General features: G+C 73.4%; 48 protein-coding genes and 2 tRNA genes (2 of these 50 running past the window's edge). 15 read left to right on the forward strand and 35 right to left on the reverse strand.

Features of this window, described 5'->3' with window-relative positions:
• Positions 1–636, reverse strand: the 5' portion of a protein-coding gene (locus OOK31_RS11390; protein ID WP_267012319.1) for an SOS response-associated peptidase. Its footprint begins 180 nt before the window's first position; only the first 636 of its 816 coding nucleotides appear in the window; the start codon lies at positions 634–636; its stop codon lies beyond the left edge, outside the window.
• Between the two features lie 53 nt (positions 637–689).
• On the opposite strand from OOK31_RS11390, the gene OOK31_RS11395 reads away from it, so the two are divergent.
• The 4 genes from OOK31_RS11395 to OOK31_RS11410 all read left to right on the forward strand — a co-directional run bounded on the left by OOK31_RS11395 (position 690) and on the right by OOK31_RS11410 (position 4244).
• Positions 690–1403, forward strand: a complete 714-nt coding sequence (locus tag OOK31_RS11395; RefSeq protein WP_267012320.1) for a M50 family metallopeptidase — start codon at positions 690–692, stop codon at positions 1401–1403.
• 54 nt (positions 1404–1457) lie between these two features.
• On the forward strand, positions 1458–2810 hold the full coding sequence (gene aroA, locus OOK31_RS11400) for a 3-phosphoshikimate 1-carboxyvinyltransferase (protein WP_267012321.1): 1353 nt from the start codon (positions 1458–1460) through the stop codon (positions 2808–2810).
• A gap of 8 nt (positions 2811–2818) precedes the next feature.
• Positions 2819–3829, forward strand: a complete 1011-nt coding sequence (gene rsgA / locus OOK31_RS11405) for a ribosome small subunit-dependent GTPase A (protein WP_267012322.1) — start codon at positions 2819–2821, stop codon at positions 3827–3829.
• Positions 3830–3920: 91 nt separating this feature from the next.
• A complete protein-coding gene (locus OOK31_RS11410) occupies positions 3921–4244 on the forward strand; it encodes a multidrug efflux SMR transporter (RefSeq protein WP_030225858.1) in 324 nt (107 codons plus the stop codon).
• On the opposite strand, the gene OOK31_RS11415 is transcribed toward OOK31_RS11410, so the two are convergent.
• Positions 4210–4812, reverse strand: coding sequence for a TetR/AcrR family transcriptional regulator (locus OOK31_RS11415; protein ID WP_267012323.1), 603 nt, complete (start codon positions 4810–4812; stop codon positions 4210–4212). The genes OOK31_RS11410 and OOK31_RS11415 overlap by 35 nt on opposite strands.
• Before the next feature lie 140 nt (positions 4813–4952).
• On the opposite strand from OOK31_RS11415, the gene hisN reads away from it, so the two are divergent.
• Both hisN and OOK31_RS11425 read left to right on the forward strand, forming a co-directional pair.
• Complete coding sequence (gene hisN, locus OOK31_RS11420) at positions 4953–5759, forward strand: histidinol-phosphatase (RefSeq protein ID WP_267012324.1); 807 nt, start codon at positions 4953–4955, stop codon at positions 5757–5759.
• 168 nt (positions 5760–5927) lie between these two features.
• Positions 5928–6323, forward strand: coding sequence for a cyclic nucleotide-binding/CBS domain-containing protein (locus tag OOK31_RS11425; protein ID WP_267012325.1), 396 nt, complete (start codon positions 5928–5930; stop codon positions 6321–6323).
• Positions 6324–6413: 90 nt separating this feature from the next.
• Here OOK31_RS11425 and OOK31_RS11430 read toward each other — a convergent pair whose 3' ends face one another.
• Positions 6414–7883 carry a catalase gene (locus tag OOK31_RS11430; protein ID WP_267012326.1) on the reverse strand — a complete coding sequence of 490 codons (1470 nt, stop codon included), beginning with the start codon at positions 7881–7883 and terminating at the stop codon, positions 6414–6416.
• Positions 7884–8011: 128 nt separating this feature from the next.
• On the opposite strand from OOK31_RS11430, the gene OOK31_RS11435 reads away from it, so the two are divergent.
• On the forward strand, positions 8012–8428 hold the full coding sequence (locus OOK31_RS11435; RefSeq protein WP_267012327.1) for a Fur family transcriptional regulator: 417 nt from the start codon (positions 8012–8014) through the stop codon (positions 8426–8428).
• 133 nt (positions 8429–8561) lie between these two features.
• Here the strand turns inward: OOK31_RS11435 and OOK31_RS11440 are convergent.
• From OOK31_RS11440 to OOK31_RS11455, 4 genes are all read right to left on the reverse strand, one after another.
• Positions 8562–8635, reverse strand: a tRNA-Met gene (locus tag OOK31_RS11440).
• A gap of 68 nt (positions 8636–8703) precedes the next feature.
• Positions 8704–10560, reverse strand: coding sequence for a tetratricopeptide repeat protein (locus tag OOK31_RS11445; protein WP_267012328.1), 1857 nt, complete (start codon positions 10558–10560; stop codon positions 8704–8706).
• Positions 10561–10764: 204 nt separating this feature from the next.
• Positions 10765–10838 (reverse strand) — tRNA-Met (locus OOK31_RS11450).
• A gap of 52 nt (positions 10839–10890) precedes the next feature.
• On the reverse strand, positions 10891–13785 hold the full coding sequence (locus tag OOK31_RS11455) for a UPF0182 family protein (RefSeq protein WP_267012851.1): 2895 nt from the start codon (positions 13783–13785) through the stop codon (positions 10891–10893).
• A gap of 181 nt (positions 13786–13966) precedes the next feature.
• On the opposite strand from OOK31_RS11455, the gene OOK31_RS11460 reads away from it, so the two are divergent.
• Complete coding sequence (locus OOK31_RS11460) at positions 13967–14530, forward strand: PPA1309 family protein (RefSeq protein WP_267012329.1); 564 nt, start codon at positions 13967–13969, stop codon at positions 14528–14530.
• 45 nt (positions 14531–14575) lie between these two features.
• Here OOK31_RS11460 and OOK31_RS11465 read toward each other — a convergent pair whose 3' ends face one another.
• The 4 genes from OOK31_RS11465 to OOK31_RS11480 all read right to left on the reverse strand — a co-directional run bounded on the left by OOK31_RS11465 (position 14576) and on the right by OOK31_RS11480 (position 18062).
• The gene (locus OOK31_RS11465; protein ID WP_267012330.1) at positions 14576–15664 is read right to left on the reverse strand and encodes a PDZ domain-containing protein; all 1089 of its coding nucleotides are present in this window, start codon (positions 15662–15664) and stop codon (positions 14576–14578) included.
• A 110-nt stretch (positions 15665–15774) separates the two neighbouring features.
• On the reverse strand, positions 15775–15972 hold the full coding sequence (locus tag OOK31_RS11470) for a hypothetical protein (RefSeq protein ID WP_267012331.1): 198 nt from the start codon (positions 15970–15972) through the stop codon (positions 15775–15777).
• Positions 15973–16320: 348 nt separating this feature from the next.
• Complete coding sequence (locus OOK31_RS11475) at positions 16321–16782, reverse strand: molybdenum cofactor biosynthesis protein MoaE (RefSeq protein ID WP_267012332.1); 462 nt, start codon at positions 16780–16782, stop codon at positions 16321–16323.
• Positions 16783–16898: 116 nt separating this feature from the next.
• Positions 16899–18062, reverse strand: coding sequence for an SDR family oxidoreductase (locus tag OOK31_RS11480; RefSeq protein ID WP_267012333.1), 1164 nt, complete (start codon positions 18060–18062; stop codon positions 16899–16901).
• Between the two features lie 192 nt (positions 18063–18254).
• Here OOK31_RS11480 and OOK31_RS11485 point away from each other — a divergent pair, with 192 nt between their 5' ends.
• Together OOK31_RS11485 and OOK31_RS11490 are read left to right on the forward strand one after the other, a co-directional pair.
• A complete protein-coding gene (locus tag OOK31_RS11485) occupies positions 18255–19655 on the forward strand; it encodes a zinc-dependent metalloprotease (RefSeq protein WP_267012334.1) in 1401 nt (466 codons plus the stop codon).
• Complete coding sequence (locus OOK31_RS11490) at positions 19652–20182, forward strand: NUDIX hydrolase (RefSeq protein ID WP_267012335.1); 531 nt, start codon at positions 19652–19654, stop codon at positions 20180–20182. Before OOK31_RS11485 ends, OOK31_RS11490 begins: the two co-directional genes overlap by 4 nt.
• A 65-nt stretch (positions 20183–20247) precedes the next feature.
• Here the strand turns inward: OOK31_RS11490 and OOK31_RS11495 are convergent, their stop codons facing one another.
• The 4 genes from OOK31_RS11495 to OOK31_RS11510 form a co-directional block, all read right to left on the reverse strand.
• Entirely contained in the window at positions 20248–21003 is a 756-nt protein-coding gene (locus OOK31_RS11495) for an AIM24 family protein (protein WP_267012336.1), read from the reverse strand.
• Between the two features lie 17 nt (positions 21004–21020).
• Positions 21021–21707 (reverse strand): AIM24 family protein, encoded by a 687-nt coding sequence (locus OOK31_RS11500; RefSeq protein ID WP_267012852.1) that lies wholly within the window; start codon positions 21705–21707, stop codon positions 21021–21023.
• A gap of 20 nt (positions 21708–21727) precedes the next feature.
• Entirely contained in the window at positions 21728–23401 is a 1674-nt protein-coding gene (locus tag OOK31_RS11505; RefSeq protein WP_267012337.1) for a TerD family protein, read from the reverse strand.
• Positions 23402–23559: 158 nt separating this feature from the next.
• The gene (locus OOK31_RS11510) at positions 23560–24156 is read right to left on the reverse strand and encodes a M48 family metallopeptidase (protein WP_267012338.1); all 597 of its coding nucleotides are present in this window, start codon (positions 24154–24156) and stop codon (positions 23560–23562) included.
• 171 nt (positions 24157–24327) lie between these two features.
• On the opposite strand from OOK31_RS11510, the gene OOK31_RS11515 reads away from it, so the two are divergent.
• Positions 24328–25446, forward strand: coding sequence for a ThiF family adenylyltransferase (locus tag OOK31_RS11515; protein ID WP_267012339.1), 1119 nt, complete (start codon positions 24328–24330; stop codon positions 25444–25446).
• A 130-nt stretch (positions 25447–25576) separates the two neighbouring features.
• Positions 25577–26905: an AarF/ABC1/UbiB kinase family protein gene (locus OOK31_RS11520; protein ID WP_267012340.1), complete on the forward strand. Its 1329-nt coding sequence runs from the start codon at positions 25577–25579 to the stop codon at positions 26903–26905.
• Positions 26906–26938: 33 nt separating this feature from the next.
• Here the strand turns inward: OOK31_RS11520 and OOK31_RS11525 are convergent, their stop codons facing one another.
• The 5 genes from OOK31_RS11525 to OOK31_RS11545 all read right to left on the reverse strand — a co-directional run bounded on the left by OOK31_RS11525 (position 26939) and on the right by OOK31_RS11545 (position 30799).
• Complete coding sequence (locus OOK31_RS11525) at positions 26939–27145, reverse strand: hypothetical protein (RefSeq protein WP_267012341.1); 207 nt, start codon at positions 27143–27145, stop codon at positions 26939–26941.
• Between the two features lie 98 nt (positions 27146–27243).
• Positions 27244–27576 (reverse strand): hypothetical protein, encoded by a 333-nt coding sequence (locus OOK31_RS11530; protein ID WP_267012342.1) that lies wholly within the window; start codon positions 27574–27576, stop codon positions 27244–27246.
• Complete coding sequence (locus OOK31_RS11535; protein WP_267012343.1) at positions 27573–27944, reverse strand: WhiB family transcriptional regulator; 372 nt, start codon at positions 27942–27944, stop codon at positions 27573–27575. The genes OOK31_RS11530 and OOK31_RS11535 overlap by 4 nt, the downstream gene beginning before the upstream one ends.
• A 186-nt stretch (positions 27945–28130) precedes the next feature.
• On the reverse strand, positions 28131–28442 hold the full coding sequence (locus OOK31_RS11540) for a hypothetical protein (protein WP_267012853.1): 312 nt from the start codon (positions 28440–28442) through the stop codon (positions 28131–28133).
• A 179-nt stretch (positions 28443–28621) separates the two neighbouring features.
• On the reverse strand, positions 28622–30799 hold the full coding sequence (locus OOK31_RS11545) for an ATP-dependent DNA helicase UvrD2 (protein WP_267012344.1): 2178 nt from the start codon (positions 30797–30799) through the stop codon (positions 28622–28624).
• 170 nt (positions 30800–30969) lie between these two features.
• On the opposite strand from OOK31_RS11545, the gene OOK31_RS11550 reads away from it, so the two are divergent.
• Positions 30970–31230: a mycoredoxin gene (locus tag OOK31_RS11550; RefSeq protein ID WP_267012345.1), complete on the forward strand. Its 261-nt coding sequence runs from the start codon at positions 30970–30972 to the stop codon at positions 31228–31230.
• Between the two features lie 65 nt (positions 31231–31295).
• Here the strand turns inward: OOK31_RS11550 and nudC are convergent, their stop codons facing one another.
• The 5 genes from nudC to OOK31_RS11575 all read right to left on the reverse strand — a co-directional run bounded on the left by nudC (position 31296) and on the right by OOK31_RS11575 (position 41765).
• Positions 31296–32246: an NAD(+) diphosphatase gene (nudC, locus tag OOK31_RS11555; protein WP_267012346.1), complete on the reverse strand. Its 951-nt coding sequence runs from the start codon at positions 32244–32246 to the stop codon at positions 31296–31298.
• Positions 32247–32330: 84 nt separating this feature from the next.
• Positions 32331–33734 (reverse strand): dipeptidase, encoded by a 1404-nt coding sequence (locus tag OOK31_RS11560; protein ID WP_267012347.1) that lies wholly within the window; start codon positions 33732–33734, stop codon positions 32331–32333.
• A 10-nt stretch (positions 33735–33744) separates the two neighbouring features.
• Positions 33745–37701, reverse strand: coding sequence for a UvrD-helicase domain-containing protein (locus OOK31_RS11565; RefSeq protein ID WP_267012348.1), 3957 nt, complete (start codon positions 37699–37701; stop codon positions 33745–33747).
• 53 nt (positions 37702–37754) lie between these two features.
• Positions 37755–41192 (reverse strand): ATP-dependent DNA helicase, encoded by a 3438-nt coding sequence (locus tag OOK31_RS11570; RefSeq protein WP_267012349.1) that lies wholly within the window; start codon positions 41190–41192, stop codon positions 37755–37757.
• 216 nt (positions 41193–41408) lie between these two features.
• Positions 41409–41765: an MGMT family protein gene (locus OOK31_RS11575; RefSeq protein ID WP_323188204.1), complete on the reverse strand. Its 357-nt coding sequence runs from the start codon at positions 41763–41765 to the stop codon at positions 41409–41411.
• A 158-nt stretch (positions 41766–41923) separates the two neighbouring features.
• Between OOK31_RS11575 and OOK31_RS11580 the strand changes: the two genes are divergently transcribed.
• Positions 41924–44815 (forward strand): lysylphosphatidylglycerol synthase domain-containing protein, encoded by a 2892-nt coding sequence (locus OOK31_RS11580; RefSeq protein WP_267012351.1) that lies wholly within the window; start codon positions 41924–41926, stop codon positions 44813–44815.
• Here the strand turns inward: OOK31_RS11580 and OOK31_RS11585 are convergent.
• On the reverse strand, positions 44784–45557 hold the full coding sequence (locus OOK31_RS11585) for a YwiC-like family protein (protein ID WP_267012352.1): 774 nt from the start codon (positions 45555–45557) through the stop codon (positions 44784–44786). The genes OOK31_RS11580 and OOK31_RS11585 overlap by 32 nt on opposite strands.
• Before the next feature lie 191 nt (positions 45558–45748).
• On the opposite strand from OOK31_RS11585, the gene OOK31_RS11590 reads away from it, so the two are divergent.
• The gene (locus OOK31_RS11590) at positions 45749–47329 is read left to right on the forward strand and encodes an alpha/beta hydrolase (protein WP_267012353.1); all 1581 of its coding nucleotides are present in this window, start codon (positions 45749–45751) and stop codon (positions 47327–47329) included.
• A 51-nt stretch (positions 47330–47380) separates the two neighbouring features.
• On the opposite strand, the gene moeZ is transcribed toward OOK31_RS11590, so the two are convergent.
• The 9 genes from moeZ to OOK31_RS11635 form a co-directional block, all read right to left on the reverse strand.
• The gene (moeZ, locus tag OOK31_RS11595; RefSeq protein ID WP_267012354.1) at positions 47381–48559 is read right to left on the reverse strand and encodes an adenylyltransferase/sulfurtransferase MoeZ; all 1179 of its coding nucleotides are present in this window, start codon (positions 48557–48559) and stop codon (positions 47381–47383) included.
• 63 nt (positions 48560–48622) lie between these two features.
• Entirely contained in the window at positions 48623–49378 is a 756-nt protein-coding gene (locus OOK31_RS11600) for a spherulation-specific family 4 protein (RefSeq protein ID WP_267012355.1), read from the reverse strand.
• Positions 49366–50382, reverse strand: a complete 1017-nt coding sequence (locus OOK31_RS11605; protein ID WP_267012356.1) for an NAD-dependent epimerase/dehydratase — start codon at positions 50380–50382, stop codon at positions 49366–49368. The genes OOK31_RS11600 and OOK31_RS11605 overlap by 13 nt, the downstream gene beginning before the upstream one ends.
• Positions 50383–50462: 80 nt before the next feature.
• Positions 50463–51275, reverse strand: a complete 813-nt coding sequence (locus tag OOK31_RS11610; RefSeq protein WP_267012357.1) for a hypothetical protein — start codon at positions 51273–51275, stop codon at positions 50463–50465.
• A gap of 230 nt (positions 51276–51505) precedes the next feature.
• Positions 51506–53098 carry a DUF3492 domain-containing protein gene (locus tag OOK31_RS11615; protein WP_267012358.1) on the reverse strand — a complete coding sequence of 531 codons (1593 nt, stop codon included), beginning with the start codon at positions 53096–53098 and terminating at the stop codon, positions 51506–51508.
• Between the two features lie 204 nt (positions 53099–53302).
• Positions 53303–54928, reverse strand: a complete 1626-nt coding sequence (locus OOK31_RS11620; RefSeq protein WP_267012359.1) for an ABC transporter ATP-binding protein — start codon at positions 54926–54928, stop codon at positions 53303–53305.
• A complete protein-coding gene (locus OOK31_RS11625) occupies positions 54925–55941 on the reverse strand; it encodes an ABC transporter permease (RefSeq protein ID WP_267012360.1) in 1017 nt (338 codons plus the stop codon). Before OOK31_RS11625 ends, OOK31_RS11620 begins: the two co-directional genes overlap by 4 nt.
• Positions 55938–56921, reverse strand: coding sequence for an ABC transporter permease (locus OOK31_RS11630; RefSeq protein WP_267012361.1), 984 nt, complete (start codon positions 56919–56921; stop codon positions 55938–55940). Before OOK31_RS11630 ends, OOK31_RS11625 begins: the two co-directional genes overlap by 4 nt.
• Positions 56918–57011: the 3' end of an ABC transporter substrate-binding protein gene (locus tag OOK31_RS11635; protein WP_267012362.1), read on the reverse strand. 1646 nt of this gene lie beyond the right edge of the window; the window shows 94 of its 1740 coding nt (coding positions 1647–1740); its start codon lies beyond the right edge, outside the window; its stop codon occupies positions 56918–56920. Before OOK31_RS11635 ends, OOK31_RS11630 begins: the two co-directional genes overlap by 4 nt.

The raw sequence follows: 57011 nt of genomic DNA on the forward strand, positions 1-57011 counted from the left end.
GCGGTCCGGGGTCAGCATCAGCGGCATCCGGGGGTGGATCTCGGAGAGCGAGCGGGGGCCCTCGGCGGGGGCGGCGCCCAGCGGGCCGGTCTCGGCCTCGGCGGTGATCACCGAGCAGGTCGCCCACCAGGCCTGCGGGTGCTCGGCGGGCAGGGTCGCGTCGCGCCAGAACTCGTACAGGCCGGCCATCGCGAAGACGGAGCCGTCGGTGGGCAGGACGAAGTAGGGCTGCTTGCGGGCCCGCTTCTTCTTTCCCTCGACCTCCAGCTGCCGCTCGTCGTGGGCGGTGACCCACTCGTAGTAGCCGTCGGCCGGGACGATGCAGCGGCGCTGTGCGAAGGGGCGCCGGAAGGACGGCTTCTCGTGCAGGGTCTCGGAGCGCGCGTTGATCATCCGGGCGGCGCCCTCGGGGCTCTTGGCCCAGGACGGGACCAGGCCCCACCTCAGGACGCGCAGCTGGCGAACCGGACGCGGGTCCGGCGCGTCCTTCAGGGGACGGTCGAGGACGACGTGGACCTCCTTCGTCGGTGCCACGTTCCAGTCGGGGGCCAGGGTCTCCTGCGGCTCCCACCGCTCGACGCCGAATATCCCCGCCAGCTCCTCGGGCGCACGACTCGCCGCAAACCTTCCGCACATGGCTGACACACTGCCATGACCTCCGCCCCCGACCGCAAGGAGTCCGCCACTCCATGGACAGCACCCCCACAGCCGGCCTCTGGGACCGGCTCACCGGCATACAGCCGGCCGTGCCCTGGTGGATCGTGGTTCTGACGGGACTGGTCGCGCTGGCCGCCGTAGGGCCCCGGCCGCTGTGGCTGCTCTCCCGCAACGCGATCACCATCGCGCACGAGGGCGGGCACGGGCTGCTCGCCCTGCTGACCGGACGCGAGCTGGACGGGATCCGGCTCCACTCGGACACCAGCGGGGTCACCCTCAGCCGGGGCAAGCCGCGCGGGATCGGGATGATCCTGACCGCCGCGGCCGGGTACACGGCGCCCTCGCTGCTGGGCCTGGGCGGCGCGGCCCTGCTGTCGGCGCACCGGATCACCCTGCTGCTGTGGCTGGCGACCGCGCTGCTGGCCGGGGTGCTGGTGAAGATCCGGAACCTGTACGGGGTGCTGACGGTGGTGCTGTCCGGCGCGGCCTTCGTCCTCGTCTCCTGGCTGGCCCCGTCCGGGGTACAGGCCCTCTTCGCGTACGCGGTGGTGTGGTTCCTGCTGCTCGGTGGAGTGCGGCCGGTCTTCGAGCTCCAGGTGAAGCGGAGGCGCGGTGGAGCGCCCGACTCGGACGCCGACCAGCTCGGGCGGCTCACCCATGTACATCCCCTCGCCTGGCTGCTGCTCTTCCACGCCGTGACGCTGTGCTCGCTGATCGGCGGCGGGCGCTGGCTGCTCGGCCTCTGAGACGGGGCCCTCGCTCACAATCCGTGGCCATGGGAAGCCACTAAAGTGGGGGCCATGACCGAAACCCCCGCGCACCACGCCCTCTGGCCCGCTCCCGTCGCCGACGGGGCCGTCCACGCCACCGTCACCGTGCCCGGGTCCAAATCGGTCACCAACCGCGCGCTCGTGCTGGCCGCCCTCGCGGCCGAGCCCGGCTGGGTGCGCCGCCCGCTGCGCTCGCGCGACTCCCAGCTGATGTCGGACGCCCTGCGGGCGCTGGGCGTGGGCATCGAGGAGACGGTCTCCTCCAGCTCCGCCGAAGGTGCCGGCGGCGAGGCCTGGCGGATCATCCCGGCCGGCCTGCACGGGCCGGCCACCGTCGACGTCGGCAACGCGGGCACGGTCATGCGCTTCCTGCCGCCCGTCGCCACCCTCGCCGCCGGCGACATCCGCTTCGACGGCGACCCCCGGTCCTACGAGCGCCCCCTCGGCCAGGTCATCAGCGCGCTGCGCACGCTGGGCGCCCGGATCGACGACGACGGCCGGGGCGCCCTGCCCATGACCGTCCAGGGCGGCGGTGCCCTGGAGGGCGGCACGGTCGAGATCGACGCCTCCAACTCCTCGCAGTTCGTCTCGGCGCTGCTGCTGTCGGCCCCGCGCTTCAACCAGGGCGTCGAGGTCCGGCACACGGGCGCGACCCTGCCGTCGATGCCGCACATCCGGATGACGGTCGAGATGCTGCGCGCGGCGGGCGCCGCCGTCGACACCCCCGAGGCCGGCGGCGAGAAGAACGTGTGGCGGGTGGCGCCCGGCGCGCTGCTGGGCCGCGACATGGTCGTGGAGCCCGACCTGTCCAACGCCCAGCCCTTCATGGCCGCGGCCCTGATCACCGGCGGCACGGTCACCGTCCCGGACTGGCCGCGCCGCACCACGCAGCCCGGCGACGCGCTGCGCCGGATCTTCACGGAGATGGGCGGCTCCTGCGAGCTGACCGACGCGGGCCTGGTCTTCACCGGCACCGGCAAGATCCACGGCATCGACGTGGACCTGAGCGAGGTCGGCGAGCTGACCCCGGGCATCGCCGCGGTCGCCGCCCTGGCCGACTCGGAGTCGGTCCTGCGCGGGGTCCAGCACCTGCGCCTGCACGAGACGGACCGGCTGGCGGCCCTGACGGCGGAGATCAACGGCCTCGGCGGCGACGTCACCGAGACCGCCGACGGCCTGCACATCCGCCCGCGCCCGCTGCACGGAGGCGTGTTCCACACCTACGACGACCACCGGATGGCCACCGCCGGCGCGGTGATCGGCCTGGCCGTGAAGGGCGTGGAGATCGAGAACGTCGGCACGACCGCGAAGACCCTGCCGGACTTCCCGAAGATGTGGGCCGACATGTTGCTCGGCGAAGCGCCGACGGGCGCCGGAGCGTAGGGCCCGTCATGCGCAGGTACGGCAAGAACACCGACGAGGACGACATCCGCCAGCGCCCGAACCCCAAGGGCAACCGGCCTCGGACCACCATCCGGCCCAAGCACGAGGACGCGGCCGAGGGCTTCGTCCTGACCGTCGACCGCGGTCGGCTGACCTGCCTGGTCGAGGACCGGACGGTGCACGCGATGAAGGCCCGCGAGCTGGGCCGCAAGGCGGCGGTGGTCGGGGACCGGGTCTGGATCGTCGGTGACCTGTCGGGGAAGAAGGACACCCTCGCCCGGATCGTGCGGATCGAGGAGCGCAAGTCGGTCCTGCGCCGCACCGCCGACGACGACGACCCGTACGAGCGGGTGGTCGTCGCCAACGCCGACCAGCTGGCCATCGTCACGGCGCTGGCCGACCCGGAGCCGCGGCCCCGGATGATCGACCGCTGCCTGGTGGCCGCGTACGACGCCGGTCTCGAACCCCTGCTGGTGCTCACGAAGTCGGACCTGACCTCGGCGGACAAGATCCTGGAGATCTACTCCACCTTCGGCCTGAACTACGTGGTGACCAACCGCGAGGAGCTGGAGACGGGCAGCGCCGCCGACCGGGTGCGCGAGCGCCTCGACGGCCGGATCACCGCCTTCGTCGGCCACTCGGGCGTCGGCAAGACCACCCTGGTGAACTCGCTGGTCGCCGAGGGCCGCCGGCGGGCCACCGGTCACGTCAACGCGGTGACCGGCCGCGGCCGGCACACCACCACCTCGGCGCTCGCCCTGCCGCTGCCCTCGGGTGACGGCTGGGTCATCGACACCCCTGGTGTGCGTTCCTTCGGCCTGCACCACGTGGACCCGTCCCGGGTGATCCTGGCCTTCCCGGAGCTGGTTCCGGGTACGGAGGAGTGCCCGCGCGCGTGCAGCCACGACGAGCAGGACTGCGCGCTCGACAAGTGGGTGGAGGAGGGTCACGCGGACCCGGCACGCCTGTACTCGCTGCGGCGGCTGCTGCAGACCCGGGAGCGTCGCGAGGGCGACTGAGCCTCCGGCGGGGTTTGCCGGGGGCCATGTCTGGTAAATGCATAATCGCACCAAGTGACGTGATGTCACGTGACGCGGGGAGGCATTCGACATGGCGTGGCTGCTGGTCGTGGTCGCGGGAATCCTGGAGACCGGCTTCGCGGTCTGCCTCAAGCTGTCCCACGGTTTCACCCGGCTGTGGCCGACCATCGCCTTCGCCTGCTTCGCCCTGGGCAGCTTCGGCCTGCTGACGCTGGCCCTGAAGAAGCTGGACGTGGGGCCCGCGTACGCGGTGTGGACGGGCATCGGGGCCGCCGGGACCGCGATCTACGGGATGGTCTTCCTGGGGGACCTCGTCTCCACCCTCAAACTCGTCTCGATCTCGCTGGTGATCCTCGGGGTCATCGGGCTCCAGCTCTCCGGCTCCGCCCACTGACCGGCGCGGCGGCGGGCACCGCGAGGGCGGCTTCGAGCAGCCGCAGCAGCTCCTCCGGCCCCGGCTCGTGCCCGGCGGCGACCGCGTAGGACAGCGCGAGGCGTACGGCGAGCTCGCACCGCCAGGCCGGCTCCGCCCCGAGCGCGGCCCCGGCCCGGTCCCGTACGGCCCGGACGAGGTCCCCGGGCGTGAGCGCCTGCCGGCTCCCGGGCGGGGGCGGCGCGGGCAGGACCGGACTCCAGGAGCCGGTCAGCAGGGCCCGTACGAGGGGCCGCGCGCGGGCCGCCCGTACGGTCCACTCCGCGAGCGCCGCGAGCCGCCCGGCGGCCTCCCCGGGACCGGGCCCGATCCCCTGCGCGAGCGCCCGGTCCACCCCGTCGAGGTAGCGGTCGGCGGCGCGGCGCACCAGGGCGCGGCCCAGGCCCGCCTTTCCGCCGAACTCGTTGTAGAGGGTCTGCCGGGACACCCCGGCGGCGCCCGCCACCTCGGTCATCTTCACGGCCGGCCAGGGGCGGGCGGACAGGGCCGCCTCAGCGGCTTCCAGTAAGGAGTCCCGGGCCGTCGGCATGCGCGTCGCCTCCCCGGCTGCGTCCACTGGCTGGGCTGTCCCGCCAGAGTTGACGGGCCGCCAGTTCCTGTCAAGGGCGCCTGTCGGCCGCACTGTGGACCTCGTTCGCCCGGTCGCGGGAGTCTCGATACTGTTCTGGCATGCCCGAGTATGACGATGACCTGCGCCTCGCCCTCGAACTCGCCGACGCGGCGGACGCCGCCACGATGGAGCGGTTCCGCGCCCTCGACCTCCAGGTCGAGACGAAGCCGGACATGACCCCGGTGAGCGAGGCCGACAAGGCCGCCGAGGAGATCGTCCGGGCCGGGATCCTGGCCGCGCGGCCCTCCGACGCCATCCTGGGCGAGGAGTACGGCCTCAAGGGCGACGGCCCGCGCCGCTGGGTCGTGGACCCGATCGACGGTACGAAGAACTACGTGCGCGGGGTCCCCGTCTGGGCGACCCTGATCTCCCTGATGACCGAGGGCGAGGACGGGGTGTTCCGCCCGGTCGTCGGCGTGGTCTCGGCCCCGGCGCTGGGCCGGCGCTGGTGGGCCTCACAGGGCGGCGGCGCCTTCGCGGGCGGCGCGCTGGGCGGCGCGGCGACCGGGCTCGGCGTGTCCAAGGTCCCGGCCCTGTCGGACGCCTCCTTCGCGTACTCCTCGCTGAGCGGCTGGGAGGAGCAGGGGCGGCTGCCCGGCTTCCTGGAGCTGACCCGCGCGTGCTGGCGTACGCGGGGGTACGGGGACTTCTGGCCGTACATGATGGTCGCGGAGGGCTCGCTGGACCTGTGCGCCGAGCCGGAGCTGAACCTGTGGGACATGGCGGCCATCGCGGTCGTCGTCCAGGAGGCCGGCGGCCGCTTCACCAGCCTCGACGGCGAGGACGGGGTGCACGGCGGGAACGCCGCGGCGTCGAACGGTCTGCTCCACGAGGAGATGCTGGGGCTGCTCCGCCCGCGCCCCTGATGCGCGGTGCGCGCCGAGATCACCCCTCGCGTGCCTCCTTGCTGACGCTCCGTGCCCGTGGGAATCTAAGAATCCCCCGGCTTGTGCGTTTGTGAAGCGTTTCTCTAGCGGCGCTGCACCGGTGCACCCACCCAAGCCGGGGGACTCACCCAGGAGGTGGCTCTCTTCATGCTCGTCCGTGACGCCATGAGCACCGTGATCCTCACCCTCGGCCCCGCCCACACCCTGCGTCAGGCGGCCTGCCTGATGTCCGGCCGGCGCGTCGGCGCGGCCGTCGTCCTCGACCCCGACCACAGCGGCATCGGCATCCTGACCGAGCGCGACATCCTCAACTCGATCGGCGCGGGCCACGACCCCGACCGGGAGTCCGTGGGCGCCCACACCACCAACAACGTCGTCTTCTGCACCCCGGACGCCACGCTGCAGGAGGCGGCCGAGGCGATGGCCCACGGCGGCTTCCGCCATCTGATCGTCCTGGAGGACGGCGGGCCGGTCGGCATCGTCTCCGTACGGGACGTGATCCGCTGCTGGGCCCCGGCCCGGCGCAGCACCGTGGCGGCCTAGCGGCCCCGGGCACGACGGCGGGAACGACGGCGGGCCGGAACCCTCCGAGGAGGATTCCGGCCCGTCGTCCTGCTACGGCAAGCGGTCCGGCTAGCCGCGAAGGGCCTGGACCGCGGCTTCCAGCCGCTTGCCGAAGTCCCCGTCGGCCTGACGGAAGTTGTTGATCGCGCGCTCGGCGATGTCGTCACGGGAGACCTTGGCTATGAAGCCGGACAGGTTCTCGATCAGACGGGACTTCTCGTCCTCCGACATCAGGCGGTAGAGGTCGCCCGCCTGCACGAAGTCGGTGTCCGCGGAGTGCACGGCGGCGGGGTGGTTGCCCGTGCCGCCGGTGACGGCGGAGGAGACCCACAGCGGACGGTCCGTCTGGGCCGGGCCGCCGAAGGTGTTCGGCTCGTAGTTCTTCGAGCCCTTGTGGCGGCCGTCGTACAGGTAGCCGTCACGGGAGTTGGTGCGCGCCTCGGTGGCGTGCGGGCGGTTCACCGGCAGGTGGTCGGCGTTGATGCCGACGCGGTAGCGGTGGGCGTCGCCGTAGGCGAACAGGCGGCCCTGGAGCATCTTGTCCGGGGAGGGACCGATGCCGGGCACGAAGTGCGCCGGACTGAAGATCGACTGCTCGACCTCGGCGAAGACGTTCTCCGGGTTGCGGTTGAGCTCCAGCTTGCCGATCTCGATCGGCGGGTAGTCCTCGTGCGGCCACACCTTGGTGAGGTCGAACGGGTTGAAGCGGTACTCGGCCGCCTCGGCCGCCGGCATGATCTGGACCTGCACGGTCCAGGTCGGGAACTCGCCGCGCTCGATGGACTCGCGCAGGTCGCGCTGGTGCGAGTCGGGGTCCTCACCGGCGAGCCGGTTGGCCTCGGCCTGGGTGAGGTTCTTGATGCCCTGGTCGGTCTTGAAGTGGTACTTGACCCAGAAGACCTCGCCGGCCTCGTTGTTCCACTGGAACGTGTGCGAGCCGTAGCCGTTCATGTGGCGGTAGGACGCCGGGATGCCGCGGTCACCGAACAGCCAGGTCACCTGGTGGGTGGACTCGGGCGACAGACCCCAGAAGTCCCAGACGTTGTCCGCCTCCTGCGAGCCCGTGTACGGGTCGCGCTTCTGGGTGTGGATGAAGTCGGGGAACTTGATGGCGTCCTTGATGAAGAACACCGGGGTGTTGTTGCCGACGAGGTCGTAGTTGCCCTCTTCGGTGTAGAACTTCAGCGCCCAGCCGCGGGGGTCGCGCACCGCGTCGGCCGCACCGAGGTTGCCCGCGACGGTGGAGAAGCGCAGAAACGTTTCCGTCTCCTTGCCGACCTCGGACAGGAACTTCGCCCGGGTCCACTGCGAGACGTCGCGGGTCAGGGTGAAGGTGCCGTAGGCGCCGGCGCCACGCGCGTGGACCACGCGCTCCGGGATGCGCTCGCGATTGAAGTGGGCGAGCTTCTCCAGGAGCTGCTGGTCCTGGACGAGAACGGGCCCGCCGACGCCAGCGGTCTCGCTGTTCTGGTTGTCGGCGACCGGAGCCCCGGCCTCCGTGGTGAGCGGTCCCTGCGTCACGTGCGCCTCCTGCGTCATTCCTGCAAGTCCTGTCCTTGGCGTTTGCCGTATCCGATCCTACGATGGACTTTGTCTAAGTCAAGTAAGCATCCAATTCCGCACCGGTTCGGGATCTGCACCGAATCCCCACTGTTAGGCTGGCGTCTATGAGTGACCTGCTGGAACGACTTCGCGGACGCGGCTGGCGCATGACGGCCCAGCGGCGTGTCGTGGCCGAGGTGCTCGACGGTGACCACGTTCACCTGACGGCCGACGAGGTGCACGCGCGCGCCGTGGTCAAACTGCCCGAGATCTCTCGCGCGACGGTCTACAACACCTTGGGCGAGCTCGTGACCCTCGGCGAGGTCCTCGAAGTGTCGACGGACCGGCGTGCCAAGCGGTACGACCCGAACGCCCACCGCCCCCACCAGCACCTGGTCTGCGCCCAGTGCGGCGCGATCCGCGACGTCCACCCGGCGGGCGACCCGCTGGCCGACCTGCCGGCCGGTGAGCGCTTCGGCTTCGTGGTCTCGGCGGTCGAGGTGACGTACCGGGGCGTGTGCCCGAACTGCGCGGGCGTCTGACGGACGGAACAGAGAACAGGAAAGGCCGGGGGCTGGAGCCCCCGGCCTTTTTGCTGTTCACACACGTTCACACCGGCGGACCCGGAAACGACTCGAGGCCCGGATCCATGGGATCCGGGCCTCGGGCCTTCAGTAGCGGGGACAGGATTTGAACCTGCGACCTCTGGGTTATGAGCCCAGCGAGCTACCGAGCTGCTCCACCCCGCGTCGGTAAACACGACTCTACGTGAGGCTGCCCGGCAGATGCAAATCAGTTAACCGGCAGCCCCCGGAGGTCAGGCCGAGAGCTCCTCCGCCAGCGCGTCCCGCAGCCGGGCCGCCCGCTCCGAGACCTCCGCCGGGCCCAGCTCCATGGCGCGCACGCACCACTTCTGCCCCTCGGCGAGGTCCCCGTGGCGGGCCGCCAGCAGGCCCAGCCGCAGGGCGGCCCGGCCGTGGCCCGCCACCGCCGCGCGGGTCCACCACAGGGCCGCCTCCGGCTCGCTGCCCTCGCGGGCCAGGAGCAGCCCGAGGTTGAAGGCGCCGTTGCGGGAGCCGGCCTCCGCCGCCTCCCGGTACCAGCGCGCGGCCACGACGAGGTCGCCCCGGGCGGCGGCGAGCATGCCGACGCGCACCTGGGCCCGGCGGTGCCCCTGCTCGGCGGCCCGCTCGTACCACTCCTCGCTCTCGGTACGGGCGGCCCCGCCCACCGGCTCGCCCAGCGCCACCGGCTCCGGCGGCGGGGCCAGCGACTCCAGCAGCGAGGCCAGCCGGAACGCCGCCTCGGCGCTGCCGCCGCCCGCCGCGCAGCGCAGGTGCCGTTCGGCGGCCCGCTCGGCGCCGTCGCGCACCAGGGCGATGCCGACCTGGAGCGCGGCGTCGGTGTGGCCGGCCGCGGCGGCCCGCTCGTACCACTTGAGCGCGGAGCGGTCCTCGTCCCGGCTGGCGAAGAGGATCCCGAGGTTGAAGGCGGCGTCGACGCTGCCGGCCTCGGCCGCCTTGGAGAACCAGGGCTCGGCGCCGGCCGCGTCCCCGGCCTGGAGCAGCATGATCGCCAGGGCGTTGGCGGCCTCGCGGTGGCCGGCGTAGGCCGCCCGGCGGTACCACTGCTCGGCCTGCGCGGTCCGCTCCTGCGCGGCGCACAGCAGCGCGAGGTTGTAGGCGCCGTTCTGGTCGCCCGCGTCCATGGCGGCCCGGTACCACTTCTCGGCGGTCTGGGTCTCGCCGCGCGCGGCGTGCAGGGCCCCGAGGGCGTTGGCGGCGTTGCCGTCACCGTCCTGGGCGGCCCGGTGCCACCAGGAGGCGGCGCTCTCCTCGTCCCCGGCGTCGCGCAGCAGGAAGCCGAGCGCGCACGCCGCGCGGGCCTCGCCCTGCTTGGCCGAGCTCAGGTACCAGCGCCCGGCCTCCTTCAGTTCGCCGCGGGCCTCCAGGAGGGCGCCCAGGTGCAGTCCGGCGCGCCGGTGCCCGCGCGCCGCGGCCTGGCGGTACCACTGCTCGGCCTCGGCGGGGTCGCCCTTGCGCAGGTGGCGGGCGAGCCGGTACGCGGCTTCGCGGTGCCCCTGTTCGGCGGCGGCGCGGAACCAGCGCTCGACGCCCCGGTCCCCGCGGTGCTCGAGCAGGTCGGCCAGGGCGTACGCGCCGAGGGCGTGCCCGGACTCCGCGGCCTGGCGGAGCCAGTACTCGGCGGCGGGCTCGTCGCCGCGCTCGCGGTAGTGGCGGCCCAGGGCGTGGGCGGCGGGGGCGGACCCGGCCACGGCGGCGACCCGCCACCAGCCGGCGGCCTCTTCGGGGTAGCCGCGCTGGTGCAGCAGGACGCCGAGGTTGTTGGCGGCGGCGCGGTCGCCCTCCGCGGTGGCGCCGCGCAGGTAGGGCTCCGCCCCGGTGAGGTCGCCGCGGCGCAGGAGGAGCGCGCCGAGCACGCTCATGGCGCCGGGGTCACCCTTGTCGGCGGCCACCCGGTGGCGGGCCTCCAGCTCGGTCTCGGTGGCTCCTTCGGCGTCGCCGAACGCTTCTTCCGCGAGATCCGCATCGGTCAGTGCCGTCTGCGCGTTGACAGCGGGAGCGGCCACGCCGGTCTCCGCGCCCGTCTCGGCCTCCGCCCTCACAAACCGCCCTGTCTCCAGCAGAGTTGACCTGTCCCCCATAAATCCCATCGTCGCATCACCTGCTACCCGCGTACACCTGGTATGTCGCAGCCAGTGAGGTCACTACAGCGTTTTGTCGACATGCCCACAGAGAGACAAGTCAAACACGCTCACGCCTCAACTCACCCGCCCCAGTGACCCCGTGTCTCACAGTTCCCGATTCCGGGAACGACGAAGGCCCGGATCCCATAGGATCCGGGCCTTCGTCTGCAGTAGCGGGGACAGGATTTGAACCTGCGACCTCTGGGTTATGAGCCCAGCGAGCTACCGAGCTGCTCCACCCCGCGTCGGTAAAACCACAGTAGCACGACGCGGGGTGGAGCCTTTACCGCCTTCTGGTCAGCCGCCCGGCTTGGGCGTCGGGGACGTCATCTTCGCCTCGGCGTCGATCGCCCGCTGCAGCGCCGTCTTGATGTCCTCCTGCGCCTTGCCGAAGGCCGTCCAGTCGCCGGACTGGCGGGCCTTCTCGGCGGCCTCGATGGCCTTCTTCGCCTCGTCGAGGGCCGCCTTGACCGTCGGGTCCTGGCTGCCGGGCGGAGTGGTGGTGCCCTCTCCCGGCGGCTGCGTCGGATTCGTCGGCGTGACCGGGACGGTCGGGGCCTCGGACCCGAACACCACGTTCAGCGCCTTCTCCAAGGTGTCCTCGAAGGCCGTCTGGCCGCCGTAGGTCACGAGCACCTTGCGCAGCAGCGGGTACTTGAGCCCGGAGCTGCGGACGTACACCGGCTCCACGTAGAGCATCCCGCCGTCCAGCGGGACCGCGAGCAGGTTGCCGTACTCGACCTCGGAGTCACCGCCGCGCAGCAGCCGGATCGACTCGGCGATCTTCGGTTCCGACTGGAACTTGCTCTGGACCTGCTTGGGGCCGTCGACCGGCTTGCTGGTCGGCAGCTTCAGGATCCTGATCTTGCCGTAGTCCGGGGTGCCCGGATCGGCGTTGACCGCCATGTAGGCGCTCAGGTTGTCCCGCTCGTTCGGCGTGAAGGTCGTCGTGAGCGAGAAGACCTGGTCCTTCTCCGACTGCCCCGGCATCTTCATCGACAGGTAGTACGGCGGGACCGCCGTGCCGGCCTTGGTCGTCGGGTCGTCCGGGACGGCCCAGGCCTCGCTGCCGCTGAGGAAGGTCTGCGGGTCGGTGACGTGGTACCGGGTGAGCAGCTCGCGCTGGACCTTGAAGAGGTCCTGCGGGTAGCGCAGGTGGTCCATGAGCGGCTTGTCGATCGCGCTCTTGGGCTTCACCGTGCCCGGGAAGGCCTTCATCCAGGTCTTGAGGACCGGGTCCTCGGTGTCCCACTGGTACAGGTCGACCGTGCCGTCGTACGCGTCGACGGTGGCCTTCACCGAGTTGCGGATGTAGTTGACCCGGTTCTCCTGGGCGACGACCGCGCGCTGGCTGTTGGTCAGCGAGTCGGCCGTGCTGTCGCCCAGCGTGGTGCGCGAGGCGTACGGGTAGCCGTTCGTCGTCGTGTAGGCGTCGACGATCCACTTGACCTTGCCGTCCACGACCGCCGGGTACGGGGCCCCGTCGATGGTCAGCCACGGCGCGACGGCCTCGACGCGCTCCTTGGGCGTGCGGTTGTAGAGGATCCGCGAGCCCTCGCCGATGGCGCCCGAGTACAGGATCTGCGGCTCGCTGAAGGCGAGCGCGTACGCGGCCCGGTTGACCGGGTTGTCGAGGTTGACGCCGGAGTTGCCCTTGTAGCTGGTCTCCTTCTCGCCCTTGTCGTCCGAGTAGTCGAGCTCCTTCTGCGGTCCGCCGACGATCGAGTACTGCTTCGTCATCTCGCCGTAGTAGATGCGCTGCTCGAAGTCCGTGCCGAACATGCCCTTGGAGGGCAGGTCGGACTGGGTGAAGTCGGGGGCGCCGTCCTTGACCGTGGTGCCCTTGGCCGCGACGACGCCGTAGCCGTGGGTGTACTTGAAGTGGTCGTTGATCCAGTTGTTCTTCGGGATGCCGCCGATGTTCAGCTCGCGGAGCCCGATGACCGTGTCCTGGCCGCTGTAGCGGTCCACGGCGAGCGTGGACGGGAAGCCGTAGTAGCCCTTGACCTGCTGGAGCTGCTGGAAGGCCGGGGAGACGATGTTCGGGTCGAGCAGGCGGATGCTGGCGGTGGTGTCCGCCGCCTTGCGCAGCTGCTCCTTGCCGGTGCCGGCGTTGGGCACGCCCGCGTAGTCCTTCACGTCGGTCCCGGCGATCCCGTAGGCGTCGCGCGTGGCCTTGATGTTCTTCTCGACGTACGGGGATTCCTTGGCCTGCTCGTTCGGCTGGACCTGGAACTTCTGCACGATCGCCGGGTAGAGCCCGCCGATCAGGATCGCCGAGAGGACCATCAGGCCGAAGCCGATGACCGGGAGCTGCCAGGTACGGCGCCACAGGGTGGCGAAGAAGAGCAGCGCGCAGATCGCGGCGATGGCCACGAGGATCGTCTTCGCCGGGAGGTAGGCGTTGGCGTCGACGTAGCGCAGGCCGGTCCAGTTGTCGGCGGCCTTGAAGTCACTGGACTTCACGGCGAGGCCGTACCGGTCGAGCCAGTACGCGACCGCCTTGAAGGTGACGAAGAGGCCGAGCAGCACCGACAGGTGCCCGGTGGCCGCGGCGGTGGCCCGGGCGCCCGGGCTGGTCACGCGCAGTCCGCCGTACAGGTAGTGCACGACGACGGCGGCGATCACCGAGAGCACGACGGCGGCGAAGCCGAAGCCGAGCAGGAAGCGGTACCAGGGCAGGTCGAAGGTGTAGAACGACACGTCCAGGTCGAACTGGGGGTCCTTGCGCCCGAAGGGCACCCCGTTCACGTACATCAGCCAGGTCTTCCACTGGCCGGCCGCCGAGGCGCCGGCGATCAGGCCGACGATGGCGGAGATGGCCAGGAGCAGCCACTTCTTGTACGGGGCGACGCTCATGCGGTAGCGGTCGAGGCTCTGCTGCTCCATCGACATCGCGCTCAGCGGCGGCCGCAGCCGGTGCGCCAGCCAGATGTTGAACCCGACGGCACCGGCCATCAGCAGGCCGAAGACGGCGAAGAGGCCGATCTTGGTCCACAGGGTGGTGGTGAAGACGGTGGAGTACTTGACGGAGCGGAACCAGAGCCAGTCCGTCCAGAAGCCCGCGAACATGATGAACGCCATGGCCAGGACGGCCAGGACGCCCAGGGTCGTCAGAAGAGTCCGGGCGCGCCGGGAGGGGCGGCCGACTCTCATCCGTGGCCCGGAGGGGCCTCCGCCTCGGTCCGGCATCTGGAAAGCCAAGGTGCGCACCTCGAAAGTCGCTGTGTCTGGTGTTGTCTCTGGTGTACTTGAAAGCTGGGTTACTTGGAAGCAGCCAAAGCAGGCCCCCGATCGTAGGGCCCACTCATGCAACTTACTGAGCCTTTAGTCAGTTCCCGGTATCCGGGGGAAAGGAGGCAGGATGTTGCCCATGTCCAACGTTTCCCCCTCCCCCGGCACCCCGATGGCGGCCAGCCCGCTGACCCGTGCCGTCCTCGAAATCGACGAGTACGCCTCCACCCTCGGCTGGGACAAGCCGGCCCGGCTGTTCGCCCTGGTCGACACGGCCCGGCTGCGCCGGCAGGAGCCGGCCCTCGCGCGCCAGCTCGGCCAGGACCAGGACGACACCGGCAAGAACCAGCTCACCCCGGTCGAGCAGGACCAGGTACCGGCCGGGACCCCGCTGGACAAGTTCCTCGGAACCATCGCCTGGCCCCCGGCGATCGTCGGCTGCGCCCTGACGGTGGAGCGGCTGATGCTGCCGCCGTCGGCCGAGGCCCAGGTCCCGGAGGGGCTCAGCGACAAGCAGCTCGCGAAGTGGGTCGCCGCGCACCCGGACCGGCAGGAGGTCCGGCTGACGGTGGGCGTCCTGCGGGACGGCTCGCGGGAGTCGGCCGTACGGCTGCGCGAGAAGGACTCCTCCAGCGAGGTGCTGACCGGCGCGAGCCTGGTGCCCGGGCTGGCCGAGGCGCTGGCCGCCACCTTCCTCGACTAGCGGGTCGGGGCGGGCCGAGCGGGGCGACACGGCCGGGGCCTGCGGTCAGGACCTGGTGCACTGCGGCAGGCCCGCCGTGTCCCCCTTGCTGATCTTCTCCAGCGCCTTCGTGGCGTCGTCGATGGTGGACACCTTGACCAGGGTCAGGCCGTCGGGGACGTGGGAGGCGGCGGAGGCGCAGTTCTCGGCCGGGGTGAGGAAGTACTCCGCCCCGGCCTGGCGGGCGCCGATGGTCTTCATCTGGATGCCGCCGATCGGGCCGACCTTCCCGGCGTCGTCGATGGTGCCGGTGCCCGCGATGAACTTGCCGCCCGTGAGGTTCTCCGGGGTGAGCTTGTCGACGATGCCGAGCGCGAACATCAGGCCGGCGCTCGGGCCGCCGACGTCGGCGAGCTTGATGTCGATCGGGAACGGGAAGGTGTGGTCCGTCCCGGCCCGGATGCCGACGACGGCGTGGCCGTCGTCCGGGGCCTTGCCCGCCGTGACCGTGATCTTGGTGGTGGCGGTGGGCTCGCGGTTCGCCTTCTCGGCCTCGGCCGCGTCGGCGGCGGGCACGACGGTGAACTCGACGGGCTCGCCGGGCTTGTGCTTGGTGACGAGCTTGGCGACGTCGGCGGGGTCGGTGACCGGGGCCCCGTCGACCTGCCTGATCACGTCCCCGGCGTGCAGCTTGCCCTCGGAGGGGCTGCCCTTGACGACGGTGCCGACGATGACGCGGGCGGTGACCGGGATTCCGAGCTGCTTGAGGGCGGCCACCTTGGCGCTCTCCTGCGACTGGCTGAACTCCTCGGCGTTCTCCTGCGTCGATTCCTTGTCGGTCTTGCCGTTCGGGTAGAGGTTCTCGTGGGGGACGACGATGTTGTCGCCCGCCAGCCAGCCGTAGACCGCTTCCAGCAGGTTCATGTCGTAGTCGGCGCCGGTGACGCGGACCGTGGTCATGTTGAGGTGGCCACTGGTCGGGTACGTCTTGTGCCCCGAGATGCTGAGGACGGGCTCACCGCGCGAGTCGCCGAGGGTGTTCACGGTCGGCCCCGGGCTCATCTCCGAGTACGGGACCCTGATGAAGATCCCTGCGCAGAGCAGCGCGAACAGCATCAGGGTGGAAGCGAGCATCGTCGCAGTGCGGCGTGGCATGGATCGACAGTACGTGACGGCCTCGGCGTGCGACCCCTGGGGCCGGTCCGTACGGGGGCGGGCCCGGGGAACTCTCAGGGGATTCTCAGCGGGGGCGCTCGCGGGACGCGTCAGACGGCGTCGGAACCGGAGTGCGCCTTCTCTTTCGACCTGGCCCGGTCGGCCTTGTCCATGACCTCGCGGAAGCGTGCGTAGCCGGCGAGTTCGGATATGTCACCCTGCGTGCGGTCGCGTGCCGCCCAGCTGCCCCATATCGCCGCCCCGATCGCGGCGAACAGCGGAATCAGCAACCACGCCAAAGACGCCATGGACGTGCCTCCCTGCCCCGAAAGTACGTGTCGTCGGTGCTTTCAACGCTCGTGCCCGGGAAGGGGTTACGCAAATCGAGGGCGTGTTGCGCGGCCGAACGGGTGTGAGGTTACCCCCTGCCGGGGGCAACCTCCGCCCGGGGTGCATGAACGGCCTCCGACCGGGTCCGGCGGGCACCACGCCCGGGTCAGCAGGCGCCGACCCACTCCTCCGTGCCGTCCGCGAAGGTCCCCTCCTTCATGGCGCCCTCGCACTGCTCGGCGCTGGGGCGCCTCACAGGCTTCGGCCGACCGCGTCGGACTCCGTCCGCCGGTCGCGTGCCCCAGGGCTTTCCGCCCGGCTCCGGGTCAGCAGGCGCCGACCCACTCCTCCGTGCCGTCCGCGAAGGTCTGGTGCTTCCAGATGGGGACCTCGTGCTTGAGGTCGTCGATGAGCATCCGGGCGGCCTCGAAGGCCTCGCCGCGGTGCGGGCAGGAGACGGCGACGATCACCGCGAGGTCGCCGACGGCCAGGTCGCCGACGCGGTGGACGGCGGCCAGGGCGCGGACCGGGTACTTCGCGACGACGCGCTCGGCGACGCGGCGCATCTCCGCCTCCGCCGAGGGGTGGCAGGAGTAGCCGAGGGAGTCGACGTCGGTGCCGCCGTCGTGGTTGCGCACCGTTCCGACGAAGAGGGTCGTGCCTCCCGTCGCGTCGTCGCCTACTGCCGTGAAGACCTCGTCGATGGAGAGCGGGGTCTCACGGATCTCGAGCAGCCGGATCGGATCCGGTGCGGCCTGCTCGCCGGGGTGGTCGAAGTGCGGTGCCATGCTTCCATCGTGCCCTAGGGGCTGACGTGGCGGAATAGCCGTTTCGCCCGGGGCGGGCCCGCCCGGTTGGGAGCCTCCTACAGAAAACCGCTGGTGGCCGCGCCCGGCCCGCCGGGTCAGATCCCCCGGCGCCGACGGGCCGCGCGGATCGCGGCGGCGGCGCCCAGCAGCGCCACCGTGGCTCCCGCGGCACCAGCGGCCGTGGCGTCCTTGCGTCCCAGGCGGCGTCCGGCGACGGTGTGCCGGCCCGCCACCTCCTGGAGCAGCTCGGCGAGCACCTCCTCGTTGGTCCAGCGGGGGCGCCAGCCCGCCGCGTGCAGCCCGCTGACGCTGACCACCCACGGGTGCATCGTGTACGCGAGGTCCCCGGCCGGGGACGGGGTCAGGCCGATCCGGTGCAGCCGGGCCGCCGCGCCCAGGGCGACCGCCGAGGGGAGCTCCATGCGGCGGATGCCGCTCAGCTCCTCGACCTCCTCCTGTTCCAGCCAGCCCTCGCAGCCGACCGCGAGCTCGCCCTCGGCCTTCTCCAGGGCGGCGTACTCCAGGGCGCTGACCAGGTCCTCGACGTGGCAGAACTGCCAGGTGGGACGGGATCCCGCGACGACGAGCAGGCGCGGGGACTCGAAGTACCGGGTGAGGGCGGTGTCGGTGCCGCCGACCAGGACGGCCGGGCGGACGACCGTCACGTTCAGGCCGGGGTGCGCGCGGGGGGCCCGGCGGCCGAGCCGCTCGATCTCCAGCAGGTCGCCGACGCCGGTGGCCTCGGCGGTGGCCCGCAGCTCGGAGTCCTCCGAGAGCGGGATGTCGTTGTCCGGGAGGGCTCCGTAGACCATCGCCGAGGTGCACAGCACGACCCGGTGGACGCCGGCGGCCGCGGCGGCGGTCAGGACGGTCTGGGTCCCGCGTACGTTGTACGCCGTACGGGTCGCCGGGTCGGTCTCCAGGTCGAGGTCCAGCGCGAGGTGGACGACCACGTCCGCGCCGCGCAGTTTCTCGGCGATCGCGGGGTCCCGTACGTCCAGGACGTGCCACTGGGCGGCGGCGCAGTCACCGCGCCGTTCGTCGATCGCGACGACCTGCTTGACCTCGTCGGATTCGGCGAGGCGGCGTACGAGGGCCGCACCGACCCCGGAGGCGGCGCCGGTCACCGCGATCACGGGGCTGCGTCGTCGGGGGCCGGCCTGGTTTCGCGGCTGGCGAACGCCGGGGGCGCTGTCGCCGTGCTCAGGGCGGTTTTCGGCGTCGTGCGGCGCGCGAGCCTGCGGATCTGGGGAACTCACCGGGCGTCTCCAGCGGTTGTCTTCAGTAGGGACGCGCCGTGACGCGTACCCACCAGGTGATGTCCATCCTGCCGCAGCCCAGGAGTCGGCGGAGCACCGAGCCCGGAACCGGGACTGGTGTCTACGCTGGGTGGTGTTGTCGGACCATTGCCCGTCGGCTCCCGCCGGCGGCCCTACGAGCCGAGGAAACCCGTGAGCGACACCCCATTCGGATTCGGCCTTCCGCCGGAGGAGCCGGACAACGGCGACGAGGGCAAGAAGGGCGGCCAGGGCGGTCCCGGCGGACCGTTCGGTTTCGGCCCGGGCGGGCTGCCGGGCGGCGCGGACAATCCGTTCGCCGCGATGTTCGGCTCGATGAACCCGAATGATCTCGGCGCCGCGTTCCAGCAGCTCGGCCAGATGCTGAGCTACGAGGGCGGTCCCGTGAACTGGGACATGGCCAAGGACATCGCCCGCCAGACCGTCGCCCAGGGCACGGCGGACGGCGTGAAGGACGCGAGCGTCGGGACCGCCGAAAAGTCGGCCGTCGAGGAGGCCGTGCGCCTCGCCGACCACTGGCTGGACGGCGTGACCTCGCTGCCGTCGGGCGCCACCACGGCCGTCGCGTGGAGCCGCGCCGAGTGGGTGGAGGCCACCCTGCCGGTGTGGAAGGAGCTCGTGGACCCGGTCGCCGAGCGCGTCGGCGCGGCCATGGGCAGTGTGCTGCCCGAGGAGATGCAGGCCATGGCGGGCCCGCTGCTCGGAATGATGCGTTCCATGGGCGGGGCCATGTTCGGCCAGCAGATCGGGCAGGCCGTGGGCACGCTCGCGGGCGAGGTCGTCGGCTCCACCGACATCGGGCTGCCGCTCGGTCCGGCCGGGAAGGCGGCGCTGCTGCCGCTGAACATCGAGAGCTTCGGCAAGGACCTGGGCGTCCCCTCGGACGAGGTGCGGCTGTACCTGGCCCTGCGCGAGGCCGCGCACGCCCGTCTCTTCGCACACGTGCCGTGGCTGCGCTCGCACCTGTTCGGCGCGGTCGAGGGTTACGCGCGGGGCATCAAGGTCGACACCTCGAAGCTGGAGGACGTGGTCGGCCAGCTCGACCCGTCGAACCCGGAGCAGCTCCAGGAGGCGCTGCAGGGCGGCATGTTCCAGCCGCAGGACACCCCGGAGCAGAAGGCCGCCCTGGCCCGCCTGGAGACGGCGCTCGCGCTCGTCGAGGGCTGGGTGGACGCGGTCGTGCACGAGGCGGCCAAGCCCCGTCTGACGTCGGCGGACGCCATGCGCGAGACGATGCGCCGGCGGCGTGCCTCCGGCGGTCCCGCGGAGCAGACCTTCGCGACCCTGATCGGGCTGGAGCTGCGGCCCCGCCGGCTGCGCGACGCCTCGCGGCTGTGGGCCTCGCTCACCGACGCGCGCGGGGTGGACGGCCGCGACGGGCTGTGGGAGCACCCGGACATGCTGCCGACGGCCTCCGACCTGGACGACCCGGACGGGTTCGTGCACCGCGAGCAGCTGGACTTCTCCGAGATCGACAAGATGCTCGGCGAGGCCGCCCGCAAGCGCGAGTCCGACGGCGGCGAGGGCGAGCAGGACGGCGACGAGAAGAAGTGAGCCTGCACGAAGACGCGGTCCTCGTCCTGAAGGGCTACGAGGACCAGCCCGCGTTGCGCGACCTGTACCTGGAGCACCTGGCGGCCCATCCCGACGGGGTCTGGAAGCCCTGCCAGGCCGGGCACATCACCGGCAGCGCCCTGGTCGTCGACCCGGAGGGCGGCCGGGTCCTGCTGACCCTGCACAAGAAGCTCGGCATGTGGCTGCAGATGGGCGGGCACTGCGAGCCCGGTGACGCCACGCTGGCGGACACGGCGCTGCGCGAGGCCGTCGAGGAGTCGGGGATCGCCTCCGGGCTGACCCTGCTGCCGGGCGGTCCCGTACGCCTGGACCGGCATCCGATCCCGGCGCCGTGCAACTGGCACCTGGACGTGCAGTACGCGGCGCTGGCTCCGGCCGGCGCGGTGGCGGAGATCAGCGAGGAGTCGCTGGACCTGCGCTGGTTCCCGTACGAGGAGGTCGCCGCGGTGGCCGACACCTCGGTCGTCCGGCTCGTCGAGGCGACGCGGGCGCGGCTGGGCGCGTAGTCCCGCGGGACGGCGGAAGGGGGCGGGCCCGTACGGGTCCGCCCCCTTCCGCCGTCGGCCGGTGCTCAGTTCCAGGCGTTGTTCTGGTTCTGGGCGTGCGCGCCCTGCTGGCCCATGCCGTACTGGGCGGCCATGCCCTGTCCGAGCTGGGCGTTCTGCGGGGGCAGCACCTCGCTGGGCTGCACCAGGGCGAAGCCGGTGCCGAGGAAGCTCAGCTCCCAGCCCTCGCCGGTGTTGCCGCGGCGGCGCCACACGCCGGTGGAGTGCGTCTGGGCCTGCATCTGCACGCGCAGCGAGCTGGACCAGGCGACGATCGCGTCGGCGTCGGCGTTGACGTACTTGTCTGGGGTGACCTGCATCATCAGCGGCTGTCCCGAGGTCATCAGGGCGACCTTGCCGCGGCCGCTGATGTTGAGCTGGTACTTGCCGGAGCCGGAGATCCCGTACTGGCTGTCCACGGCGATGGCCTCGGTGTGCAGGGTGGAGTCCAGGGCCAGCACGTAGCTGCTGTCGACGGTCAGGCCGTCGTGGTCGACGTCCACGACGTGCACGTACTGGGCGAGGTTGGCCAGGTAGACCGTGCCCTGCCCGGAGCAGCGCATGAGGTCCAGGCCCTCGCCGGTGCGGGCGAGGGCGGTGCGCTGGGTGGTGCTCTGGTACTCGCCGTCGAAGTCGACGATGCCCTGGTAGGCGACCATCGCGCCCTTGCGGGCGAGGACGTCGTCGGAGCCGGCCAGGGTGACCCTCAGCAGCTGGGGGTTCTGGACGGTGTACCGGTCCTGGGACTGCGCTTCCGCGTAGCCGAAAAGTGAGCTCTGCATGATGTGTCCGCTCCCCCTCAGCCCCGGGCCCGGAGCCGGTCGGTGCTGTCCTCGCTGGGCTGTACGACGACGATGCCCTGGCCGGAGAAGGCCATCTGGTAGGCCTCCCCGCTGCCCCGGCCGATCATCGACGAGGCCTTGAAGCTGCGCTTCCCCTTGACCTTGAGGTTCGGGGACCAGGCGACGAGCGCGTCCGGGTCCACGTACGTCTCGTCCTCGCCGCGGCCGCAGTCGACCACGATGGGGGTGCCGCGGGAGGTGATCGCGACCCAGCCGGTGCCGGCGACCTGGACGTTGAAGAGACCCTGGCCGGCGAACTTGGCCATGCCCTTGACCCGCTCGACGCCCCACTGGAGGTGGGCGTCGAAGGCGAGGAGGTTGCTGCCGTTGACGGAGAGGGCGTCGTTGTTGAGGTTGATGCAGACGACGTCCGCGCCGTAGTCGGCGAGGTAGAGCAGGCCGTCGCCGGTGGCCTTCATCAGCGGGGCGCTCTCGCCGGTGAGCCAGGCCGAGGCCATCTGGCGGACGGCGGGCGGGTTCGGCTCGTACTGGACGAAACCCTCGTAGGCGACCATCGATCCGGTGCGCGCGAAGAGGTCCTGGCCGCTCTGCATGGCGACCTTGAGCATGGCGCGGCCGTGGTTCTCCATGCGGGCCGTGACGGGGGTCGGGGCGTAGCCCGCGAGCTGCTGGTTTGCGTTCATGGCATTCATGTGGGGCTCCCTCAGACCTCGTACGGCTGGACGACGATGAAGTTGCCGGGGGCGCCGCGGAACTGGAGGTTCACGGTCTCCCCGCTGTGGCCGGGGTAGGCGTTGCGGCGCAGCCGGACCTGGCTGGAAATGATCACCTGGGAGGCGGCGGACCAGGCGACGATGGCGTTGCTGTCCGCGAAGGTGGTGGGGGTGACGGGCAGGACGACGGGGACGCCGTGCGTCTTGACGATCACCGTGCCGGAGCCCTGGAAGAGCATGGTGAACAGGGCGCCGCCGGGAATGCCGTGGCCCTCGATCCGGCGGACCTCGTGCTGGAGGGACTCGTCGAAGGCGAGGACGGACTCGGCGGAGACGCAGATGCCGTCGCCCTGGAGCTCGATGGCGTGCAGGTGGGCGCCGTTCTCCGCGAGGAAGACCTGGCCGCGGCCGGTGCAGCGCATCAGCTGCATCTCCTGGCCGGTGGCGTTGCCGACGATGCGGCCCGCGAAGCCCGCGCCCTTGTAGCTGAAGTCGACCTTGCCCTGGTAGAGGACCATGCTGCCCTGGCGGGCCAGGACGGCCTGGCCGCCCATCGACAGGTCGACGCGCATGAGCTGCTGGTTCTGCGGGGTCCAGCGGGCACCCGTGGGGGCCTCCTTGTACCGCTGGAGCGCGGCGGAGAGGCCGGGGGCGGCCGCGGCGGCGGCCTGCGGGGCCTGGCCGTAGGGGGCCGGGGGCTGCTGGCCGTACGGGGGCTGCTGGCCCGGGACCTGGCCGCCGTAGGAGGGCTGCGGCTGGCCGTAGGGCGCGGGCGCCGGGGGCGGCGGCGGGACCTGGCCGCCGTACGAGTGCTGCTGCTGCGGGTGGCCGTACGAGGGCGGTCCGGGCTGCTGCGGGGGGTGCGGCGGCTGACCGTACGGCGCCGCGGGCGCGGGCGGGGTCAGCGGGCCGACCATCGTCGGGGCCGAGTGCACCGGCGCGGGGGCCGGGGGCTGCGGCTGCTGCTGCGGCGGCGTGTAGGGCGCCGGGGCCGGGGCGGGGGCCGGGGGCTGCTGCTGGTGGGCCGGGGCGCCGAAGGACGGGGCCGGGGCGGCCGCCTGGGGCGGCGGGGCGAAGCCGGGGGCGGCCTGAGGCTGGGCCTGGGCCGGGACCTGCGCCTCGGGCTGGGCCTCCTCCTCGGCGACCTCGCCGCCGAAGTTCTGCAGGAGCGCGGCCAGACCGCCGTCGAAGCCCTGGCCGACGGCGGCGAAGCGCCACACGTCCTTCAGGTAGAAGTCGCCGATCATCAGGGCGCGTTCGGTGCTGAACTCGGAGCCCGTGAAGGAGTAGCGGACGACTTCCTCACCGCCGGCCACGATCCGGATGTAGCCGGGACCGATCTGCGACATCTGCCCGGGACCGTCGAGGGTGGCGGTGAAGGACAGCTTGTGGATGGCGGGCGGGACGCGGTCCAGCGTCACCCGGAAGGATTCCGTGTCACCGGCCTGGGGGCCGAGCTGCTGGATGGACTCCTCCGGCGACTTCGGCTGGTTGAAGAAGACGAAGTAGCGGTCGTCCGACAGCCGCTCGTCGGCGTCGAGGCCGAAGCAGCTGATGTCGAAGGAGAGCCCGGGCCCGGCGATCTGAACGCCCACGTACAGATCGGTGCCCGCCGTCAGATCACTGATCCTGGCCTTGTGGCCGCGTTGGAATTCCCTGGCCATACGTCCGACCGTCCCCCATCCCGACTGTGAATACACGCCGCTCGATGCGCACCACTGTTTGCTTGCCGCTGATTGCGTGCCGCTCAGGCTAACGGCTCCGGCAGACATCCGGCCAAGTCGGTACCGACCCGGTACACAACGCCTTCCGTGACAGAAGGTCATTCCTCACGGGCGGCGGGAATCCTCGGCAGACGGTCCGCCGCGACCACTCCTTCGAGGAAGCCGCGGGCGCGCTCGGTCCTCGGGTAGGCCTCCAGCAGCGCCCAGAAGCGGGGGCCGTGGCCGGGCACGAGGAGGTGCGCCAGCTCGTGGAGCAGCACGTAGTCGACGACGTACTCCGGCATGCCCTGGAGGCGGTGGGACAGCCGGATGCTGCCTTCGGCGGGGGTGCAGGATCCCCAGCGGGTGTTCTGGTTGGTGACCCAGCGGACCGAGCGGGGGCGGGCACGGCCGCTGAAGTACTGCTCGGACAAACGCTCGGCGCGCTCGGTGAGTTCCGTGTCGCCGAGGGTGCGTTTGCTCTCCTGGGCGGCGAGCTTGTCCAGCATGACGCCCACCCAGCGCTGCTCCTCCGCCTCGGACATCCGGGCAGGGATCAGGACGACCGTCCGCTCGCCCTCGCGGTAGGCGGATACGGTCCTGCGGCGGCGCGCGCTCCGGCGGACTTCGACGGCGCGCTGGGGTGGGTCGGCGGACACGCCACGAAGGTACCCGGTCGCCGTGGTGGAAGTCCCGCACGTCCGCGCTTCGAACATGATCGATTCACGGCCGCTACGGGAAGCACCCGCTTTCTCCATCTCATATGCCCAATACCTCCTGCCTGTGGACAAATTCCCGCACGGATTCCGGCGGGCGGGCATCGTGACGGAGGAGGACAAGTGACGAGGGAATGCGGGCGGGTGAATCCGCCCGGGGAGGAGGCGGCGATGTATCCGAAGGTGAAGCCGGCGCTGGCGCGGGCCTGGCGGGACCTGCAGACGGTCCAGTGCGGGGTGACGCCCGCGCACGCGGTGGCGCTCGGTCCGGTGGACACGGCCACGGGGGCGCTGATCGACCGGATCGACGGGACGCGGAGCATGGAGCAGCTGCGGGCCGAGGCCGTCGGCTCGGGGCTGCGGCCGGGGCAGGCGGACGAGCTGGTCCGGCGGCTGGCGGCGGCCGGGCTGCTCGACGACGCCACGGCGGGCGGCCCCCGGGCGCAGGCCCTGCGGGACCGGCCCGAGACCCTGGAGCGGCTGGGGCCCGACCTGGGCTCGCTCTCGCTGGTGCACCGCGAGCCGGGCGGTGACTTACGGGGCCTCGCGGCGCGCCGGGGCCTACGGGTCCAGGTGCGCGGGAGCGGGCGGGTGGGGGCGGTGATCGCCGCCGTCCTGGCGGGGGCGGGGGTGGGCCGGGTCGAGGTGCTGGACGGGGGTCGGGTGGTGGCGGCCGATGTCGCGCCGGGCGGGCTGGGTCCCGGGAGCGTGGGCCGGCTGCGGGCGGAGGCGGCGGGGGCGCTGGTGCGGGAGTCGGCCCCGGGGCGGGGGCCGCGCGCCGGGGATCCCGAGGGGCCGGGGCCGGGGCTGGCCCTGGTGGTGGTCGCGCCCCGGGACGGGCTCCAGGCGTGGGCCCCCGATCCGGACACGGCGGCCGGGTGGGTGGCCGCCGGGATCCCGCACCTGTACGCGGGGGTGCTGGAGGGGACGGGGCTGGTGGGGCCGCTGGTGCTGCCGGGTGCCACCGCGTGTGCCGGGTGCATGGAGCGCGACCGCGTCGACCGGGATCCGGCCTGGCCGAGGATGCTGGTGCAGTGGCGTTCGGTGCACCGCCGTCGCCCGACGGCGGCCTGCGACCTGGGACTGTCCACGGCGGTGGCCGGGCTGGCCGCCGCGCACGCCCTGTCCTTCCTCGACGGCGAACTGCCCGCCTCGACGGCCACCCGCTGGGAGGCCGCCCTCCCCGGGCTGCACTGGGAGCCCTCCCCGGTCAGCCCCCACCCCGGGTGCCCGTGCGCGGCGGCGGTGTCGCCCGAGCCGGCGGCGGAGCCCGAGGTGGTGCGGTCATGAGCGGGGTCGCTCGGGACGGGGGGCGGGTGCCCGGGTCGGGCCCGGTGGATGCCATGACAGGATGCGTGGGGGCCGAGGGTCGTCCCCAACCGCCGCTTGCGGCACAGCTGTCTGGGAACAGGAGGGGCTCATGTCTGATCTTCCCCGGAAGGCGGTCACACGCACCGTCAAGCTGGCCGCGCTACCACTCGGCATCGCGGGCCGGGCCACCTGGGGGCTGGGCAAGCGGATCGGCGGCAAGTCCGCCGAGATCGTGGCGCGCGAGCTCCAGCAGCGCACCGCCGAGCAGCTGTTCCGCACGCTCGGGGAGCTGAAGGGGGGCGCGATGAAGTTCGGCCAGGCCCTTTCGGTGTTCGAGTCGGCCCTGCCCGAGGAGGTCGCCGGGCCCTACCGGGCGGCGCTGACCAAGCTTCAGGAGGCGGCCCCGCCGCTGCCCGCGGCGCGGGTGCACGAGGTGCTGGCGGAGCGGCTCGGCGCGGACTGGCGTGAGATGTTCGAGGAGTTCGAGGACAAGCCCGCCGCGGCCGCCTCGATCGGGCAGGTGCACCGGGCGGTGTGGCACGACGGGCGTCAGGTCGCGGTCAAGGTCCAGTACCCGGGCGCCGGGGAGGCTCTGCTGTCGGACCTCAAGCAGCTGGGCCGCTTCGCGGGGCTGTTGGGGCCGCTGATCCCGGGCATGGACATCAAGCCCCTGATCACCGAGTTGCGCGACCGGGTCACGGAGGAGCTGGACTACGAGCTGGAGGCCGAGGCGCAGCGCATCCATGCGGACGCCTTCGACGGGGATGCCGACGTGGTCGTCCCGGACGTCGTGCACCAGAGCGACCAGGTGCTGGTGACGGAGTGGATGGAGGGCACCCCGCTGTCGGAGGTGATCGCCGACGGCACCCCGGAGGAACGCGACCGTGCCGGGCAGTTGCTGGCCCGGTTCCTCTTCTCCGGCCCGGCGCGCACCGGCCTGCTGCACGCCGACCCGCATCCGGGGAACTTCCGTCTGATCTCCTCGGCGGACGGCCGGATACGGCTGGGCGTGCTGGACTTCGGCACGGTCGACCGGCTGCCGGGCGGCTGGCCGAAGCCCATAGGCCGCTCGCTGCGGATGACCCTGGACGGGGACGCCGAGGGGGTCTACGGCCACCTGCGCGCAGAGGGGTTCGTGAAGGAGTCCATCGAGCTGGACCCCGGCGCGGTGCTCGACTACCTCAAGCCGATCATCGAGCCCGCCGAGGCCGACGAGTTCACCTTCACCCGGTCGTGGCTGCGCGGCCAGGCGGCGCGGATCGGCGATCTCCGCTCCCCCGCACACCAGTTGGGGCGCCAGATCAATCTTCCGCCTTCGTACCTGCTGATCCACCGCGTGTCCTTGAGCACCATCGGGGTGCTGTGCCAGCTGGGTGCGACGGTGCGGCTGCGGGACGAACTGGAGGCTTGGCTGCCGGGGTTCCTGCCGGAGGACTGAGCCTGCCGCCCGGCCGGACGGCCGGGCCCGGGTTCACCACCAGGAGGAGTCGAGCCTGCCTTCGATGGCGCGGAGGTTGGCGCGCGCGCAGTCGACGCAGAAGTACTGTCTCGCGCCGTTCTCGACCGAGCAGGTCCAGGTGGGCGGGGAGCCGTCCGGGGAGCGGGCGCCGCAGCGCGCGCAGACGACGGGCGGGGCCTCGGGTCCCGGCGGGGTGGGGTGGGGAGTCGGCTGGTCCACCTCCAGACGATATCCCCGCGGAGGCGGCGCGGGCTCCGCAACGCACCGGGGGGACCGGTCCCTTCGGACCGGTCCCCCCGGGTGCTGCGGTGCGGCTGTCAGTGCATGACGGCCATGGCCAGCGCGCGGCGGGCGCGCAGTGAGACGCGCTCGGCCTTGCGCTGCATGCGCCGTGCGGCGACCAGGCGCAGGGCGTGACGCTCGGCGTCCGCCTCACGCATGCGGTCGTCCATATGGGCACGGGCCAGGGCTTCTGGGATGAGTTGCATTTCGCGGGTCCTGTTCTGACGCGAGGTCATCGCGCCGGCGGTGATGAAGTCTGCGGTGGCGGAGCCGTGCGGCTGCTCGCTCGTGGTGGCGTAGGGGGACATGAGGGCCTGCTTCAGGGGGTCGTGCGTGTGTGGGCGGTCGATGGTTCCGAGGGCGGTCATGCCGCTGCAACCGGGTTCTTGCGCGGACGGCCACGGGGCCGCTTGCGGGCCACGACAACGCCCTGGACGAAGAGCTCTCCACCCCAGACACCCCAGGGCTCGCGGCGCTCCTTCGCTCCGGCGAGGCAGGCCTCGACCAGCGGGCAGGTGCCGCAGAGGGACTTGGCGTACTCGACGTCGGCCGGGGACTCGGCGAAGAAGACCTCGGGGTCGTAGGTGCGGCAGGCGACGGGGACGCCGAGGTTCTCGATGGCGTCGTCGAGCGCGGTCAGCGCGGTGAGGGGGGTCAAGGTGTGGTCCTCCGGGACTGCGGGCGGGGAGATCGTTCGGTTCTGCGGTACGGACGGGGCGTGCGCTTCGAGTTGCACGGTGGTTTCTTCCTCGTCTTGTTCGGCTAGTCGTTCCGGCCGGTCGGCCGGGTGGCGGCTGGTGGTACCTGGTTCTGCCAGTCCCGAGGCCCCTTCACTCCGTCGTCCCCGGTCGGGGACAAACAGAAGGGCCGCGGATCCCGGGTGGGGTTCCGCGGCCCTGAAGGCGCCGGCCAGATCTCGCGATCAGGCTGGATCACTCCAGGGTTCGAGCCCACGGAAGGCCCACATCAGGTGGTGCTGCTGCTTCGTCGTCGTCTGCTTCGTGCTAGCTCCGGCACCGGCTGCGGCCGCGAAGCCATAGGCGCCATGCGCCTGGGCTTCCAGTACTGCCACCGGTGCCTGGGTCGGTCGCTCATTGCGCTCGCTGACCGGAAGGGTCGCGAGCGGGGCGGGCCGGCCTGCGGAAATCGCAGACAGACCGGTGCCCAGGATCGAGACGGAACCGAGCAGGCAGGAAGCGTCGACCGAGCGATCGGTCATTTTGGTGAAGGTCATGAAGCTGGTCACTGGTCTCGCCTCCTCTCGGCGTCTCGGGGACTCGGCCCGGGGGCCTGTCCCATACGTATTCGGATAAGTACAGCACGAATCCGGGGCTTCGGAGAAGCCACCGTTTCCGTTGCTAAGAACCTATGGGGCTTCGCTGGGCATGTGCAAACTATTTTTCCGACGAGTTTCTACGCGTCGTCAGGATCCTCGCCCCCGGGCTCCTGGCCTGCGCAGATGGCCAGGACATCGGCCCCGTACCGGTCGAGCTTGCGGCCGCCGACTCCGGAGATCATCGAGAGCTCGCCCGCCTCGGAGGGCGCGGCCTCCGCGATGGCCATCAGGGTCTTGTCCGTGAAGACGCAGTACGCGGGCAGTCCCTGGTCCTTCGACTGGGCGGCCCGCCACTCGCGCAGCCGCTCGTAGAGGCCCTCGTCCATGTCGGACGGGCAGTCCTCGCAGCGCATCAGTTTGATGTCCCCGGCCTCGGTCAGGGTCCGGCCGCAGACCCGGCACAGCGCGGGTCCCCGGCGGCCGCGCTTGCGGGGCCCGTGCCCCTCCGGGGAGCCCGGCCGGCTGCCCGGGGCCGCGGAGCCCGGCCGCAGGCCGTTCAGGAAGCGGCTGGGGCGCCGGGAGGCCCGGCCGCCCGGGGCCCGGGAGAGCGCCCAGGAGAGGGTCAGGTGCATCCGCGCCCGGGTGACGCCGACGTAGAGGAGCCGGCGCTCCTCCTCGACCTGCTCGTCGGTCTTGGCGTAGGTGATCGGCATCATGCCGTCGGTGAGGCCGACGAGGAACACGGCGTCCCACTCCAGGCCCTTCGCCGCGTGCAGCGAGGCGAGGGTGACGCCCTGGACGGTCGGCGCGTGCTGGGCGGCCTTGCGTTCCTCCAGCTCGACGGTGAGGTCGGCCAGGGTCGCGCCGGGCCGGCTGCGGGCGAAGTCCTCCGCGAGGCGGACCAGCGCGGCCAGGGACTCCCACTGGTCGCGCACGGCGCCGGACCCGGCGGGCGGCTCGCTGCTCCAGCCGGTGGAGCTGAGCACGGCCCGGACCTGGGAGCCCAGCTCGACGACGTCCTCCAGGAGGGGGTCGTTGCCGGCGGAGCGGGCGGCGCCGCGCAGGGCGAGGACCGCCTTCTGGACCTCGGCGCGCTCGAAGAAGCGCTCGGCGCCGCGCAGCTGGTAGGGGACCCCGGCGTCGGCGAGGGCCTGCTCGTAGACCTCGGACTGGGCGTTGATGCGGTAGAGGACCGCGATCTCGCCGGCCGGGACCCCGGCGGCGATCAGGTCCCGGATCCGGTGGGCGACGCCCTCGGCCTCGGCGGGCTCGTCGGGGTACTCGGCGTAGAGCGGGTCGGGGCCGGCCTCGCGCTGCGAGACCAGTTCGAGGCGGTGCTCGGCGGCCCGGCCCTTGGCCTGGTTCAGCAGGCCGTTCGCGAGGTGGACCACCTGGGGGGTGGAGCGGTAGTCACGGACCAGCTTGACGACGGTGGCCTGCGGGAAGCGGGTGCGGAAGTTCAGCAGGTGGTCGGGGGTGGCGCCGGTGAAGGAGTAGATGGTCTGGCTGGCGTCGCCGACGACGCAGAGGTTGTCGCGGTCCCCGAGCCACAGCTCCAGCAGCCGCTGCTGGAGCGGGCTGACGTCCTGGTACTCGTCGACCACGAAGTGCTGGTACTGGGTGCGGATCTGCTCGGCGATGTCGTGGCGGTCCTGGAGGATGCCGACGGTGAGGAGCAGCACGTCCTCGAAGTCGATCATGCCGCGGTCGCGCTTGAGCTGCTCGTACGTCCCGTAGATCTGGGCGATCTCGGCCATGTCCCGGGGGGCCTCGCGGCCCGCCTTGAGGGCGGCGGCCGGGTAGTCGGCGGGGACGGTCTGGGTGACCTTGGCCCACTCGATCTCACCCGTGACGTCGCGCAGCTCGTTGCGGTCGAGGCGGATGCGGCAGCGGGAGCCGGCCTCGGCCACGAACTGGATCTTGCGCTCCAGGAGCCGGGGCACCTCCCCGCCGACGGCCCGGGGCCAGAAGTACTGGAGCTGGCGCAGGGCGGCGGAGTGGAAGGTGCGGGCCTGGACCCCGCCCGCGCCCAAAGTGCGCAGGCGGCCGCGCATCTCTCCGGCGGCGCGGTTGGTGAAGGTGACGGCCAGCACACTGGCCGGCATGAGCTGGCCGGACTGGACGCCGTAGGCGATGCGGTGGGTGATCGCGCGGGTCTTGCCGGTACCGGCGCCCGCCAGCACGCACACCGGCCCGCGCAGGGTCGTGGCGACCTCGCGCTGCTCCGGGTCGAGGCCCAGGAGCACGGCGTCGGCATCGGCCGCGCCGGTGCCCGCGCCGGACGGGAAAGCTGAGGAGTGCGTTGCTGATGTCACCCCGCCATGCTGCCAGGTCCGGTGGGCCGGGCGGGAAAGTTGTCCACAGGCCGGGGTCGCGGGCGGTTTGTCGTACCGGTGGTGGTGCGGGCGGGCCGGGCGGGAATGGCCGGGGGTCCTCGTACGTTCGAGTACTCGGACCACCGAGCCCTCACGAAGGAGAGCGCAGCATGCAGGACACGGGCACCGTCACGATGTACAGCACGACCTGGTGCGGCTACTGCCGTCGGCTGAAGACGCAGCTGGACCGGGAGGGCATCGCCTACAACGAGATCAACATCGAACTCGACCCGGAGTCCGCGGCATTCGTGGAGAAGGCGAACGGCGGCAACCAGACCGTTCCCACCGTCCTTGTGAAGTCCTCGGCGGGCGCCGAGTCCGTCATGACGAACCCGAGCCTCGCGCAGGTCAAGCAGGCCCTCGCCGTCTGACGTCCCGCGTGCACGAACAGAAAGGCCCCCGCCCGAGGCGGGGGCCTTCTGCTGTGTGACGAACGTTACGCCGGGACGGCGGCCGGCTTCGGGAGGGGCTGGCCGTACCAGCGCTCCACCAGACGGGCCGCGATGGAGATGCCCGACGGTGGCAGGAGCTCGCCGGACTCGATCGCCGCGCGCAGGTCCTCGCGGGAGAACCAGCGGGCCTCCTGGATCTCCTCGCCGTCGACCGTGATCTCCGAGGAGACGGCGCGGGCGTTGAAGCCGAGCATCAGGCTGTACGGGAACGGCCAGGGCTGGCTGGCGACGTACTCGACCTCGCCGATCCGCACGCCCGCCTCCTCCCACACCTCGCGGATCACCGACTGCTCGATGGACTCGCCCGGCTCCACGAACCCGGCCAGCGTCGAGAAGCGGCCCTCCGGCCAGTGCACCTGGCGGCCCAGCAGCGCGCGGTCCTGCTCGTCCGTGACCAGCATGATCACGGCCGGGTCGGTGCGCGGGTAGTGCTCGGCGCCGCAGCCCGGGCAGCGGCGGATGTGGCCGGCCGCCGCGACGACGGTGCGCTCGCCGCAGCGGGAGCAGAACCGGTGCATGCGCTGCCAGTTCTCCAGTGCCACCGCGTGCACCATCAGCCCGGCGTCGCGCGGGGACAGCAGGAGTCCGGCCTCGCGCAGCCCGGCCGGGCGGGCCGACTGGTCCATGCGGCCCGGCAGGGAGTCCTTCTGCAGCGCGAAGTACCGTACGCCGTCCTCGTCCGTGCCCAGGAAGTAGCGGTGGGTCTCGGTGACCGGGGCCTCGAAGGCCGGGGTCATGACGATGCCGGTGCCGCCGTCGGGGGTGTCGTCGATCAGCACCTGGCCGCCGGAGACCACGAAGACGCGGGTCGTCGGGTGGCTCCAGGCGGCCGCGAGCCACGCCTCGTCGAGGCGGTGGTGCGCGGCGCGGTCGATCCCGCTGGGCGCGGCGAGCGAGAGAGGGCGCTCGGTATGGGTGCTCACAGGTACTTCCAACTCCCCCGGTGGGTGGGACAAGGCAGGCTGCTGGTGCGTGGCGTGGGGCGGGTGGTGCGGGTGGGTGGGGCGTGGGGCGTGGGGTCAGGCGGGCTTCCAGTGGGCCGCCAGGTCGCCCCAGAGGTAGGCGGTCGTCTCGACGCCCTTCAGGAGCAGGTCCAGCTCGACCTTCTCGTTCGGCGAGTGCCAGCCGTCGGAGGGGACGGAGATGCCGAGGAAGAGCACGGGCGCGTCCAGGACGTCCTGGAGGTCGGCGGCCGGCCCCGATCCGCCCTCGCGGGTGAAGCGGACCGGCTGCCCGAAGGCGCGGCCCATGGCCCGGACGACGGACTGCAGGGCGGGGTGGTCCAGCGGGGTGAGGCACGGCCGGGTGGGGGCGCCGAAGGTGACGCAGTGCCGGATCCCGGCGGGGACGCGGGCGTCGACCCAGTCCCGGACGGCCGCCTCGACCTCGTACGGGTCCTGCCCCGACACCAGGCGGAACGACAGCTTCAGGTGCGCGGAGGCGGGCACGATGGTCTTGCCGCCGGGGCCCTGGTAGCCGCCGCCGATGCCGTTGACCTCGGCGGTCGGACGGGCCCAGACCCGCTCCAGGGTGGAGTAGCCGGCCTCGCCCGCGGCCGCGTGGGACTTGGCGGTACGGAGCCACTCGGCCTCGTCGAAGGGCAGCTCGGCGATCAGCGCGCGCTCGGTGTCCGTGAGCTCGGTGATGTTGTCGTAGAAGCCCGGGATCGTGACCCGCTCGTCCTCGTCGTGCAGAGCGGCGACGATGCGGGCGGCGACGGTCGCCGGGTTCGGCACGGCCCCGCCGAAGGCACCCGAGTGGATGTCCTGGTCGGGTCCGTGGAAGCTGATCTCGCAGTCGGCGACGCCGCGCATGCCGGTGCAGACGGTGGGGGTGGTCTCGGACCACATGCCGGTGTCGGAGACGATCACGACATCGGCCGCGAGCTCCGCGGCGCGGGCCTCGACGAGCTCGCGGAAGTTCGGGGAGCCCGACTCCTCCTCGCCCTCGATCAGCAGCTTCAGGTGCACGGCGGGGGCGGCGGCGCCGGTCGCGGCCAGGTGGGCGCGCACGCCGAGGGTGTGGAAGAAGACCTGGCCCTTGTCGTCGGCCGCGCCGCGCCCGTACATGCGGCCGTCCTTGACCACCGGCTCGAACGGCTCGGTGTGCCAGCCGTCGGCGAGGGCGGCGGGCTGCACGTCGTGGTGGCCGTAGACGAGGACGGTGGGGGCGGCCGGGTCGGCGGCGGGCCAGTGCGCGAAGACGGCGGGGGCGCCGTCGGTCTCCCAGACCTCGGTGACCGGGAAGCCGGTCTCCTTGAGCTTCGCCGCCAGCCATTCGGCGCTGCGGCGTACGTCGTCCGCGTGCTCGGGCTGCGCCGAGACGGACGGGATCCGCAGCCACTCGGCGAGGTCGTCGAGGAAGGCCGCGCGGTGGCTGTCGATGTACGTGCGGACGACGCTGTCCGCCGGGGTTTCGCTCATGGCCACGAGCCTATCCGTCCGCCCGAGGGTCACTGTCCGTGCCCGTTTTGCCTTGGAGGATCCGCTCAAGACGGGCCCGGCCGGGAAGGCCGCGGGGGCGGATCACGCGGCCGCTGCGCACGTGCAGGAAGGCTGCGCCGACCTGGTCGAGGGGGGTGCCGGTGGCTTCCGCCCAGGCGAGGCGGTACACGGCGAGCTGGAGGGGGTCGGCCTGGGTGGTCCGGCCGGTCTTCCAGTCGACGACCTCGTACGAGCCGTCCGGGTTCTTGTACACGGCGTCGATCCGGCCGCGGATCACCCGGCCGGCGAGGGTGAGCTGGACCGGGGCCTCCATCCGGTACGGGGTGCGCTCGGCGTACTCGCTGCGCTCGAAGGCCGCCTTGAGGGCTTCGAGGTCGGCCTCGTCGGCGACGTCCTGGTCGGAGCCGGGCAGCTCGGTGTCCGGGTCGAGGACGTCGAGGAGCGGCAGGGGCAGCTCGTCGAAACGGGACTCCACCCAGGCGTGGAAACGGGTGCCCTGGCGGGCGGCGGGCTGCGGAGGCCTGGGCATGGGGCGGGCGAGATCGCGTACGAAGCCCTGCTCGTCGGCGGCGAGCCGCAGGAGCTGGCTCGCGGACAGGGCGGAGGGCAGCTCGACGTCCCGGACGGCTGCGCGGGCGCGGCGGAGCTCGCCCTCGAGGGCGTCGAGGTCACGGTCCCAGGAGGCGATGGCGCGGGCCTCTTCGGGGGTCAGGGCCGTTGCCCTGCCGGGCGGGGCGTGGTCCGCCGGCGCGGCGGGCTCCCCGGCCCAGAGGTCGCCCGGGGCGCCGGCCCCGGAGCCCCGGTCGGGGTGCGCGGGGGCGCCCGGCGCGGGGCGCTGCGCGGGGAGCTGCGCGTGCTCCCCGGCCCACGGATCCTCGTCGGGCTCCGGCGGCTCCCCCGCCCAGGGGTCGTCACCGGCGGGGTGCGGCGGGGCTGCCGCCCAGGGGGCATCGGCCGGCGGGCCGGAAGCGGTCCTGGCGGGGGTGGCGGGCTCCCCGGCCCAGAGGTCGTCCGGGGTGCCGGGCGCGGCGGGGCCGGGGAGGTCGTCCCCCACCCCGCCCCTTCCCGAAACCGGGGCTGCGCCCCGGACCCCGTGGGGTTCCGCCGGGGCTCCGCCCCAGGGGTCGACGGGCACGGCTTCGCCGGCCCAGAGACCGTCTCCGGGCAGGCCGGCACCGGCACCGGGCAGGGACGAACCCGCGGACGCCGCCCCGGGCGGGGCCGGGAGCGCGCGACCATCGGCCGCAGGGTCCCCCGCCCAGGGGTCGGCCTCGGGCGGGGCCGGGGGTGGGGCGAAGGGCGGGTCCCCCGCCCAGGGGTCGGGCTCCGGGGGTTCCGTGGCGTAGGAGGGGTCCTCGCAGTGGGGGGGCCACAGGTAGGGGTCGTCGGGGGTGGGGTCGGGCGGGGTCCGGGGGTGGGGCGGGGTCGGGGGGTGGGCGAGGTGGGATTCGACCAGGGCGGCGGCTCGGCGGCGGAGGGTGAGGGACGTGGGGTCCAGGGGGAGGGGCCAGGAGTGGTCCGGGGTGGCGTCGGTGGCCAGGGCCGGGTTCTCGGCGTCCGGGGCGGGCTCCTCGGCCCAGGCGTCGATCTCGCCGTAGCCGGCCTCGCAGTGGGTACGCAGGGCTTCCAGGAACTCCGACGGGCCGCGGCGGCGCTTCTGGGTGGGGCCCCACCAGTGGCCGGAGGCCAGCAGCAGGGAGCGGGGGCGGGTGAAGGTCACGTAGCCGAGGCGGAGTTCCTCGGTCTGCTTGTGGGTCTTGAGGGAGGCCTTGAAGGACTTCAGGCCGGCCGAGGTCCACGCCGGGTCGGCGGGCAGGGTGGGGGCGTCCCCGCGCAGGGCGTACGGGAGGACCTTCGCGTACGAGGTCCAGGCCTCGGGGGCCTTGTCCTTGGGGAAGGAGCCCGCGCACAGGTCGGGGACGACGACCACGTCCCACTCGAGGCCCTTGGACTTGTGGGCGGTGAGGACCTTCACGGTGTTCTCGCCGCCGGGCAGGGCGTGGTCGAGGCCCTTCTCGTACTGGGCGGCGGTGCGCAGGAAGGCCAGGAAGGCCAGCAGGGTGGCCTGCCCGTCGAGGGCGGCGAAACCGGCCGCGACGTCCATGAAGTGCGACAGGGTCTCGCGCCGGCGGGCGGCCAGCGCGTGCGGGGACGCGGAGAGCTCCACCTCCAGGCCGGTGGTGGACAGGACGCGGTGCAGGACGTCCATCAGCGGGTCGGCGAGGGAGCGCCGCAGGTCCCGCAGTTCCTGCGCGAGGTGCGCGAAGCGGACCCGGGCGGCGGCGGAGAAGGGGAGGTCGTCGGGGGCTTGGCCGGCTCCGTCGAGGAAGGTCTCCAGGGCGTCGGCCAGGGAGACGATCTCCGCCGGGTCCACGCCCTCGACCGCCGCCGCGAGCCGCCCGTCGGGGCCGTCGTCGGCGGAGGCGCGGGCCACCAGCTGCCGGGCCCGGCGGCCGAGCAGGGCCAGGTCGCGGGCGCCGATGCGCCAGCGCGGGCCGATGAGGAGGCGGACCAGGGCGGCGTTGGCGCCGGGGTCCTGGAGCACCTCGCACACCGAGACGAGGTCGGCGACCTCGGGGAGGTGCAGGAGCCCGGACAGGCCGACGACCTCCACCGGTACGTCCCGGGCGACCAGGACCGCCTGGATCCGCGCGAAGTCGGCGGCGGAGCGGCACAGCACGGCGATCTCGCCGGGCTCCTTGCCCGTGCGCACCAGGTGCGCGACGGAGTCGCCGAGCCACTCCAGTTCCTCGGCGTGGGTGTTCAGCAGGGCGCAGCGGACCTGGCCGTCGCGCTCGGCGCCCGGGGCGGCGCGCAGCGCCTCGACGCCCTCGTGCATGGCGCGCAGCGGGGCGGCGAGGCCGTTGGCGAGGTCGAGGAGGCGGCCGCCGCTGCGCCGGTTCTCGCTGAGCGAGAGGCGGGTGGCGGGGCGGCCGTCGGCGTGCGGGAAGTGCTCGGGGAAGTCGTCGAGGTTGGCGACGGAGGCTCCGCGCCAGCCGTAGATGGCCTGGCAGGGGTCGCCGACGGCGGTCACGGCGTGACCCGTGCCCCCGCCGAACAGTCCGGACAGCAGCAGCCGCTGGGCGACGGAGGTGTCCTGGTACTCGTCGAGGAGGACGACGCGGAACTCCTGGCGGAGCAGGGTCCCCACCTCGGGCCGGGTGGTGGCGAGGCGGGCGGAGAGGGCTATCTGGTCGCCGAAGTCGAAGAGGTCGCGGGAGCGTTTGGCGGCGCGGTAGCGCTCGACGAGTTCCAGCAGCTCCAGGCGGCCGCGTACGGCTTCGGGGACCTTGCGCAGGTCCTCGTTGGTGAGTTTGACCTCGACGAGGGAGTCCAGCAGCCCGGTGTCGTACGCGCGCAGGGCGGCCGGTTCGACGAGGTGCTCGGAGAGCTCCCCGTCGAGCGCGAGGAGGTCGCCGACCAGGTCGGGGACGGACTTGGTGAGGGACGGGTACGGGCCGGGGGCCTCGCGGAGTACCTTCGCGGCGAGCTGGAAGCGGGTGGCGTCGGCGAGGAGGCGGGCGCTGGGCTCCAGCCCGATGCGCAGGCCGTGGTCCTTGAGGAGCTGTCCGGCGAAGGCGTGGTAGGTGGAGATGCGGGGCTCGCCGCCGGCCGACCCGGCCTCGTGCGGGGAGGGGTCCGGGTCGGTGATGCCGGCCCGGGCGAGTGCCTTGCGGACGCGTTCGGCGAGCTCGCCGGCGGCCTTGTTGGTGAAGGTGAGGCCGAGGACCTGTTCGGGGGCGACGGCTCCGGTGCCGACGAGCCAGACCACGCGGGCGGCCATGACGGTGGTCTTGCCGGAGCCGGCGCCCGCGACGATCACCTGGGGGTCGGGCGGGGCGGCGGCGCAGGCCAGCTGTTCGGGCGTGAACGGGATCCCGAGGAGCTCCTTGAGCTGCTCGGGATCGGTGAGGACGGGCGCGCGCCCGGACTCGTACGCGGTCACCCCAAAAGGCTAGCCGCCCGCACCGACAGTCCCGGACGGCGAGAGCCGCCGTCTCATTCCACGGTCTGGCGGCCCTCGGGGAGGGCGCTGCACGCGCTGCGGAAGGAGCAGCGTTTGCAGTGTTCGCCGGTCGCGGGGGCGAAACGTTCGTCCAGGACGCGGCCGGCGGCGGTGGCGAGGAGGTCGCCGACCCACTCGCCGGAGGGACCGCCGTCGAGCGGCTGCTGCGCCTGGATCTTCGGGACCTCGTCGCCGCCGTCCTTCTTGGGTGCGCCCTGGCGGAGCTGGACGAGTTCGGCGCCGCCGGGCTCGGGGCGGCGGCCGTCGAAGACCTCGTCGACGGCGCCCTCGCGGACGGCGAGCTGGTAGACGGCGAGCTGGGGGTGGCGGGCGACCTCGTCCTTGGTCGGGGCGCCCTTGCCGGTCTTGAAGTCGACGACGTACGCGCGGCCCTGCGGGTCGGCCTCGACGCGGTCCATGGAGCCGCGGATGCGGACGGCGTACTCGCCGGCGTCGAGGGTGACGTCGAAGTCGTGCTCGGTGGCGACGGAGGCGCGGCCGCCGCGGTCGGTGGTGTGCCAGCGCAGGAAGCGTTCCAGGGCGGCGCGGGCGTTGTCCTTCTCCTGGCGGGACTTCCAGGGGGCGTCGAAGGCGAGGGCGTCCCAGACGGAGTCGAGGCGTTCCATCAGGACGGCGAGGTCGGCGGGGGTACGGCCGGAGGCGACCTCGTCGGCGAGGACGTGGACGACGTTGCCGAAGCCCTGGGCGGCGGTGGAGGGGGCGTCGGCCTTGACCTCGCGGCCCAGGAACCACTGGAGGGAGCAGGTGTTGGCCAGCTGCTCCAGGGCGCTGCCGGACAGGGCGACGGGCCGGTCCCGGTCGCGCAGCGGCACCGTGGAGGCGGTGGGCTCGTACAGGCCCCACCAGCGCTGCGGGTGCGCGGCGGGCACCAGGGGGCGGTCCTCGTCGTCGGTGAGCGCGGCGAGGCGGGCCAGGCGGCGGGCGGCGGCGTCGCGCAGGGCGGGCGAGGCGTCCGGGTCGACGGTGGTGGCGCGGAGTTCCGCGACGAGCGCGGGGACGGCGAGGGGGCGGCGGGGGCGGCCGGAGACGTCCTTGGGGGTGACGCCGAGTTCGGTGAGGAAGCGGGAGGGCTGGTCGCCGTCCTCGGCGGGTGCCTTGACGGCGGTGACGACGAGGCGGTGACGGGCGCGGGTGGCGGCGACGTAGAACAGCCGGCGTTCCTCGGCGAGGAGCGCGCCGGGGGTGAGGGGTTCGGCGAGGCCGTCGCGGCCGATGCGGTCGGCTTCGAGGAGGGAGCCGCGGCGGCGCAGGTCGGGCCAGAGCCCTTCCTGGACCCCGGCGACGACGACGAGGCCCCACTCCAGGCCCTTGGAGCGGTGCGCGGTCATCAGGCGGACGGCGTCGGTGCGGACGGCGCGGGTGGTGAGGGTGTCGGCGGCGATGTCCTCGGCCTCGAGCTGTTCGAGGAAGTTGAGGGCGCCGCGGCCGCCGGTACGTTCCTCCGCGCGGGCGGCGTTGTCGAAGAGGGCGCAGACGGCGTCGAGGTCCCGGTCGGCGTTGCGTCCGGCGGCGCCGCCGCGGCGGGCGCGGCGCTCCAGGCGGTCGGGCCAGGAGGTGCCGTCCCAGAGGGTCCACAGGGCCTCTTCGGCGGTGCCGCCGCCCTGGAGGAGCTCGCGGGTCTTGCGCAGGAGCAGCCCGAGGCGCTGCGCTCCGCGGGCGTAGGCGGGGTCGTGGGCGGTGAGCCGCCCGGGCTCGGCGAGGGCACGGGCCAGCAGTACGTCGGAGGGCGCGGGGGCGGTGACCCCGGCGGCCCGCTCCTCGTCGCGCAGGGCCCGCCCGAGGCGGCGCAGATCGGCGGCGTCCATACCGCCGAGGGGCGAGGTCAGCAGGGTGAGCGCGGCCTCGACCCCGACCCAGCCGGCGTCTTCCGGGGGGATCCCGGCGGCGTCGTCGGCGGGAGCCGGGGCGTCGGAGCCGTCGTCGGCGACGGCCGGGTCCGGGGTCGGAGCTTCCGGAGCCGAGGCGGAGCCGCTCGGCGCGGGGCCGTCCGGGGCGGAGCCGTCCGGGGCGGAGCCGTCCGGGGCGGGACCGTCCGGGGCGGAGCCGTCCGGGGGCGGGGGCGTGGGAAGGGCCGCGGTGGCGGTGAGGCGGAGGGCCGTGAGGAGGGGGGAGACCGCCGGTTCGTGGCGGAGGGGGGTCGCCGAGGCGTCGGTCTCCGCCGGGACTCCCGCCGCGACGAGGGCGCGCCGCATCGCCGGGAGGGTGCGGCCGCCCGCGCGGACCAGGACGGCCATGTCCTGCCAGGGCACCCCGTCCTCCAGGTGGGCCCGGCGCAGGATGTCGGCGATGTTGTCCAGTTCGGCGCCGGCCGTCGGGTACGTGTACACCTCCACCCGTCCGCCCTCCCGTACGGGCCGCAGGTCCCGGTGGGCCCGCACGGCGGCGGCCGGCAGGCGCGGGACGGGCATGCGGGTGGTGAGGAGGCGGGTGGCGGCCAGCAGGGCGGAGCCGGAGCGGCGGCCGACGGTCAGGGCGCGGACGGCGGCGCCCGGGAAGGCCGACTCGAAGTCCAGGATGTTGTTGATGTCCGCGCCCCGGAAGGCGTAGATCGACTGGTCGGGGTCGCCGAAGGCGATCAGCGTGCCGCCGGGGCCGTTCAGCGCGCGCAGCAGCCGCAGCTGGGAGGCGTCCGTGTCCTGGTACTCGTCGACGAGGATCACGTCGTAGGACCCGGACAGGGCCGGGGTGCGCTCCGCCAGCAGGACGGCCCGGTGCAGGAGTTCCGCGTAGTCGAGGGTGCCCTGCATGTCGAGGACGTCGAGGTACTCGGAGAGGAAGGCGGCGGCGGCCTTCCAGTCGGGGCGGCCGATGCGGTCGGCGAAGTCGGACAGGGCCCGCGGGCCGAGCCCCAGTTCGCGGGCGCGGGCCAGGACGGCGCGGACCTCGTCGGCGAAGCCGCGCGTGGTGAGCGCGGCGCGCAGGTCGTCGGGCCAGCGGATGGAGCGCAGCTTGCGCTGGCCGTCGAGCAGGGTGCGGACCATGACGTCCTGCTCCGGTCCTGACAGCAGCCGCAGCGGGTCGGCGAACAGTTCGTGGTCCTGGTGGGCGCGGACCAGGCCGTAGCAGAAGGAGTGGAAGGTGGTGGCCTGCGGGGCGCGGGCGCCGCCGAGGCGCAGGGCGGCGCGGTCGCGCAGTTCCACGGCCGCCTTGCGGCTGAAGGTGAGGATCAGGATGCGGGCCGGGTCGGTCCCGGCCTCGACGCGGGCGGCGGCCGCCTCGATGAGGGTGGTGGTCTTCCCGGTGCCCGGTCCGGCGAGGACGAGCAGCGGTCCGCGGGCGTGATCAACCACCGCGCGCTGTGCTGCGTCCAGGACAGGGGGAGCCACCTGGTCCGGCCCGGTGCGCACCAGGCGGTACGCGTCAGGGGTCCGCGTACGCCGCTCTGAGCGGCCGGAGGAGGAGGTGATCACGTGGGGTGCCGGTCCTGGTGGGTCTGCGGGTGTTCCGGGCGTCGCGGGTGCCGCGCGCACCGCCTCGGCGGCGTGCGCCGAAGAGGCAACGCTACGCCAACCGCGGCGGCCGGCGCAGTCCGTCCCGGTGGGGCGGGGCGTCGCCCCGGGGGCCCGCGGCGTCGTCCCCCGTACGCGCCTTCGACCGTCCGCCCGCGTCCCGCATGGCGGAAGCTGTCAGATGTGAGCCTCGTCGCCTCCGCCGTCCTCTTCCCGTCCGTCCCAGCGGGCTCCGCGCATCGCCAGGCGCGGCTCGCCGGAGGGGGTCTCGCGCAGCGGGGTGCCCTCGGCGCGGTAGTGCTCCAGCGCCCGCCGCTCGCTCCCGGGCAGGGGTACGCCGTCCGCCCGGACCACGCGCCACCAGGGCACGGCTGCTCCGTACAGGGCCATGACGCGCCCGACTTGGCGCGGTCCGCCCTCGCCGAGCCACTCCGCGACGTCCCCGTAGGTCATCACCCGGCCGGGCGGAATCCGCTCGGCCACCTCCAGCACCCGCTCCGCGTACGCGGGAAGCTCTTCGCTCATTCGGGACATGGTGCCGGATGCCGCGGACACGCTCGCGGAAGCTTCCCTTCCGTCCCGGCGCGCACCCTGCTGCCCCGCTCGGCCGCCGGTCCGTGCCACCATCTTCCGGGCGGTGACTGGTGATACGTGATCAAGAAGAGACGGATGTGACGGCGAAGGAGCAGGGTGTGAGCCCTCCGGACGGCGCGGCGCGGGGCGAGGACGCGCGCCCGCACAACGGCGCCCGGCGCCCGGATCCCGGCGGCGAACCCCGCCCCGGCCCGGACCCCGGCGACGGCTCCACGCCCGCCCCGGACCCCGGCTCCCGCGCGGACTCCGACTCCGGCCCGGGTCCCCGCTCCGGCGCCGAGCCGCACCCCGACGCCGCGCTGGCCCCCGCCACGGCTCCGGCCCGGGCCCGCGCCCAGGCCCGCGCCCAGGCCCGGGCCGCCGAGGGCGCCCCCGACCCGCACCCCGACGACCCGCCCGGCCACACCCCGACGGCGGCCGACCGCGTCGAGGTGGACGAACCGCTGCTCGCCGCCCGCGTGCACCGGCCCTCGGACCTCGTACGCGTCCTCGCCGGCGTCCTCGGCATCGCGGTCGTCCTCGCCATCGCCGCCTTCGCCCAGCAGACCACCGCGGGCCTGGAGCAGGACATCAGCCAGGGCACCGGCCAGGCGCCCGCCCTGCTCATCAAGATCGCGGGGCTGGTGTCGAGCATCGCGGTGCTCCTCGTCCCGGTCGCCTTCGCCATCGAGCGGCTGATCAAACGCGACGGGCTGCGCATCGCGGACGGGGTCCTCGCCGCCGTCCTCGCGCACGGCGTCACCCTCGCCACCGACCTGTGGGTCTCCCAGGCCGCGCCCGAGACCATCCAGAACGCCCTCACCCAGCCCACCGGCAGCGGCGGCGCCCTCACCGACCCGGTGCACGGCTACCTCGCGCCCGTGATCGCGTACATGACCGCCGTGGGGATGACCCGGCGGCCGCGCTGGCGGGTCGCGCTGTGGGTGGTGCTGCTGCTCGACGCCTTCGCGATGCTGGTCGGCGGGTACACCACGCCGTTCTCGATCATCCTGACGGTGCTGATCGGCTGGAGCGTCGCGTACGGCACCCTGTACGCGGTCGGCTCGCCGAACGTCCGGCCCACCGGGCAGAACCTCCTCGCCGGCCTGCGCCGCGTCGGCTTCCAGCCGGTCAGCGCGATGCGCGCCGAGGCCCCGGACGGGGACACCTCCGAGGCCAGCGACCGGGGGCGGCGCTACCACGTCACCCTGGAGGACGGGCCGCCGCTCGACGTCACCGTCGTCGACCGCGAGCAGCAGGCCCACGGCTTCTTCTACCGGGTCTGGCGGCGCATGACCCTGCGCGGGATCACCACCCGGCGCAGCCTGCAGTCGCTGCGCCAGGCCCTGGAGCAGGAGGCCCTGCTCGCCTACGCCGCCATCGCGGCCGGGGCCAACGCGCCGAAGCTGATCGCCACCTCCGAGCTGGGCCCGGACGCCGTGATGCTCGTCTACGAGCACCTGGGCGGCCGGAGCCTCGACGCGCTCCCCGACGAGGAGATCACCGACGAACTGAGCCGCAACGCGTGGGAGCAGGTACGGGCCCTGCAGTCGCGCCGGATCGCGCACCGCCGGCTCACCGGGGACGCGCTGGTGGTGGATCGTTCCGGCAAGGTCATCCTCACCGACCTGCGGGGCGGCGAGATCGCGGCCGGCGACCTGGTGCTGCGGATGGACATCGCGCAGCTGCTGACCACGCTCGGCCTGCGGGTCGGCGCGGAGCGTTCGGTGGCGTCGGCGGTGTCGGTGCTCGGCCCGGACGCGGTGGCGGACTGCCTGCCGCTGCTCCAGCCGATCGCGTTGAGCCGTTCCACCCGGGCCGTCCTGCGCAGGCTGGCCCGGGAGCGGGCCGACCGGCAGCGGGAGGCCGTACTGGAGTCCTCGCGCGCGGCGAAGGCCCTGCGCGAGGCGGACTCCGCGGGGGCCTCGGCCGCGTCGGCGACCACGGCGGCCGACCGCAAGGCCGAGAAGAAGGCCCTCGACGACGCCCTCGACGGGGCCCGGGAGGAGGACCTGCTGAGCCAGATCCGCCAGCAGGTGCTGCTGATCCGCCCGCAGGCGCCGGTGGAACCGGCCCGGCTGGAGCGGATCCGGCCGCGCACGCTCGTCTCGTTCATCGCGGGCGCCTTCGGTGCGTACTTCCTGCTCACGCAGCTCGCGCACGTGGACTTCGCGACCATCGTCGGGCAGGCGCAGTGGGGCTGGGTCGGGGCGGCGCTCGCCTTCTCGGCGCTGACGTACTTCGCGGCGGCGATGAGCCTGCTGGGCTTCGTACCCGAACGGGTGCCGTTCCTGCGGACGGTCGTCGCGCAGGTGGCGGGGTCCTTCGTGAAGCTGGTCGCCCCGGCGGCGGTCGGCGGTGTCGCGCTGAACACCCGGTTCCTGCAGCGGGCCGGGGTCCGGCCCGGGCTCGCGGTGGCCAGCGTCGGCGCCTCGCAGCTGTTCGGGCTGGCCAGTCACATCCTGCTGCTGCTGTCCTTCGGCTACCTGACCGGTACCGAGAAGACCCCCGAGATGACGCCGTCCAGGACGGTCATCGCGGGGCTGCTCACGGTGGCGGTGCTGGTCCTCGTCGTGACGGCGGTGCCGTTCCTGCGGAAGTTCGTGGTGACGCGGGTCCGGGCGCTGTTCGCGGGTGTGGTGCCGCGCATGCTGGACGTGCTCCAGCGGCCGCAGAAGCTGATGACCGGCATCGGCGGCATGCTGCTGCTGACCGGCTGCTTCGTGATGTGCCTGGACGCCTCGATCCGCGCCTTCGGGGGCGGCGAGGCCATCAGCTACGCGAGCATCGCGGTGGTGTTCCTCGCCGGCAACGCCCTGGGCTCGGCGGCGCCGACGCCGGGCGGCATCGGCGCGGTGGAGACCACGCTGACGCTGGGCCTGATCGCGGCGGGCCTGGACAAGGAGGTCGCCATCTCCGCGGTCCTCCTCTTCCGCCTGATGACCTTCTGGCTCCCGGTCCTCCCGGGCTGGGTGTCCTTCAACTTCCTGACCCGCAAGGAAGCCATCTAGCTGCGCAGCTCCCCCGCCCCACCCCGGGCCCGCGCCCCGACCCCACGAGCCCGGGCCACCGGCCCGAGGGGGCCCGGGCGCGAGCCCGACCGCACCCGGGGCGCAGCCGCCCCGAGGGGCCGGGCGCAGGCCCGACCGGGCCCGGGGCGGAGCCGAAGGGGGTCCGGGGCGCAGCCCCGAGGGGGGTCCGGGGCGCGGGCCCGACCGGGTCCGGAGCGCAGCCCCGAAGGGGGTCCGGGGCGCGGGCCCGAAGGGGGTCCGGGGCGCGGGCCCGACCGGGTCCGGAGCGCAGCCCCGAAGGGGGTCCGGGGCGCAGCCCCGGTTTCGGGAAGGGGCGGGGTGGGGGACTGCTCCGCGCAGCGGGAGCCCGCACCCCGCCTCGGAACACCAGGAGCAGCGCCGTCAGGAGGGCCGCCGAGCAGGCGAGTTCCGTGGCGCCCACCATCGCAGGGCGCAGCCCGCGGCCCGGGAGGCCGACGGCTCGGGCGAGGTAGGCGGCGAAGGGGACGGCCAGCCAGGGCGAGAGCGCGGCGGCCGCGCACAGGGCCGCCGCCAGGCCGTTGGCGAGGGCCCGCTCGCGGCCCCGCCACGCGTACCGGGTGTTCACGGCGACGAACGGCGCCGCCCCGACCGCCGCGAGCGGCAGCCAGGGGTGCGCGAGCGCCAGGGGCAGGCCGGCCGCCGTGCAGCCCGCGCCGCAGACCAGGGCCGGGAGCCCCGGGCACAGCCCGAGCGGGGGCAACGTAGGCGCGGGCGCGGCCCGAGCGGGACGTAGGCGCGGGCAGGCCCGGCAGGGCAGGCGCGGGCGGGCCCGGCAGGGCAGGCGCGGGCGGGCCCGGCAGGGCAGGCGCGGGCGGGCCCGGCAGGGCAGGGGCGGGACACGGATGGGTCAGCGCGGGAGCGGGCGGCGGCGGGGGCGCCGAGGATGGGGGTATGCCCCGAATCGTCCTGCGGACCGCCACCGCCGCCGCCCTCACCGCCACGCTCCTCACCACCGCCGCCTGCTCCGACAGCGGCAGCGGAGACGGCAGCGGCAGCGGAAGGAAGGCGCAGTCCGCCGCCAAGGACGCCAAGCCCCTCGAGTGGGGCGAGTGCCCGGCCCCCACCGCCCTGGAGGGCGGCGGCCAGGTGCCCGGCAAGGACTGGCAGTGCGCCACCCTCGACGTCCCCCTCGACTACGCCGACCCCGAGGGTCAGACCATCCCCCTGTCCCTGATCCGCGCCAAGGCCCGCGACCGCAAGAAGCGCCTCGGTTCCCTCGTCTTCAACTTCGGCGGCCCCGGCGGCTCCGGCATCACCACCCTCCCCGGCGCCGCCAAGGAGTACGAGGCCCTGCGCAAGCGCTACGACCTGGTGAGCTTCGACCCGCGCGGGGTCGGCCGCAGCGCGCCGGTGCGCTGCGAGGGCGACAAGCAGCTGGACGCGTACTACGCCCAGGACTCCTCGCCCTCCACCCCGGAGCAGGAGAAGGCGTACGTCGACGGCATCAAGCGCTACCAGCAGGCCTGCGAGCGCAACTCCGGCGCCGTCCTCCCCCACGTCGGCACCGAGAACGCCGCCCGCGACCTGGACCGCATCCGCCAGGCCCTCGGCGACGAGAAGCTGAACTACTTCGGGATCTCCTACGGCACCGAGCTCGGCGGGGTCTACGCCCACCTCTTCCCGAAGAACGTCGGCCGGGCCGTCTTCGACGCGGTCGTGGACCCGACCAAGACCTCCGAGGAGGGCGCGCTCGGCCAGGCGAAGGGCTTCCAGCTGGCCCTCGGCAACTTCGCCCAGGACTGCGTGAACCGGGGCGCCGCCTGCCGTCTCCAGGGCAGCACCGCCAAGGAGATCGAGGCGAACGTCATCAAGCTCCAGAAGCAGCTGGCGGACAAGCCGATCGACGGGATCGGCGACCGCAAGCTCACCGAGAGCTCCGCGACCAACGGCATCGCCCAGGCCCTGTACTCGAAGGAGCTGTGGCCGCTGCTGGAGCAGGGTCTCGACGAGGCGGAGGGCGGCCAGGGGCAGTTGCTGATGGCGCTCTCCGACGCCCTCAACGGCCGTGACCAGCAGGGTCGTTACAGCAACATCGGAGCCGCGAACACGGCCATCAACTGCGCGGACTCCAAGGACCGCTACACCCTGGAGCAGACGAGGGCGAAGCTGCCGGAGTTCCGCAAGGCCTCGCCCGTCTTCGGGGACTTCCTCGGCTGGGCCATGCTGAGCTGCACCGACTGGCCGGTCGCCGGCGCCTGGGAGACCCCGGACGTGTCCGCCCCCGGTGCGGCCCCGATCGTGGTGATCGGCAACACCGGTGACCCGGCGACCCCGTACGAGGGGGCCCGCAGGATGGTGGAGCGGCTCGGCAAGGGCGTGGGCGTGGAGCTGACGTACAAGGGCGAGGGGCACGGCGCGTACAACAGCGGCGACAAGTGCGTGCAGCAGGCCGTCAACGGCTACCTCCTGGACGGCAAGGTGCCGGGCGCGGGCACGGTCTGCACGGCGACCCCCTCGGCCCCCTCGGCCTAGGCATGCGGAAGGGGCCGTACCCGCCACGGGTACGGCCCCTTCTCGCGACTGCTAGTAGACCGGCTTCTCGGGCTCGATCTGGTGGACCCAGCCGATGACTCCGCCACCGACGTGGACCGCGTCCGCGAAGCCCGCGGACTTCAGCACCGCGAGGACCTCCGCACTGCGGACACCCGTCTTGCAGTGCAGGACGATCCGCTTGTCCTGCGGCAGGTCCTGGAGGGCGGTGCCCATCAGGAACTCGCCCTTGGGGATCAGCTTCGCGCCGGGGATCGAGACGATCTCGTACTCGTTGATCTCACGGACGTCGATGATCTCGATGGGCTCGTCGTTGTCGATCCACTCCTTGAGCTGCTTGGGAGTGATCGTGGAGCCGGCGGCCGCTTCCTGGGCCTCCTCCGACACGACGCCGCAGAAGGCCTCGTAGTCGATGAGCTCGGTGACGGTCGCGTTCGGACCGCAGACCGCGCAGTCGGGGTCCTTGCGGACCTTGACCTGGCGGTACTGCATCTCCAGGGCGTCGTAGATCATCAGGCGGCCGACCAGCGGCTCGCCGACGCCGGTGAGGACCTTGATGGCCTCGGTGACCTGGATGGACCCGATGGACGCGCAGAGCACGCCCAGCACGCCGCCCTCGGCGCAGCTCGGGACCATGCCCGGCGGCGGCGGCTCCGGGTAGAGGCAGCGGTAGCACGGGCCGTGCTCGGACCAGAAGACCGAGGCCTGGCCGTCGAAGCGGTAGATCGAACCCCACACGTACGGCTTGTTCAGCAGCACGCAGGCGTCGTTGACCAGGTAGCGCGTGGCGAAGTTGTCCGTGCCGTCGACGATCAGGTCGTACTGGCTGAAGATCTCCATCACGTTCTCGGCTTCGAGCCGCTCTTCGTGAAGGACCACGTTGACGTACGGGTTGATGCCCAGCACGCTGTCACGGGCCGACTCGGCCTTGGAACGGCCGATGTCCGCCTGGCTGTGGATGATCTGGCGCTGCAGGTTCGACTCGTCTACCTCGTCGAACTCCACGATGCCCAGCGTGCCGACGCCGGCCGCGGCCAGGTACATGAGGGCGGGGGAGCCGAGGCCGCCCGCGCCCACGGCCAGCACCTTGGCGTTCTTCAGGCGCTTCTGGCCGTCCATCCCGACATCCGGGATGATCAGGTGGCGGGAGTACCGACGGACCTCGTCAACGGTGAGCTCAGCAGCTGGCTCGACCAGGGGTGGCAGCGACACGGGGACTCCGTAGATGGGTATGCAACAACGGTGGTTCTTCCCGTAACACTGCCACGCCCTCCTTCATTCCGAGACACCCGGTCCGATCCGCGAGACGATTTCGTCCCAGTACCCGGGCATCGAGGCCCACGGGTCGCGGTCGCCTGCGCCGCGCCGGTCGGTGAACCAGACGGTTCCGGCGCCCTGCCAGCGGGCGATCCGGACGGCTTCCTCCAGGTGCGTACGGGGCACCCCGTGGACGAGGTGGCAGAACCGCTCGGGCGGGTGGTCGGCCGTCCACTCGGCCACCTGGGACCAGCGGTAGTCGGCCCAGGCCCCGGAGAAGGTGACCAGCTGGTCGGCGGCCTCCAGGTAGCCCTCGTAGGGGTGCGTGCCGTGTCCGAGGACGATCCGCATGCCGTCGCCGAGGCCGCGCAGGGCGTCCGAGAGGCGGCGCACGGCGGCCAGTTCCGAGCGGTCGGCGGGGGCCGCGGCCAGGTAGAAGCCGCCCACCCCGTACCAGTCGCGGAAGCGGTGGGCGTCCGAGACCAGCTCCCCGAAGGACCGCGACCCGTCTCGCATGGCGAGATGACCGAGGAGGGTCCCGCCCGCCTCCCGGAGCTTGGCGGCCGCCTCCGCGCAGTGCGGGTCGGGGCGGCCGCCGGGGCCGTCCGTGACGTTGAGCACGGCCCAGTGCAGCGGGGTCCCGGGGCGGGTCAGCTCGGCCCACTCCACCGGGGCGAGCAGCGGGTGCGCGTAGCCGGGGATGCCGAGGCCGGGCCGGCCGGCCTCGGTCGCGGCCTCCGCCGTGGCCCCCGGCGGGGTGGTCAGATACGGCACGCCGCCTCCATCCAGATGTCCGCCAGGGATTCCTCCAGGTTGATCCGGGGGCGCCAGCCGAGCCGGTCGCGGGCGGTGCGGACATCGGCCTGCTGCCAGGCGCCGCAGCCGTCCGGGTAGGGGTACGGCGGGGGGGCCGCGGCGGCCAGCTGCTCGGCCGTCGCCTCGGAGCGGGGGGAGCCGATGGCGGCCAGGCCCTGGGGGCGGCCGGGGTGCCCGGGGTGCCCGTGGTGCTGGGGTCCGCCCTGCGGGACGTCGAGCTCGTGCAGGGCGCCGCCGTAGCCCGCGACCCGGGCCAGGACGGCCGCCGCGTCGCGCAGCCGGACGGCGCGGCCGGTGCCGATGTTGACGACGCCCTGGGCGGCGGAGAGGGAGGCGGCGTGCACGGCCCGCGCGACGTCCCGTACGTCGACGAAGTCGCGCTGGACCCCGAGTCCGCTCAGCTTGAGCTCGCCGTCCCCGGACTGCATGGCCCGCCGCATGGCTTCGGCGAGCCGGCCGAGGGGGGAGCCGGCCGGGGTGCCGGGGCCGACGGGCGAGAAGATCCGCAGGACGACGGCGTCGAGCCCGGAGCCGAGCACCAGCTCGGTCGCGGCCAGCTTGCTCACGCCGTACGGTCCGCCGGGTCTCGGCACGGCGTCCTCGGCCGTGGACGAACCGGGCTGGCTGGGCCCGTACTCGGCGGCGCAGCCGAGCTGGACGAGCCGGGCCCCGCAGCCGCTGCGGCGCAGCGACTCGCAGATGGTGGCGACGGCGACGGTGTTGTGCCGGGTGAGTTCCCGGGCGCCGCCGCGGGTGGCGCCCGCGCAGTTGATGACGACGCCCGGGTGGACGGCGTCGAGGAAGCGGGTGAGGGCGCCGGGGCTGCCCGTGGCGAGGTCGAAGCGGACGTCGGCGTCGTCCCCCCTGCCGAGCGCGGTGAGCTGGACTGCGGGGTCGGCGAGCAGCCGGTCGGCGACGTAGCGCCCGAGGTATCCGTTGGCTCCGATCAGCAGCACCCTCATCGCGCCGCCCCTTGGTTCGTTGGCTGGCCGGTCATCCTGTTTCTCCTTGGCTGGTGGGTTCGGTGGTAGGGGTACGGCGCTCAGGAACGCGCGTGTGCGGAGGCACGGGACAGCGCGAGGACGGCGTGTACGAGGAGCCCCGCGGCGGCGGCGAGTGCCGCCGCCGGGGCCGGGACCAGGGCGAGCGCCAGGGCCGCCGCGACGGGTGCGCGGTGCGTGCCGTGGGTCAGCAGCAGCCGGGCCAGGAACAGCAGCACCGCGAGCGGTACGGCCACGGCCTGGGCGGCTCCGGCGAGCGCGGCCGCCCCCGCGGCGGCCGCGGTGAACAGCAGCAGGACCCCGGCCAGCAGGGGCCGGGCCCCGGCGGCGAAGTCCTCCAGGGCCCGGCTCCCGGCGAGCCGGCGCCGGGCGCGGGCGGCGAAGACCGCCGCGGCGAGGTGGGCGGGGCCCACGGCCAGGGCGAGGGCCGCGCCGAGGGCCGGGCCGTGCCGGTGGACGGCCCAGCCGACGGCGGCCGCCGCGAGCAGGTGGGCGGCGTAGGGGAACCGCCCGGTCCCGCTGCGGCCGGGCCACACCAGCGCGCCGACGGTGACGAGCGCCGCGAGGGGCCCGGCACCCGGCATCCCGGTGGCGGCCGCGCCGAGCGCGAGCGCGCCGGGCAGCAGGGCGTACCCGAAGCGGCGCACGGCCCGCGGCCGGGCCGGCCCGGGGCCGGGCTCCACGGGCGCGGCCTCGCCGCGCGGGGTCCGGGCGTACAGCTCCTCGGCGAGCGAGAACACGTCCCGGTGCCGGAACCGCGCGGCGGCCCGGTCGGTGATCCCGTGCGCCTCCAGACCTGCGGCGATCTCCAACGGATCGACGGCCCGCTCGCACAACTCCCGATGCCGATGCAACAACACCTTGACGGGATCCCCACTCCCCCGCCGCCCGGCCTGCGGCCCAGCTCCCCGGCCGGCCCCGCCGATTCCAGCCCCGCCGATTCCAGCCCCGCCGAACCCAGCCGCGCCAGCCCCTCCGGCCCCGCCCAATCCAGCCCCGCCGGCGTTTGAGGCGCGGGGGTCCGGGGGCAGCGCCCCCGGCAACGGCGCCGCACCCGCGATCCCGGATCCCGGGTCCACGGTGGTCATACCGCCGCCTCCGAACCGGACGCGGGAGCGACCCACGTCGGCGTGGTCCAGTGCCCCGGCACCACCGCCTCCGCGGGCCGCGCGAACGGCACCTCCCCCTCGGGCCGCCCGCCGGCCCCCCGCGCCAGCAGCCGCAAGTAGCTGTCGCGGAAGGCGGCCACGTTCTGCTCGACGGTGAACAGTTCCAGCGCCCGCGCCCGCGCCGCCGCCCCGAGCCGCTGCGCCCGCTCCGGTTCCCGCAGCAGCGCGAGGCACGCGTCGGCCAGCGCCCGCGGGTTGCGCGGCGGTACGACGAGCCCGGTGCCGCCGATGACCTCGCAGACGGCCCCGACGTCCGTGGACACGGTGCCCCGGCCGCACAGCATGGCTTCGGCGAGGGTGATGGGGAACCCCTCGATGACCGAGGACAGCACGACGATCCGCCCGGCCCCGTACGCCTCGGCGGACGTCGGCGCCTCGGGCCCGCCGATCTCCTCGAAGCTGACCGGGCTCTCCCCCACCGTGCGCGCGTCGGCGGCCTCGTCGGGGAAGAGCTGCGCGGCCAGCGAGCGGCAGTCGGAGAGGTAGCCCGGCGCGACGGCGGTGGCGAAGATCCGCAGCCGGGTGTGCGGGGCGGCCCGGCGGATCTCCGCGAAGGCGTGGAGGAGGGCGATCAGGTCCTTGGCGGGCTCTATCCGGCCGACCCACACCAGGGTGTCGGGGTCCCCGCACTCGGGGTCCTCGCCGACGGCGGCGAATCGGTCCGCCTCCATCCCCGGGTACACGGTGCGCAGCCGGTCCCGGGAGGCCCCGCAGCGTTCCTGCCAGCGGCGGGCGTGGGCGTTCCCGGGGGTGAGCAGGTCGGCGCGGGCGTAGATCTCCCCGGCGAGCCTGCTGTGGAAGGCTGCCAGCAGGGCGCGGGCGGCGGGCCGGGCGTCGGGGGCCTGGCCGAGGTAGTGGGCGCGCAGCTGGACCCCGTACTCGGTGACCAGCAGCGGGACCCCGAAGAAGCGTTTGGCCAGCAGCCCGGGGAGCGCCGCGACCCCGCCGGCGGTGGCGTGGCAGACGTCGGCGGCTCCGAGGCCGGGCTCCTCGTACCAGTCGAGGGACAACGGCCGCAGCACGCGCTCCAGTTCGTCGACGAACTCCAGCAGGTCCGGTACCCGCGCGGCCTGGACGGCCCGGCCCGCGCCGGGGGCCCGGCAGGCGGACTCGACGACCCGTACGGCGGTCTCGGAGCGCAGGGCCGCGTACATCCCGCCCTGTTCGCCGGCCAGTTGGGCGAGGCCGTACAGGCCGGCGGCGAAGCGTTCGGGGTCGGTGGCGCAGACGCCGCTGACGAGTTCCTCGAAGGCGGCGGTGAAGCGGCGCCGTTCGCGCCGGGAGTGGGTCCGTCCGTCGTCGGCGGGGGCCCACAGGGGGGCGGTCGACACCCGGGTGACGTGTTCCGGGAGCGGGACGTGTCCGCGCTCCTCCTGCTCGGCGCTGCGGCTCAGCGCGTAGAGCTCGAACCGGTGCTGCGGGAGCCCGCGCACGAGCCGCTCGCACCACAGCCTCGCTTCTCCGGCCACATACGGATAACCACCTTCCGTGAGCAGTCCGATCCGCACGAGTGGCACCCCCGATCTCCCGTCCAGGCGGTCTCCGTAGGTCCGGTGACCCGCCGCGGGAGAACTCAAGCGGATGGGCCGGTGGCGCGGCGGACGGTTGTCCGTCGCGCCACCGGAAGGGGTGAAGAGTCGTAACTTTCCCGTACGGTTCGCGTTCGAGCACGCTAGGAAAGGGGGTCTCCCCGGCGTCCCGGAGCGGCCTCGCTACGCGAACACCTCCCGCCGCGCGGAGCGGCGTTCGGCGGCCGTCGCCGGGTCGAGGGCCGGTACGGCGGCCAGCAGCTGCCGCGTGTACGGGTGGGCGGGCCGGTCGTAGACCTCGTCGACGGGGCCCTCCTCGACGATCAGGCCGCCGCGCATGACGGCGACCCGGTCGCTGACCTGCCGGACCACGGCGAGGTCGTGCGCGATGAAGACGAGGGCGATGCCCAGTTCCTTCTGGAGTTCGGCGAGCAGGGCGGTGACCTGCGCCTGGGTGGTGACGTCGAGGGCGGAGACGGGTTCGTCGCAGACGATCAGCCGGGGCCGGGGTGCCAGCGCGCGGGCGATCCCGATCCGCTGGCGCTGGCCGCCGCTGAACTCGTGCGGGTAGCGGTCGTGGTGTGCGGGTTCCAGCCCGACCCGGGTCAGGAGTTCCCCGACGCGGGCCCGGATCGCGCTCTCGTCGCGTTCCCCGGCGGCGCGCAGCGGGTCGGCGACGGATTCGCCGACGGTGCGGCGCGGGTTGAGGGAGGAGACCGGGTCCTGGAAGACCATCTGGGCGCCGGCGGCGATCCCGCGCACCTCGACGCCCTGCTGGCGCACCTGCCCCGAGCTGGGCTCCAGCAGTCCTACGAGCATCCGCCCGAGGGTGCTCTTGCCGCTGCCGCTCTCCCCGACGACGCCCAGCGTCTCGCCGGCCCGGACGGCGAGGGAGACCCCGCCGACGGCTTCGACGCGCCGTTTGCCGCGCCCGAAGTCCCGGCGCAGGGAGAAGGCCTCGACGACGGGGGCGGGTTCGGTGTCGGCGACGCGCAGCCGGGGTGCGCGGGGTGCGTCGAGCCGGGGGACGGCGGCCAGCAGCTCGCGGGTGTAGGGGGCGGTGGGGCGGGCGAGGACCTCGGCGACGGGGCCGTGTTCCACGGCGGCGCCGTCCCGCATGACCAGCAGTTCGTCGACGCTCTCGGCCGCGACGCCCACGTCGTGGGTGACGAGCAGCAGGCCGAGGCCGCGTTCCTCGCGCAGTCCGTGGAGCAGTTCGAGGATCTGGGCCTGGACGGTGACGTCGAGGGCGGTGGTCGGCTCGTCGGCGATGAGGAGTCTGGGTTCGCAGGCCAGGGCCATGGCGATGAGGGCCCGTTGCCGCATGCCGCCGCTGAACTCGTGCGGCCGCGCCCGGGAGCGGCGTACCGCGTCGGGGATGCCGACGCGGTCGAGGACCTCGACGGCGCGGGCGCGGGCGGCCCGCCGGGAGGCGGCGGTGTGGGTCCGGTACACCTCGGCGATCTGGTCGCCGACGGCGTAGTAGGGGTCGAGGGAGCTCAGGGGGTCCTGGAAGACCATGGCGGCGGCCTTGCCGCGCACTTCCCGCAGCTGGGCGGGGGTGGCGGCGGCCACGTCGGTGCCGTCGACGAGGACGGTGCCGGAGAGCCGGGCGCCGGTGCCTCGGTGCAGGCCGAGGAGGGCGGCGGCCACCGTGGACTTGCCGCTGCCGGACTCCCCCACGAGGCCCAGGGCGCGGCCGGCTCCGAGGGTGAAGGAGATGCCGTCCACGGCCCGTACGTACTCGCCGGGTCCGCCGACGGGGAAGTCGACGGCGAGGCCGGTGACCTCCACCAGCAGGTCGGTCATGCGAGGGCCACCCTTCGGTCGGCGACGGCGTAGAGCAGGTCGGCCACGACTCCGGCGATCACGACGGCGGTGCCCATGGCGAGGACGACGCCCACCACGACCGGGAGGTCCACGACGCGCACCCCGTCGATGAGGGTCTTGCCGAGTCCGGGGATGCCGAACAGGGACTCGGTCAGCACGGCGCCGCCGATCAGCGTCCCGAAGTCCACGGCGCTGAGCGCGATGACGGGGGCGACGGCGCCGCGCAGGGCGTGCCGGGTGACGATCGCGCGCTCCCCCACCCCGTAGGCGCGGAAGGTGCGGATGTGGTCCTCGGCGAGTGTATCCAGGGTGGAACTGCGGGTGAGGCGGGCGTACTTGGCGCTCTCGAAGAAGCCGAGCGCGACCCAGGGCAGCAGCAGGTTCCAGGCCCACTGCTCGGGGTCCTCGCCGAAGGGCACGTACGTCGGGAAGGGCAGCCAGCGGAGGTAGGCGCAGACGGCCATGAGCAGCAGCAGTCCGAGGATGAAGACGGGGGTGCCGGTGGCGGCGAGGGTGAGCACGGTCAGGACGCGTTCGGTGATGCCGCCGCGGCGCAGCGCGGACAGCAGTCCGGTGCCGACGCCGATGACGAGCCAGATGGCCATGGCGCCGATCGCCAGGGAGAAGGTGGCGGGCAGCCGCTCCAGGAGCAGATCGGTGACCTGCTGGTCGTTCTGGTACGAGAATCCGAGGCAGGGCGCGTCGCAGTGCACGACCAGCCCGGCGCCGCCGGAGGAGTCCCGGCCGGCCAGCAGCCCCTGGAGGAAGTGCAGGTACTGGGTGACGACGGAGTCGTTCAGTCCGAGCTGTTCGCGGACCTGGGCGATCTGCTGCGGGTTGCAGCGTTCCCCGCAGGCGAGGCGGGCGGGGTCGCCGGGGGCGAGGTAGAAGAGGGCGTAGACGGTGACGGACAGGGCGAGCAGGACCAGGAGTGCCCCGCCGAGCCGTTTGAGCACCGGGGGCACCCCCGGCGGTAGCTGGGGGCGGGTCACGCCTTGCGCTCCTTTCTGGTGCCGACCCGCAGGCGCGAGCCCTCGCGCGGGTCGAGGGCCGTGCGGACGGCGTCACCGAGGACGGTGAAGGCCAGCACGGTGACGAAGAGCAGTCCGGCGGGGAGCAGGACGTAGGCGGGGTCGGCGCGGAACCAGGTCTGCGCGCTGGACAGCATCTGCCCCCAGGACGGGGTGGGCGGCTTCACGCCGACCCCGAGGAAGGACAGCGAGGCCTCGGCCACCATGGCGGTGGGCACCTTGAGCGCGGCGAGGGTGATGACGGGCGCCGCCAGTGAGGGCAGCAGTTCGCGGCGGGCGATCCGCAGGGTGCTGTTGCCGGACAGCCGGGCGGACTCGACGAAGTCCAGGCCGCGCAGGGCAAGGGTCTGGGCGCGCACCATCCGGGCGGTGCCGCCCCAGTCGAGCAGTCCGATGACGAGGATGAGCAGCAGCGGCCGCGGGAAGTCGGGCGGGGCGACGGCGCTCAGGGCGATGCCGACGACCAGCATGGGCAGGGCGATCATCACGTCCGTGAAGCGGCCGATGAGCTGGCCCGTGAAGCGGTTGCCGAGCGCGGCGGCGAGGCCGACGGCCACCCCGACGCCCACCTGTACGGCGGTGGCGCCGAGGGCGACGAGCAGGGAGATCCGGGCGCCGTACAGGAGCCGGGTGAACAGGTCGCGGCCGCTGCCCGGTTCGACGCCGAGCCAGTGGTCGGCGGAGATCCCGCCGAAGGAGCCGAGGGGGACGCCGCCGCGCGCCGAGTCGACGAGCTCGTCGTGGTAGGCGTACGGGTCCTGACCGGTGAGCTGCGCGAACAGGGGGGCGGTGAGGGCGAGGAGGACGAGGAGCGCCAGGACGGCGGCGGCCGCCACGGCGGAGGGCCGCCGGCGCAGCCGCCTCCAGACCTGGCGGCCGGCGCCCGCGGCCGGGGCGAGGGCCCCGGCGGCGGGCGCCGGCCGGTTCATCAGGACGCTCACTTGACGGAGACCTGCGAGATGTCGAGGACGCCGGTCCAGTCGCTGATGACGACGTTCTTGATGTCCTTGCCGACGAGCCGCTTGTAGACG

Origin of the sequence: Streptomyces sp. NBC_00249 (genome assembly GCF_026342355.1) — a bacterium.
Taxonomy (GTDB): domain Bacteria; phylum Actinomycetota; class Actinomycetes; order Streptomycetales; family Streptomycetaceae; genus Streptomyces.

Bases quoted from the DNA above. Each gene is read 5' to 3' on its own strand.
- OOK31_RS11395 (WP_267012320.1), top strand. From the start codon at position 690: ATGGACAGCACCCCCACAGCCGGCCTCTGGGACCGGCTCACCGGCATA.
- aroA (WP_267012321.1), top strand. From the start codon at position 1,458: ATGACCGAAACCCCCGCGCACCACGCCCTCTGGCCCGCTCCCGTCGCC.
- rsgA (WP_267012322.1), top strand. From the start codon at position 2,819: ATGCGCAGGTACGGCAAGAACACCGACGAGGACGACATCCGCCAGCGC.
- OOK31_RS11410 (WP_030225858.1), top strand. From the start codon at position 3,921: ATGGCGTGGCTGCTGGTCGTGGTCGCGGGAATCCTGGAGACCGGCTTC.
- OOK31_RS11415 (WP_267012323.1), bottom strand. From the start codon at position 4,812: ATGCCGACGGCCCGGGACTCCTTACTGGAAGCCGCTGAGGCGGCCCTG.
- hisN (WP_267012324.1), top strand. From the start codon at position 4,953: ATGCCCGAGTATGACGATGACCTGCGCCTCGCCCTCGAACTCGCCGAC.
- OOK31_RS11425 (WP_267012325.1), top strand. From the start codon at position 5,928: ATGCTCGTCCGTGACGCCATGAGCACCGTGATCCTCACCCTCGGCCCC.
- OOK31_RS11430 (WP_267012326.1), bottom strand. From the start codon at position 7,883: ATGACGCAGGAGGCGCACGTGACGCAGGGACCGCTCACCACGGAGGCC.
- OOK31_RS11435 (WP_267012327.1), top strand. From the start codon at position 8,012: ATGAGTGACCTGCTGGAACGACTTCGCGGACGCGGCTGGCGCATGACG.
- OOK31_RS11445 (WP_267012328.1), bottom strand. From the start codon at position 10,560: ATGGGATTTATGGGGGACAGGTCAACTCTGCTGGAGACAGGGCGGTTT.
- OOK31_RS11455 (WP_267012851.1), bottom strand. From the start codon at position 13,785: ATGCCGGACCGAGGCGGAGGCCCCTCCGGGCCACGGATGAGAGTCGGC.
- OOK31_RS11460 (WP_267012329.1), top strand. From the start codon at position 13,967: ATGTCCAACGTTTCCCCCTCCCCCGGCACCCCGATGGCGGCCAGCCCG.
- OOK31_RS11465 (WP_267012330.1), bottom strand. From the start codon at position 15,664: ATGCCACGCCGCACTGCGACGATGCTCGCTTCCACCCTGATGCTGTTC.
- OOK31_RS11470 (WP_267012331.1), bottom strand. From the start codon at position 15,972: ATGGCGTCTTTGGCGTGGTTGCTGATTCCGCTGTTCGCCGCGATCGGG.
- OOK31_RS11475 (WP_267012332.1), bottom strand. From the start codon at position 16,782: ATGGCACCGCACTTCGACCACCCCGGCGAGCAGGCCGCACCGGATCCG.
- OOK31_RS11495 (WP_267012336.1), bottom strand. From the start codon at position 21,003: ATGCAGAGCTCACTTTTCGGCTACGCGGAAGCGCAGTCCCAGGACCGG.
- OOK31_RS11500 (WP_267012852.1), bottom strand. From the start codon at position 21,707: ATGAACGCAAACCAGCAGCTCGCGGGCTACGCCCCGACCCCCGTCACG.
- OOK31_RS11505 (WP_267012337.1), bottom strand. From the start codon at position 23,401: ATGGCCAGGGAATTCCAACGCGGCCACAAGGCCAGGATCAGTGATCTG.
- OOK31_RS11510 (WP_267012338.1), bottom strand. From the start codon at position 24,156: ATGTTCGAAGCGCGGACGTGCGGGACTTCCACCACGGCGACCGGGTAC.
- OOK31_RS11515 (WP_267012339.1), top strand. From the start codon at position 24,328: ATGTATCCGAAGGTGAAGCCGGCGCTGGCGCGGGCCTGGCGGGACCTG.
- OOK31_RS11520 (WP_267012340.1), top strand. From the start codon at position 25,577: ATGTCTGATCTTCCCCGGAAGGCGGTCACACGCACCGTCAAGCTGGCC.
- OOK31_RS11530 (WP_267012342.1), bottom strand. From the start codon at position 27,576: ATGACCGCCCTCGGAACCATCGACCGCCCACACACGCACGACCCCCTG.
- OOK31_RS11540 (WP_267012853.1), bottom strand. From the start codon at position 28,442: ATGACCTTCACCAAAATGACCGATCGCTCGGTCGACGCTTCCTGCCTG.
- OOK31_RS11550 (WP_267012345.1), top strand. From the start codon at position 30,970: ATGCAGGACACGGGCACCGTCACGATGTACAGCACGACCTGGTGCGGC.
- OOK31_RS11560 (WP_267012347.1), bottom strand. From the start codon at position 33,734: ATGAGCGAAACCCCGGCGGACAGCGTCGTCCGCACGTACATCGACAGC.
- OOK31_RS11575 (WP_323188204.1), bottom strand. From the start codon at position 41,765: ATGTCCCGAATGAGCGAAGAGCTTCCCGCGTACGCGGAGCGGGTGCTG.
- OOK31_RS11590 (WP_267012353.1), top strand. From the start codon at position 45,749: ATGCCCCGAATCGTCCTGCGGACCGCCACCGCCGCCGCCCTCACCGCC.
- OOK31_RS11605 (WP_267012356.1), bottom strand. From the start codon at position 50,382: ATGAGGGTGCTGCTGATCGGAGCCAACGGATACCTCGGGCGCTACGTC.
- OOK31_RS11620 (WP_267012359.1), bottom strand. From the start codon at position 54,928: ATGACCGACCTGCTGGTGGAGGTCACCGGCCTCGCCGTCGACTTCCCC.